Annotated in this window: 52 protein-coding genes (2 of these 52 cut by a window edge); 38 read left to right on the plus strand and 14 right to left on the minus strand. The window is 66.7% G+C overall.

The window, feature by feature from the left end; translation table 11 throughout:
* From N5C91_RS26670 to N5C91_RS26690, 5 genes are all read left to right on the plus strand, one after another.
* Positions 1-884, plus strand: the 3' portion of a protein-coding gene (locus N5C91_RS26670; RefSeq protein WP_279833171.1) for an aminotransferase class III-fold pyridoxal phosphate-dependent enzyme. Its footprint begins 391 nt before the window's first position; the window shows 884 of its 1,275 coding nt (coding positions 392-1,275); its start codon lies beyond the left edge, outside the window; its stop codon occupies positions 882-884.
* A gap of 25 nt (positions 885-909) precedes the next feature.
* A complete protein-coding gene (locus N5C91_RS26675; RefSeq protein ID WP_236200214.1) occupies positions 910-1,929 on the plus strand; it encodes a phosphotransferase in 1,020 nt (339 codons plus the stop codon).
* Positions 1,930-2,021: 92 nt separating this feature from the next.
* A complete protein-coding gene (locus N5C91_RS26680; protein WP_236200213.1) occupies positions 2,022-2,969 on the plus strand; it encodes a helix-turn-helix domain-containing protein in 948 nt (315 codons plus the stop codon).
* 229 nt (positions 2,970-3,198) lie between these two features.
* A complete protein-coding gene (locus N5C91_RS26685; RefSeq protein WP_279833174.1) occupies positions 3,199-4,536 on the plus strand; it encodes a hypothetical protein in 1,338 nt (445 codons plus the stop codon).
* A gap of 21 nt (positions 4,537-4,557) precedes the next feature.
* Complete coding sequence (locus N5C91_RS26690) at positions 4,558-6,681, plus strand: methyl-accepting chemotaxis protein (RefSeq protein WP_279833175.1); 2,124 nt, start codon at positions 4,558-4,560, stop codon at positions 6,679-6,681.
* Between the two features lies 1 nt (position 6,682).
* Here N5C91_RS26690 and N5C91_RS26695 read toward each other — a convergent pair whose 3' ends face one another.
* Positions 6,683-6,925: a DUF2790 domain-containing protein gene (locus N5C91_RS26695; RefSeq protein ID WP_279833176.1), complete on the minus strand. Its 243-nt coding sequence runs from the start codon at positions 6,923-6,925 to the stop codon at positions 6,683-6,685.
* A gap of 261 nt (positions 6,926-7,186) precedes the next feature.
* Between N5C91_RS26695 and N5C91_RS26700 the strand changes: the two genes are divergently transcribed.
* From N5C91_RS26700 to N5C91_RS26745, 10 genes are all read left to right on the plus strand, one after another.
* On the plus strand, positions 7,187-8,146 hold the full coding sequence (locus N5C91_RS26700) for a GlxA family transcriptional regulator (protein WP_279833177.1): 960 nt from the start codon (positions 7,187-7,189) through the stop codon (positions 8,144-8,146).
* A gap of 153 nt (positions 8,147-8,299) precedes the next feature.
* Entirely contained in the window at positions 8,300-9,871 is a 1,572-nt protein-coding gene (locus N5C91_RS26705) for an aldehyde dehydrogenase family protein (RefSeq protein ID WP_279833179.1), read from the plus strand.
* Positions 9,872-9,928: 57 nt separating this feature from the next.
* On the plus strand, positions 9,929-11,254 hold the full coding sequence (locus N5C91_RS26710; RefSeq protein ID WP_279833182.1) for an acetyl ornithine aminotransferase family protein: 1,326 nt from the start codon (positions 9,929-9,931) through the stop codon (positions 11,252-11,254).
* A 32-nt stretch (positions 11,255-11,286) separates the two neighbouring features.
* Positions 11,287-12,069, plus strand: a complete 783-nt coding sequence (locus N5C91_RS26715) for an ABC transporter substrate-binding protein (protein ID WP_279833185.1) — start codon at positions 11,287-11,289, stop codon at positions 12,067-12,069.
* Positions 12,070-12,181: 112 nt separating this feature from the next.
* Positions 12,182-14,260 carry an FAD-dependent oxidoreductase gene (locus N5C91_RS26720; RefSeq protein WP_279833186.1) on the plus strand — a complete coding sequence of 693 codons (2,079 nt, stop codon included), beginning with the start codon at positions 12,182-12,184 and terminating at the stop codon, positions 14,258-14,260.
* Positions 14,250-14,957 (plus strand): ABC transporter permease subunit, encoded by a 708-nt coding sequence (locus tag N5C91_RS26725; RefSeq protein ID WP_279833188.1) that lies wholly within the window; start codon positions 14,250-14,252, stop codon positions 14,955-14,957. The genes N5C91_RS26720 and N5C91_RS26725 overlap by 11 nt, the downstream gene beginning before the upstream one ends.
* A gap of 11 nt (positions 14,958-14,968) precedes the next feature.
* Positions 14,969-15,667 carry an ABC transporter permease subunit gene (locus N5C91_RS26730; RefSeq protein ID WP_279833259.1) on the plus strand — a complete coding sequence of 233 codons (699 nt, stop codon included), beginning with the start codon at positions 14,969-14,971 and terminating at the stop codon, positions 15,665-15,667.
* 18 nt (positions 15,668-15,685) lie between these two features.
* Positions 15,686-16,483 (plus strand): ATP-binding cassette domain-containing protein, encoded by a 798-nt coding sequence (locus N5C91_RS26735; RefSeq protein WP_279833190.1) that lies wholly within the window; start codon positions 15,686-15,688, stop codon positions 16,481-16,483.
* Between the two features lie 72 nt (positions 16,484-16,555).
* The gene (locus tag N5C91_RS26740) at positions 16,556-17,887 is read left to right on the plus strand and encodes an aspartate aminotransferase family protein (RefSeq protein ID WP_279833191.1); all 1,332 of its coding nucleotides are present in this window, start codon (positions 16,556-16,558) and stop codon (positions 17,885-17,887) included.
* A gap of 26 nt (positions 17,888-17,913) precedes the next feature.
* Positions 17,914-19,125: a P1 family peptidase gene (locus N5C91_RS26745; protein WP_279833194.1), complete on the plus strand. Its 1,212-nt coding sequence runs from the start codon at positions 17,914-17,916 to the stop codon at positions 19,123-19,125.
* Positions 19,126-19,161: 36 nt separating this feature from the next.
* On the opposite strand, the gene N5C91_RS26750 is transcribed toward N5C91_RS26745, so the two are convergent.
* Positions 19,162-20,034 (minus strand): MurR/RpiR family transcriptional regulator, encoded by an 873-nt coding sequence (locus N5C91_RS26750; protein WP_279833196.1) that lies wholly within the window; start codon positions 20,032-20,034, stop codon positions 19,162-19,164.
* A gap of 48 nt (positions 20,035-20,082) precedes the next feature.
* Positions 20,083-20,544 (minus strand): Lrp/AsnC family transcriptional regulator, encoded by a 462-nt coding sequence (locus tag N5C91_RS26755; protein WP_024762520.1) that lies wholly within the window; start codon positions 20,542-20,544, stop codon positions 20,083-20,085.
* A gap of 272 nt (positions 20,545-20,816) precedes the next feature.
* Between N5C91_RS26755 and N5C91_RS26760 the strand changes: the two genes are divergently transcribed.
* From N5C91_RS26760 to N5C91_RS26785, 6 genes are all read left to right on the plus strand, one after another.
* Positions 20,817-22,049, plus strand: a complete 1,233-nt coding sequence (locus tag N5C91_RS26760) for a 3-methyl-2-oxobutanoate dehydrogenase (2-methylpropanoyl-transferring) subunit alpha (RefSeq protein ID WP_279833198.1) — start codon at positions 20,817-20,819, stop codon at positions 22,047-22,049.
* Positions 22,046-23,098 carry an alpha-ketoacid dehydrogenase subunit beta gene (locus N5C91_RS26765; RefSeq protein ID WP_279833199.1) on the plus strand — a complete coding sequence of 351 codons (1,053 nt, stop codon included), beginning with the start codon at positions 22,046-22,048 and terminating at the stop codon, positions 23,096-23,098. Before N5C91_RS26760 ends, N5C91_RS26765 begins: the two co-directional genes overlap by 4 nt.
* Complete coding sequence (locus N5C91_RS26770) at positions 23,099-24,382, plus strand: dihydrolipoamide acetyltransferase family protein (protein WP_279833200.1); 1,284 nt, start codon at positions 23,099-23,101, stop codon at positions 24,380-24,382.
* Positions 24,382-25,806: a dihydrolipoyl dehydrogenase gene (gene lpdA / locus N5C91_RS26775; RefSeq protein WP_279833202.1), complete on the plus strand. Its 1,425-nt coding sequence runs from the start codon at positions 24,382-24,384 to the stop codon at positions 25,804-25,806. Before N5C91_RS26770 ends, lpdA begins: the two co-directional genes overlap by 1 nt.
* A gap of 355 nt (positions 25,807-26,161) precedes the next feature.
* Positions 26,162-26,611: a type II 3-dehydroquinate dehydratase gene (gene aroQ, locus N5C91_RS26780; RefSeq protein WP_279833204.1), complete on the plus strand. Its 450-nt coding sequence runs from the start codon at positions 26,162-26,164 to the stop codon at positions 26,609-26,611.
* Positions 26,608-27,456 (plus strand): shikimate dehydrogenase, encoded by an 849-nt coding sequence (locus N5C91_RS26785; RefSeq protein WP_279833207.1) that lies wholly within the window; start codon positions 26,608-26,610, stop codon positions 27,454-27,456. The genes aroQ and N5C91_RS26785 overlap by 4 nt, the downstream gene beginning before the upstream one ends.
* 127 nt (positions 27,457-27,583) lie before the next feature.
* On the opposite strand, the gene N5C91_RS26790 is transcribed toward N5C91_RS26785, so the two are convergent.
* Both N5C91_RS26790 and quiC read right to left on the minus strand, forming a co-directional pair.
* Positions 27,584-28,252 carry a TetR/AcrR family transcriptional regulator gene (locus N5C91_RS26790; protein WP_236173466.1) on the minus strand — a complete coding sequence of 223 codons (669 nt, stop codon included), beginning with the start codon at positions 28,250-28,252 and terminating at the stop codon, positions 27,584-27,586.
* A gap of 101 nt (positions 28,253-28,353) precedes the next feature.
* Positions 28,354-30,294 carry a 3-dehydroshikimate dehydratase QuiC gene (gene quiC, locus N5C91_RS26795; protein ID WP_279833209.1) on the minus strand — a complete coding sequence of 647 codons (1,941 nt, stop codon included), beginning with the start codon at positions 30,292-30,294 and terminating at the stop codon, positions 28,354-28,356.
* A 532-nt stretch (positions 30,295-30,826) separates the two neighbouring features.
* Here quiC and N5C91_RS26800 point away from each other — a divergent pair.
* Positions 30,827-32,161 (plus strand): MFS transporter, encoded by a 1,335-nt coding sequence (locus tag N5C91_RS26800; RefSeq protein ID WP_279833211.1) that lies wholly within the window; start codon positions 30,827-30,829, stop codon positions 32,159-32,161.
* Between the two features lie 109 nt (positions 32,162-32,270).
* Here N5C91_RS26800 and N5C91_RS26805 read toward each other — a convergent pair whose 3' ends face one another.
* From N5C91_RS26805 to N5C91_RS26815, 3 genes are all read right to left on the minus strand, one after another.
* A complete protein-coding gene (locus N5C91_RS26805) occupies positions 32,271-32,690 on the minus strand; it encodes a cupin domain-containing protein (protein ID WP_236173404.1) in 420 nt (139 codons plus the stop codon).
* 252 nt (positions 32,691-32,942) lie between these two features.
* Complete coding sequence (locus tag N5C91_RS26810) at positions 32,943-33,824, minus strand: Dyp-type peroxidase (protein ID WP_279833213.1); 882 nt, start codon at positions 33,822-33,824, stop codon at positions 32,943-32,945.
* 67 nt (positions 33,825-33,891) lie between these two features.
* Positions 33,892-34,500, minus strand: a complete 609-nt coding sequence (locus tag N5C91_RS26815) for a DedA family protein (RefSeq protein WP_279833215.1) — start codon at positions 34,498-34,500, stop codon at positions 33,892-33,894.
* A 381-nt stretch (positions 34,501-34,881) separates the two neighbouring features.
* On the opposite strand from N5C91_RS26815, the gene N5C91_RS26820 reads away from it, so the two are divergent.
* Positions 34,882-36,336, plus strand: a complete 1,455-nt coding sequence (locus N5C91_RS26820; protein WP_236173407.1) for a sodium:solute symporter family protein — start codon at positions 34,882-34,884, stop codon at positions 36,334-36,336.
* A gap of 173 nt (positions 36,337-36,509) precedes the next feature.
* On the opposite strand, the gene N5C91_RS26825 is transcribed toward N5C91_RS26820, so the two are convergent.
* Entirely contained in the window at positions 36,510-36,875 is a 366-nt protein-coding gene (locus N5C91_RS26825; RefSeq protein WP_236173408.1) for a GFA family protein, read from the minus strand.
* A 188-nt stretch (positions 36,876-37,063) separates the two neighbouring features.
* Between N5C91_RS26825 and N5C91_RS26830 the strand changes: the two genes are divergently transcribed.
* From N5C91_RS26830 to N5C91_RS26875, 10 genes are all read left to right on the plus strand, one after another.
* Positions 37,064-38,263: an MFS transporter gene (locus N5C91_RS26830; protein WP_279833218.1), complete on the plus strand. Its 1,200-nt coding sequence runs from the start codon at positions 37,064-37,066 to the stop codon at positions 38,261-38,263.
* Positions 38,264-38,284: 21 nt separating this feature from the next.
* Positions 38,285-39,088, plus strand: coding sequence for a 2,5-didehydrogluconate reductase DkgB (dkgB, locus tag N5C91_RS26835; RefSeq protein ID WP_279833220.1), 804 nt, complete (start codon positions 38,285-38,287; stop codon positions 39,086-39,088).
* A gap of 58 nt (positions 39,089-39,146) precedes the next feature.
* The gene (locus N5C91_RS26840) at positions 39,147-40,154 is read left to right on the plus strand and encodes a zinc-binding dehydrogenase (RefSeq protein WP_279833221.1); all 1,008 of its coding nucleotides are present in this window, start codon (positions 39,147-39,149) and stop codon (positions 40,152-40,154) included.
* Positions 40,155-40,323: 169 nt separating this feature from the next.
* Positions 40,324-41,106: an SDR family oxidoreductase gene (locus tag N5C91_RS26845; RefSeq protein WP_279833223.1), complete on the plus strand. Its 783-nt coding sequence runs from the start codon at positions 40,324-40,326 to the stop codon at positions 41,104-41,106.
* A gap of 91 nt (positions 41,107-41,197) precedes the next feature.
* On the plus strand, positions 41,198-42,103 hold the full coding sequence (locus N5C91_RS26850) for a LysR family transcriptional regulator (RefSeq protein WP_279833225.1): 906 nt from the start codon (positions 41,198-41,200) through the stop codon (positions 42,101-42,103).
* Positions 42,104-42,204: 101 nt separating this feature from the next.
* Complete coding sequence (locus tag N5C91_RS26855) at positions 42,205-44,370, plus strand: FUSC family protein (RefSeq protein ID WP_279833227.1); 2,166 nt, start codon at positions 42,205-42,207, stop codon at positions 44,368-44,370.
* Positions 44,360-44,566, plus strand: coding sequence for a DUF1656 domain-containing protein (locus tag N5C91_RS26860; protein WP_045207441.1), 207 nt, complete (start codon positions 44,360-44,362; stop codon positions 44,564-44,566). Before N5C91_RS26855 ends, N5C91_RS26860 begins: the two co-directional genes overlap by 11 nt.
* Positions 44,567-45,526: an HlyD family secretion protein gene (locus N5C91_RS26865; RefSeq protein WP_279833231.1), complete on the plus strand. Its 960-nt coding sequence runs from the start codon at positions 44,567-44,569 to the stop codon at positions 45,524-45,526.
* 138 nt (positions 45,527-45,664) lie between these two features.
* Entirely contained in the window at positions 45,665-46,282 is a 618-nt protein-coding gene (locus N5C91_RS26870; RefSeq protein WP_279833232.1) for a histidine phosphatase family protein, read from the plus strand.
* Between the two features lie 61 nt (positions 46,283-46,343).
* Positions 46,344-47,804: a mechanosensitive ion channel family protein gene (locus N5C91_RS26875; RefSeq protein ID WP_279833233.1), complete on the plus strand. Its 1,461-nt coding sequence runs from the start codon at positions 46,344-46,346 to the stop codon at positions 47,802-47,804.
* A 27-nt stretch (positions 47,805-47,831) separates the two neighbouring features.
* Here the strand turns inward: N5C91_RS26875 and N5C91_RS26880 are convergent, their stop codons facing one another.
* Both N5C91_RS26880 and N5C91_RS26885 read right to left on the minus strand, forming a co-directional pair.
* Complete coding sequence (locus N5C91_RS26880; protein WP_236200192.1) at positions 47,832-48,185, minus strand: SH3 domain-containing protein; 354 nt, start codon at positions 48,183-48,185, stop codon at positions 47,832-47,834.
* A gap of 39 nt (positions 48,186-48,224) precedes the next feature.
* Entirely contained in the window at positions 48,225-48,944 is a 720-nt protein-coding gene (locus N5C91_RS26885) for a 2OG-Fe(II) oxygenase (protein WP_279833236.1), read from the minus strand.
* Between the two features lie 267 nt (positions 48,945-49,211).
* Here N5C91_RS26885 and N5C91_RS26890 point away from each other — a divergent pair, with 267 nt between their 5' ends.
* From N5C91_RS26890 to N5C91_RS26905, 4 genes are all read left to right on the plus strand, one after another.
* A complete protein-coding gene (locus tag N5C91_RS26890) occupies positions 49,212-49,838 on the plus strand; it encodes a class I SAM-dependent methyltransferase (RefSeq protein WP_236173420.1) in 627 nt (208 codons plus the stop codon).
* 260 nt (positions 49,839-50,098) lie between these two features.
* Positions 50,099-50,356, plus strand: coding sequence for a YjhX family toxin (locus N5C91_RS26895; RefSeq protein WP_236173421.1), 258 nt, complete (start codon positions 50,099-50,101; stop codon positions 50,354-50,356).
* Between the two features lie 50 nt (positions 50,357-50,406).
* Positions 50,407-50,910 (plus strand): N-acetyltransferase, encoded by a 504-nt coding sequence (locus tag N5C91_RS26900; protein ID WP_279833242.1) that lies wholly within the window; start codon positions 50,407-50,409, stop codon positions 50,908-50,910.
* A gap of 33 nt (positions 50,911-50,943) precedes the next feature.
* Positions 50,944-51,390 carry a GNAT family N-acetyltransferase gene (locus N5C91_RS26905; protein WP_279833245.1) on the plus strand — a complete coding sequence of 149 codons (447 nt, stop codon included), beginning with the start codon at positions 50,944-50,946 and terminating at the stop codon, positions 51,388-51,390.
* A 71-nt stretch (positions 51,391-51,461) separates the two neighbouring features.
* Here the strand turns inward: N5C91_RS26905 and N5C91_RS26910 are convergent, their stop codons facing one another.
* The 3 genes from N5C91_RS26910 to N5C91_RS26920 all read right to left on the minus strand — a co-directional run bounded on the left by N5C91_RS26910 (position 51,462) and on the right by N5C91_RS26920 (position 55,771).
* A complete protein-coding gene (locus N5C91_RS26910; protein ID WP_236173424.1) occupies positions 51,462-51,863 on the minus strand; it encodes a DUF2501 domain-containing protein in 402 nt (133 codons plus the stop codon).
* Between the two features lie 55 nt (positions 51,864-51,918).
* Positions 51,919-52,605, minus strand: coding sequence for an aquaporin Z (gene aqpZ, locus N5C91_RS26915; RefSeq protein WP_279833247.1), 687 nt, complete (start codon positions 52,603-52,605; stop codon positions 51,919-51,921).
* Positions 52,606-52,696: 91 nt separating this feature from the next.
* On the minus strand, positions 52,697-55,771 hold the full coding sequence (locus N5C91_RS26920) for an autotransporter outer membrane beta-barrel domain-containing protein (protein ID WP_279833248.1): 3,075 nt from the start codon (positions 55,769-55,771) through the stop codon (positions 52,697-52,699).
* 187 nt (positions 55,772-55,958) lie between these two features.
* Here N5C91_RS26920 and N5C91_RS26925 point away from each other — a divergent pair, with 187 nt between their 5' ends.
* Positions 55,959-57,032: the 5' portion of a response regulator gene (locus N5C91_RS26925; protein WP_279833250.1), read on the plus strand. Its footprint extends 726 nt past the window's final position; 1,074 of the gene's 1,800 nt are visible here — the first part of the coding sequence; it begins with the start codon at positions 55,959-55,961; its stop codon lies beyond the right edge, outside the window.

A 57,032-nucleotide genomic window follows, 5' to 3' on the forward strand; every position in this document is an offset into this window, starting at 1 on the left:
ACTACAACTACCACGGCAACACCACCAGCCTGGCAGCGGTCACCACCGCGCTGCCCAGCTCGGAGCCATTCTCGGCCCATGCGCGGGCCGTGCCGATCCCCTGCCTGTATCACGCCGACGGCACGCCCGAGCAGGTCGCCGAGCGCTACGTGGCCAAGGTCGCCGAAGCCATCGCCGAACTGCAGGCGGCGGGCGTCGGCCTGGCCGCCATGCTGATCGACACCCTGTTCGCCAACGAAGGCATTCCGCGCCTGCCGGCCGGCTACCTGGAGCGCGTGGCGAAGCTGGTGCGCGAGGCCGGTGGCCTGCTGATCACCGACGAGGTGCAATCGGGCTTCGCCCGCACCGGCGAGCATATGTGGGGGCATCAGTCGCACCCGCTGGTGCCGGACATCGTCACCCTCGGCAAACCCATGGGCAATGGCTTCCCCCTGGCCGGCGTGGTGACCAACCGCGAGCGCGTGGAAACCTTCGGCCGCAGCAATATGTACTTCAACACCTTCGGCGGCTCACCGGTGGCCGCAGCCGTCGGCCAGGCGGTGCTCGATGTGATCGCCGAGGAAGACCTGCAGGGCAACGCCCGGCGCCAGGGCGCGCTGCTCAGCGCCGAACTGCATCGACTCGCCGAGCGCCACTCGATCATCGGTGACGTACGCGGCCAGGGCCTGTTCTTCGCCGTGGAGCTGGTGCGCGACCGTTCCAGCCGCGAACCGGCCGGGCTCGAGGCGCGGCGCATCGTCAATGCCATGCGCCAGCGCGGCGTGCTGATCAGCAAGATCGGCGGCGCCGACAACATTCTCAAGATCCGTCCGCCGCTGGTGTTCGAGGCCGAGCACGGCGAGCACTTCATCGACACCCTGGACCAGGTTCTGGGCGAGCTCTGAGGCCATACCGATGGAGAGAATGCCCATGACTGACTTCTCGATGCTCGATCACGACCGGCAGATCGCCTGCCTGCGCGACCTGGCGCTGGACGCCCTGCGCCACTGGGACGGCGATTTCGTCGGCCTGGAACTGCTCAAGTACCGCGAGAACGCGGTGTTCTGCGCCACCCGCAGCGACGGCACGCGCAGCGCCCTGCGCGTGCACCGCGGCGGCTATCACAGCGAAGCGGCGCTGCGCTCGGAGCTGACCTGGATGGAGCAACTGGCCGCCGGCGGTATCGGCGTGCCGAGCATCATCCGTACCCGCAACGGCGAACACCTGGCCGAAGTGCACAGCGCCGCCCTTGATGAACCGCGCTACGTCGACATGCTCGGCTGGCTTGGCGGCAGCACCCTGGGCTCCGCCGAGCAGGGCCTGAGCGCCAGCGGCGACATCGAAGCGCTGTTCCATCAGGCCGGTGCCGTCGCCGCGCGCATCCACCTGAACTCGGCCCAGTGGCACCAGCCCAACGAATTCACCCGGCATGCCTGGGACGAAGAAGGCCTGGTCGGCGCCAAACCGTTCTGGGGGCCCTTCTGGGAACTGGACCTGCTCAGTGACGAGCAGCGCGAGCTGCTCCAGCGCGCCCGCCAGGAGGCGCGCATGGACCTGCGCCGCTACGGGCGGAGCCTGGGCAACTTCGGCATGATCCACGCCGACCTGGTGCCGGAGAACCTCTTGCTCGAAGGCGACGAACTGCAACTGATCGACTTCGACGATGCCGGCTTCGGCTGGCACATGTTCGAACTGGCCACCGCGCTGTACTTCTGCCTGGACGATCCGCGCCTGGCGCAGATCCAGGCGGCACTGCTGGCCGGCTACGACTCGGTCAAGCCGCTGTCCGCCGCCGACCGCGCCGCGCTGCCGCTGTTCCTCGCCCTGCGCGGCACCACCTACCTGGGCTGGGTGCACACCCGGCGCAACAGCGAAACCGCTCGGGAACTGGCGCCCATGCTCATCGAGCGGGCCTGTACACTGGCCGCCGCCTACCTCGCCGGCCGCTGAAACTGGCAGAGCGCCGCAATACCCTGGCGCGCAGGCACAAGCCTGCGCGCCAGCGCTGACCGATACTCGGCGCACAACCGAGGTGAACCGCCATGACCGGCATAGCCCGCCACCAGGCAACCGACTCCGATGAACTGGCCTGCGCCCTCGCCGGCTGGAGCCAGGACTACACCCAGCTCGGCCACGGCCGCCTGCAGGCGGAGCTGCTGCATGTGCAGTTGCCCGATGCCGCGCTGATCTACGAACACTCCAACCTGCACCTGCACGAGAACATGGCGCCACCGGCCGGCCACCTGGTGATCGGTATTCCACTGCGCGCCAGCGCCGATTCGCGCTTCAACGGCCAGGCGTTGCACGACGACACCCTGCTGGTGCTCGAAGGCGGTCGTGAAATGGAAATCTGCGCTGCCGGGGAAATCCACATGCTCGGCCTGACCTTCAGCCAGCCGCAGCTGGAACGCCTGCTCGGCGCCGAAGAGCGCGAACTGTTCGAGCGCGCGCTGTCCGAGGGTCGCCTGCAACTTTCGCCGAGCGGAGCCGGGTGCCTGCGGCGCAGCCTGTGCGATGCCATCGCCGCCTTCGAGAGCGAGCCCTGGCGGGTCGACGACCCACAGCAGGCCGGGCATGCCGTTGCCTTGGTGCTCAGCCATGTGCTGCAGGCGCTGGAGGAAATCCTCCCCGGCAATGGCCGTGAAGGTGCGCCGCGCTCGCTGCAGCAACATCGCCGGCTGGTCCTCGCGGCCATCGAGCGCATGCAGGCGGACTTCGCCCAACCGCTGTCGCTGCTGGAGCTGAGCCAGAGCCTGAACACCAGCCAGCGCACCCTGCAGTACTGCTTCCGGCAGATCTGCCAGAGCACGCCGCAGCAGTTCTTCCTCAGCCTGCGCCTGGCCGAGGCACGGCGGCGGCTCAAGCAGGAGCCGCAGCAGAGCATCACCCACCTGGCGCTGGACCTGGGCTTTGCCAGTTCCAGCCATTTCTCGACCTTGTACAAGCGCCTGTACGCGGAACAACCGTCACTGATCTCGCGCTCGCGCTGAATCCTGCCCCCTGTAGGAGCGAGCTTGCTCGCGAACCCCGCTTGACGCTGGCACCGTCGGATGACTCGTTCGCGAGCAAGCTCGCTCCTGCAAAAAGCACCACTGTCGGTTCTGGCAACCACACCCAATCACTTGGCAGACAGGAGCAACGGCACAACGCCAGCCCTTACTTAGCATCGGCAGAAGTCACATCCCCTCAATCGACAATAACGAAACGGATGCCTTCACCATGACCCACGCCGCCGTGCTGCGCCCCACCCTGCTCGCCCTGCTCATCGCCGGGGCCAGTTCCGCCAGCGCCTACGAGCTGTACGCGACCGACGACACGCACCTGAATGCCGACCTCTCCGCGACCTTCGGGCTGTTTCACAGTCAGGAACGCTACAACATGACCGGCACCCTGGATGAAGGCTCCTCCTCCTGGCAGGAAGGCTTCATCAAGTACGGCCTCAGCGGCGACCAGAAGCTGGGCGGCGCAGGCACCGCCTATGGCGCCTTCAACCTGCTCAGCTCCGGCACCTGGGGCGACGGCGATGCCGCCGGCTTCAGCGACGGTTCCGAGCGCACCACCAAGATCGAAGACGCCTATGCCGGCTGGCGCTCGGCAGGCCTGTTCCCGATGCTGGGCGAGGATGGCATCGACCTGTCCGTCGGCCGCCAGAACATCGTGGTCGGCGACGGTTTCCTGATCGACGGCGACGCGCTGAACATGGGCAAGGGCCTGGCCGATGGCGAATACAACCGCGGTGGCGGCTATTACCTGGCGGCACGCCGTGACTTCGACGAAACCGCCGTGCTGCGTATCGGTGGCAAGGAAGGCTGGCGCGGCGACCTGATGCGCCTGAAGTCGGACAACCGCGCCCAGGCCAACTCCGAGCTGTACGTCGCCACCCTGGAGCACGTTGCCCCGGAAGCGACCTTCGGCCTGACCTACATCGACGTCACCGACATCGATGAGCGCTACGCCTCGCCGATCCAGCTCGACCGCAAGGACATGAAGACCTACAGCCTGCGCGGCACCGGCAATGCCGGCGTGGAGAACCTGTTCCTCTCCGGCGAATACGCCTGGCAGGACAAGGACAACGCCCAGTACAGCGACGACACCGCCAATGCCTGGTACCTCGAGGCCGGCTGGACCTTCTCCGACGTCACCTGGAAGCCCTACGTCAGCTATCGCTTCAGCCGCTTCTCGGAAGGCTACGACACCCTCTTCTACGGTTTCAGCCGCGGCTTCGGCACCTGGTTCCAGGGCGAGGTGGCGGGCAACTATTCCGGCCCCTTCAACAACAACACCCGCGTACACAACATCGGCGCCAAGGTCACGCCGCTGGAAAACCTCTCCATCGGTGCGCAGTTCTTCGACTTCCACACCCTGGATACCGACCTGGGCAACACCGACGGCCGCGAGCTGGACCTCTACGCCGAATGGGCAATCAACGAGCACCTGGTGATCATCCCGCTGCTGGGCCTGTACCAGCCGAAGAAGAGCGCGGCCGAAGGCGGTACCCAGATCGGCAACGACAACAGCAACCTGTACAGCCAGTTGCTGTTCTCCACCACCTTCTGAGCCGACGACAACGAGCCCGCCATGCCCAGCCTCCTGACTTCGATCCAGGGTCGCATCACCTGGCTGGCGGGCCTCTGCCTGCTGCTGGTCGCCAGCGTGCTGATCGGCCTTTCGCTGTACCAGGCGCGCCAGGACAGCCGCACCATCGCGCACGACAGCGGCGAACTGTTCGCCGTTGCCGCGCGGCACAACCTGGAAACCCAGGGCGAGGTGCAGGCGCTGCTGATCCGCGAGCGTCTGCAGAACAACCTGCTGCTCGGGGAAGGCCTGCTGCGCACCGTGCAGACCCTGCGCGCGCAGCAGCATCGGGGCGTCCTCGATTCCGCCATGCTGCGTACCGAACTCAACCAGGCGATGGCCGACACCCTCGGCGCACACCCGGAACTGCTCGGCCTGTTCCTGGTGTTCCAGCCCAATGCACTGGACACCGCCGACAGCCAGTTCGCCGCCCGTGAAGACCTCGGCAGCAACGAAACCGGGCGTTTCGCCCTTTACCTGCTGCAGAACGGCAAGGACACCCAGCGGGTCATCGGCACCGAACAGGTGCTCGGCGACACCACGCCCGGCCCCAGCGGCCAGCCCTACAACGCCTTCTTCACCTGCTCCACCGGGCACGCCCGGCCCTGCGTGCTCGACCCCTACTTCGACGACGCCTCGGGCCAGCGCCGACTGGTCAGCAGCGTCACCCTGCCGTTGCTGGAGAACGGCAAGGGGATCGCCGCCGTAGGCTTCGATATCGACCTGGCGGCCCTGCAGCAGAGCAGCGCCGAAGGCAGCCGCAGCCTGTTCGACGGCCAGGGTCGCATCCGCATCCTCAGCCCCAACGGCCTGGTCGCCAGCGACAGCGGCGACGCCTCGAAGCTGGGGCAGAAGTTCGACGACAAGGCCGTGCTCGCGCAGATCGCCGCCGGACGCTCGCAGTCCAAAGACGACGGCGAGTCCATCAGCGTGCTGCACAGCCTCGCGCCGGTGCCGGACGCCGCGCCCTGGGGCATTCTGCTCAGCGTGCCGCGCGCGGTGCTGCTGGCACCGGCGGAGCGCCTCAAAGGCACCCTGGATGACCTGCGCTGGCGCAGCACCGCGCTGGAAATCGGCATCGGTATCGCCGCCGGCCTGCTCGGCATGTTGCTGGTGGCGTTGACCGCACTGGGCATCAGCCGGCCGATCCTGCGCCTGGCCGGGATGCTGGAAGACATCGCCGACGGCGAAGGCGACCTGACCCGCCGCCTGGACTACCCGCGCCGCGACGAACTGGGCCGCCTGGCCAGCGCCTTCAACCGCTTCCTCGACAAGCTGCAACCGAGCATCGCCGCCGTGCAGTCGGCAACCCGCGAGGCGCACTCCAGCGCCGACCGCTCGGCGCAGATCGCCCGGCAGACCAGCGACGGCATGCAGCAACAGTTCCGCGAGATCGACATGGTCGCCACCGCGCTCCAGGAGATGTCCGCCACTGCCCAGGACTCCGCGCGCAGCGCAGCACGCGCCGCCGACGCCGCACGCACGGCGGAACAGGCCTGCGATGACGGCTTCCGCACGCTCGACGCGACCAACAGCGGCATCGACCTGCTGGCCGCCGGCATGCATCAGGCCATGGCCGAGCTACAGCAACTGGCGGCAAGCAACGAACAGATCGGCTCGATCCTCGAAGTCATCTGCGGCATCGCCGCGCAGACCAACCTGCTCGCCCTCAACGCCGCCATCGAGGCGGCGCGCGCCGGCGATGCCGGGCGCGGATTCGCGGTGGTCGCCGACGAAGTGCGCGGGCTGGCGCGGCGCACCCAGGAATCGGTGGAGGAAATCCGCAACGTCATCGAGAACCTGCAGGCCCGCGGCCACTCGGTCACCCAGGCGATGCAGGGAAGCTTCGCCCAGGCCCAGGGCAACGTCGATCAGGCGCGCCAGGCCATCGACGCGCTGCGGCGGATCGGCGAGGCGGTGAACCTGATCAGCGAGATGAACCTGCAGATCGCCAGCGCAGCGGAGGAACAGAGCAGCGTCGCCGAGGAGATCAACCGCAATATCGCCGGCATCCGCGACGTCACCCAGAGCATCTCCGAGCACGCACAGCAGGCCGCCAGCGCCAGTCGTTCGTTGAACGACCTGGCCAGCCGGCAGCAGGGATTGGTCGAGCAGTTCCGCGCCTGACTCAGATGTCGCTGCAGCGCGGGGTCTGGCGCAGGTATTTGAGGGTGTGCTGCTGGCCCTGGGAGTCCAGGTAGACCATGGTGGCCTGGCTGACTTCGCAACGCTCGTTGGGCTGGCTGATGCTCAGCACCTTGGCCACGTCCAGCGGCATGCCGTAGTGGTAGACGGCCGCCTCATCGGCAAAGGCAGTGAAGGACAGCAGCAAGGCGGGAATGGCGAACAGCGCGCAAAGGGTGGATTTCATGGCAGGCACCTCGGGGATCACGCGGGTCGCGTCGATCGTGGCCCACAGCCATAAATCTAGCCGATGAGGCCCTGGCGACACAGAGCGACTTCGACAACGCATTTCTGCAGCTCACGCAACAATCACGCCGTGCAGGTTGCCCTTCACCGGTGATTGTCACGCCTGTAGTTGCCTGAATGGCAGGATTCGCTCCCACTGGCCGATTGCAGCCACGGCGATACGCCGCAAGAATGAACGCCATCGATCAGATCGGGAGGCGCCATGAAACGCGTGGCCATGCTGCTGTTCCCCGGCGTGCAGGCGCTGGACGTCTCCGGGCCGCTGGATGTGTTCGCCGAGGCCAATGCCTTTGTGCCTGCTGGCCAGGGTTATCAGGTGGTGACCCTCGCCGCGCAGCCCTTCCCCTTGCGCGCCTCCAACGGCCAGTTGCTGGGTGCGGATTCCAGCATCGACCAGGGTCCCGGCGCGGCCGATATCCTGCTGGTGCCAGGCGGCCCGACACTGCCTGAAGAGTTACCGCCAGCGCCGTTGCTCGACTGGCTACGCACGGCCTGCGCCCAGGCACCGCGCTACGGCTCGATCTGCACCGGCGCCTTCCTGCTTGGCCACGCCGGGCTGCTCGACGGCAAGCGCGTGACGACGCACTGGAGCGATGCCCGGCGACTGGCGGAGTTGTTCCCTCTGGCACAGGTCGAGCCGGATCGCATCCATGTCCGCGATGGCGCGCTGGTGACCTCGGCGGGCGTCACCGCCGGCATCGATCTTGCGCTGGCGCTGGTGGCGGAAGACCACGGCGCGGCGGTGGCGCTATCCGTTGCGAAGCGCCTGCTGGTGGTGGCGCAGCGTCAGGGCGGGCAATCGCAGTTCAGCCCCTTCCTGCAGGCCCCCGCCGATGAAACTTCACCCGTGGCACGCATCCAGCGCTACGTGCAGGAGCACCTGGAGCAGCCGCTGGGGGTCCCGCAATTGGCCGCCGAGGTGGCGATGAGCCCGCGCAGCTTCGCCCGCACCTTTGTCCGTGAGGCGGGAATAACGCCCGCCGAGTTTGTTCAGCGGGCCCGTATCGATGCCGCACGAGGTCTGCTCGAAGGCGGTGACCTGGCGCTGAAAGTGATCGCCTGGCGCTGCGGCTTCGGCAGCCCGGCACGGATGCGCCTGGTGTTCGTGCAGCGTCTGGGAGTGACGCCCAGCGAGTACCGCGAGCGCTTCCGCCGCGCCTGACCGCTCCACCTCCCGCACCCAGCCTCATCGCCCCCTGCCCGCCGCCGAATCATACAAATGATTCACTTGACTCACCAATGATTCAAGTGTTTCATCTGCATCGCAACGTCACCACCTGATCGCCGTACCGTCCGGTACGTGAGGACAATAACAATGAGCGACTTCAAGCTGACCTATTCGACCATGTACTCCCCACCCGCCGAGCTGCATGAGCGCTTCGAGCGGGCCCTGGCGGAAGTGAAGGCCGACCTGGGTCGCGACCATGGCCTGTTCATCGATGGCCAGGACGTTTTCGCCGCAGCGCCGCTGCAGAAGCACAGCCCGATCGACCAGCGCTGGTTGCTCGGACGCTTCCACGTCGCCGACCGCAGCCAGGTCGACGCCGCCCTTGCCGCTGCCCGCCGAGCCTTCCCCGCCTGGCGTGCCACCCCCTGGCAGCAACGCGTCGCGCTGATGCGCCGGGTAGCCCGGCTGATCGAGGAGCGCGTCTACCGCATCGCCGCCGCGGTCTGCCTGGAAACCGGCAAGAACCGCATGGAAGCCCTCGGCGAGGTGCAGGAAACCGCGGTGTTCTTCGATCACTACAGTGACCTGCTGGAGCAGCACCAGGGCTTCGACTTCACCCTGCCGAATGACCCGGTCAGCGGCTACACCAGCCGCAACCGCAGCATCCTCAAACCCTACGGCGCCTGGGTGGTGATCGCACCGTACAACTTCCCCTTCGCCCTGGCCGGCGGCCCCACCAGTGCGGCGCTGGTCACCGGCAATTGCGTGGTGCTCAAGGGCGCCAGCGAAACCCCCTGGGCCGGCCGCCTGCTCGCCGAGTGCCTGCGCGACGCGGGGATTCCCGATGGCGTGTTCAACTACCTGTGCGGCAGTGGCCGGCTCACCGGGCAGGCACTGGTGGATCACCATGACACCGCCGGGATCACTTTCACCGGCTCCTACGAGACCGGCATGAACATCGCCCGCGCGCAGTTGGCGCGCCCCTATCCGCGCCCCTGCATCGCTGAAATGGGTGGCAAGAATGCGGTGATCGTCAGCCGCCACGCCGACCTCGATCGCGCTGCCGTCGGCATCGTGCGCTCGGCCTACGGCCTGCAGGGGCAGAAATGTTCGGCGCTGTCGCGCATCTATGTCGAGGACGCGGTGGCCGACGAGCTGGTGCAGCGCTTGGTTGCCGAGATCGCCGCCATCCGCATCGGCGATCCGGCGGAGCGCGCCAACTGGATGGGCCCGGTAACCACCCCGGCCGCCTACGAGGATTACCGCCAGTACGCCGCCACGCTGCAGCAGCACGGCGCTCGCCTGCTGGCCGGCGGCGAGCAACTGCGCGGCGAAGGCTTCGCCAACGGCCTGTATTGCGCACCGACGCTGGCCGAGGCCCCACTGGATCATCCGCTGTGGCAGGTCGAGATGTTCCTGCCCATCGCCATGCTCGGCCGCGTCGCCAACCTCGAGCAGGCGATGCGCGAAGCCAACGACAGCCCCTACGGCCTGACGGCCGGCTTCTACGGCAGCGAGACGGAAGCCGACTGGTTCTTCGAACACATCGAAGCCGGCGTCACCTACGCCAATCGCCCACAGGGCGCCACCACCGGCGCCTGGCCCGGCTACCAGCCCTTCGGCGGCTGGAAGGGTTCGGGCAACACCGGCAAGGCCATCGCCTCGTTCTATTACCTGCCGCAGTACCTGCGCGAACAATCCCAGACCCGCGTCGACTGATGCCGCCCGGCGCCCAGCGAGGCGCCGCACCATCCCAACCGATTTCAGGAGTGCTCCATGTCCAGCCCGCACCTCATCACCGCCCTGCCCGGCCCCAAGGCCCAGGCCATGATCGAGCGCGACAGCGCCGTCGTCTCGCCGTCCTACCCGCGCGACTATCCCTTCGTCATGAGCCATGGCCGTGGCGCGGAAGTCTGGGACGTCGACGGCAATCGCTTCCTCGACTTCGCCGCCGGCATTGCCGTGTGCTCCACCGGCCATAGCCATCCGCAGGTGGTCGAGGCGGTGAAGAACGCCGCCGACAAGTTCCTGCACATCTCCTCGGACTACTGGCACGAGGAGCAGATCCGCCTGGCCGAAACCATCAACCGCCTGGCGCCGTTCGGCGAGCCAGCGATGACCTTCTTCTGCAACTCCGGCACCGAGGCCGTGGAAGGTGCGTTGAAGCTGGCACGCTACGTCACCGGCCGGCAGCGCTTCATCGGCTTCATCGGTGGCTTCCACGGTCGGACCATGGGCTCGCTGTCGTTCACCGCGAGCAAATACACCCAGCAGGCCGGCTTCTTCCCCGGCATGCCCGGCGTCACTCACATCCCCTACCCGAACAACCTGCGCCCGCTGCTGGCCGGCGTGGATCAGGGCGAGGCCGTGCTGAATTACCTGGAGAACGTGCTGTTCCAGAGCAATGTGCCGGCCCACGAAGTCGCCGCGATCCTCCTCGAGCCGATCCAGGGCGAAGGCGGCTACCTGCTGCCGCCGGAAGGTTTCCTCGCCGGCCTGCGCGCGTTGTGCGACCGCCACGGCATCCTGCTGATCGCCGACGAGGTGCAATCCGGCGCCGGGCGCACCGGCAAGATGTTCGCCTGCGAGCACTGGGGCCTGAAGCCGGACATCGTGACCATGGCCAAGGGCCTGGGCTCGGGCCTGCCGATCGGCCTGGTGGCGGCGAAGAGAACCCTGATGCAGCAATGGAAGCGCGGCGCCCACGGCAACACCTACGGCGGCAACCCGCTGTGCTGCGCAGCGGCCTCGGCGACCCTGGAGCTGATCGAGAACGGCTACATGCAGAACGCCGCCGCGATGGGCGAGTACCTGCTGCAAGGCCTGCGCGAATTGCAGCGGCGCTACCCGGAGCTGATCGCCGACGTGCGCGGCAAGGGCCTGATGATCGGCGTCGAACTGGTCACCGACAGCCACAGCCGCAAACCGGCCCGCGAATTCGCCGACCGCCTGCTGCACAACGCCTGGCGCCAGGGCCTGCTGCTGCTCACCTGCGGCGTCAGCACCCTGCGCCTGATGCCGCCATTGATGATCGACCGCGCCACCTGCGACGAAGCCCTGGCGCTGCTCGACGCCGCCATCGAACAAACCCTGGGCGCCTGAGCGCGCCCGTTCTGCCTACCGAGGAAGCAACGATGAAAAGATTGCACGGATTCATGGCACTCGCACTGAGCCTGGGGCTGCTGAGCGGCACGGCCCAGGCCAGACAATGGACGGAAATCCGCATGGCTACCGAGGGCGCCTACGCGCCCTTCAACGAGATGGGCCCGGACGGCAAGCCGAAGGGTTTCGACGTGGATGTCGGCAACGCGCTCTGCGCCCAGCTCAAGGCCCAGTGCGTGTGGAGCATCCAGGACTGGGACGGGATGATCCCGGCGCTGCTGGCCGGCAAGTTCGACGCCATCGTCGCGTCGATGACCATCACCCCCGAGCGCGAACAGAAGATCGCCTTCACCGACAAGTACTACAGCAGCAACGTGCAGATCATCGCCAAGGCCGGTGCGCCCTACGACGCCGCCAAGCCGCAGACGCTGAAAGGCGTGCGCCTGGGCGTGCAGCGCGAAACCACCCACGAGCGTTACGCCAAGGATGTGCTGGCCAAGGCCGGCGCCGAGATCGTCAGCTACCCGTCGCTGGAAGAGGCCTACATGGACCTGGGCAATGGCCGTCTCGACGCCACCCTGCAGGACACCATTCCCGGCCTCGAAGGCTTCATCAAGAAACCCCAGGGCCAGGGCTTCGCGCTGGTCGGCGAGCAGGTCAGCGACCCCGCCTACTTCGGCGCCGGCCAGGGCATCGGCCTGCGCAAGGAAGACCAGGAACTGCGCACGGCACTCGACCAGGCGCTGGCGGAAATCATCCGCAATGGCACTTACGAAAAACTGCGCAAGCAGTACTTCGACGTGCCAATCCTCTAACAGGAGCGCAGGTAGGGCGGATAACGCGTACCGCGCTATCCGCCCTGCGGCCTGAGCCCGAACGACAACAACAAGAAAGATCGGCCCGCTTGCCCGGCCGCAGGAGACTCGCGTGTCCCGTGATCCCCGTTACGACATTCTTTTCGAGCCGCAGCGCATCGGCCCGGTCATCGCGAAGAACCGTTTCTTCCAGGTGCCGCACTGCAATGGCATGGGCTGGACCCAGCCGCGCGGCCTCGCCGAGCTGCGCCGGGTCAAGGCCGAAGGCGGTTGGGGTGTGATCTGCAGCGAAGAGGTGGAGATCCATCCCACCAGCGATTGCTCGCCGTACCACGAGGGTCGGCTGTGGAGCGACCTCGACATCCCCGCGCTGGCCCTGATGGCCGACGCCGTGCACGAGTACGGCGCGCTGGCCGGCATCGAGATCATGCACCACGGCCCGTCCTGCGCGAACTACGACAGTCGTGAAGTGCCCATCGGCCCGTCGCACCGGCCGATCACCTACTACTCGCCGGTGCAGGCGCGGGCAATGAGCAAGAGCGACATCCGCGAGCTGCGCCAGTGGCACCGGCAGGCGGCGCTACGCGCCAAGCGCGCGGAGTTCGACCTGGTCTACGTCTACGCCTCCCACGACCTCGGCCTGCCGATGCACTTCCTGCAACGGCGCAAGAACGACCGCAGCGACGAATACGGCGGCAGCCTGGAAAACCGCGTGCGCCTGCTGCGCGAACTGATCGAGGACACCAGGGATGCGGTCGGCGATCGCTGCGCCGTGGCCGTGCGCCTGGGCGTGGAGGAACTGCTCGGCCCGGACGGTATCGTCAGCGCCGAGGAAGGCCACGACATCATCGCCATGCTCGCCGAGCTGCCCGACCTGTGGGACGTCAATGTCAGCGCCTGGAGCAACGACAGCGTCACCTCGCGCTTCAAGAAAGAGGGCTACCAGGAAGAACACACCGCCTTCGTCAAATCCCTGACCAGCAAGCCGGTGGTGGGCGTGGGCCGCTTCACCTCGCCGGACACCATGGTCAGCCAGATTCGCCGTGGCGTGATGGACTTCATCGGCGCAGCGCGGCCGTCGATTGCCGACCCGTTCCTGCCGAACAAGATCGAACGCGGCGACATCGACGACATCCGCGAATGCATCGGCTGCAACATCTGCGTCTCCAGCGACTACAGCAGCAGCAACCTGCGCTGCACGCAGAACCCGACCATGGGCGAGGAATGGCGCCGTGGCTGGCACCCGGAGAAGATCCCCGCGCGCGGCTCGGACAACACCCTGCTGGTGGTCGGCGCCGGCCCGGCCGGGCTGGAAGCGGCCCTGGCCGCCGCACGCCGCGGCTATGAAGTGCACCTGGCGGAAGCCACCGCCGAACTCGGCGGCCGCGTGACCCGCGAAGCCGCCCTGCCCGGCCTGCGCGAATGGGCGCGGGTACGCGACTGGCGCGTAGGCCAGCTGCAACCGATGGTCAACGTCAGCCTTTACCTGGACAGCCCGCTGAGCGCCGCGGACATCCGCGATTTCGGCGCCGGCCACGTGGCCATCGCCACCGGCTCGCGCTGGCGTCATGACGGCGTCGGCCGCGCCAACGGCTGGGCGGTGCCGGGCTTCGAAGCTGGCCGGGTATTCAGCCCCGACGACCTGATGGCCGGGCAGCGCCCGCAAGGTCCGGTAGTGATCTTCGACGACGACCACTACTACATGGCCAACGTGCTCGCCGAGCGCTGCGTCGAATGGGGCCTGGCGGTGACCCTGGTGACGCCCGCCGTGCAGGTCGCCAGCTGGAGCAGCAATACCCTGGAGTCCACTGCCATCCTGCGCCGCCTGCTGGAGCTGGGCGTGACCATCGTGCGCCATCACAACGTCGCCGGTTACGACGGCGAAAGCGTCGAGCTGGTCTGCGAGATCACCGGGCAGCACCAGCGTATTGCCTGTCGCGGGCTGGTCAGCGTGACCGCGCGGCTGCCGCAGGACGCGCTGTTCCTCGAACTGCAGGCCGCACCTGACGCCCTGCGCGAGGCCGGCATCCAGACCTTGCAGCTGATCGGCGACGGCCTGGCGCCGGCGACCATCGCGGCGGCGGTCTACCAGGGCCACAAGTACGCACGCTACCTGGACAGCGACGAGTCGCCCTACGACTACCGCCGCGAACTTCCGCTGATCGCACGGAGCGCAAGCCATGCCGACTGAATCGGGCGACCTGCTGTACGGCTACGCCGACAGCATCCTGCACGGGACGCTGATCACCCTGCAGGTCGGCCTCGGCTCCCTGGCGGTGGCCGTGGCGCTCGGCCTGCTGGTGGCCGCCGGGCGACTGTCGCGCGGACGGCTGCTGGCCTGGACGGCGACTGCCTTCACCACGCTGATGCGCAGCGGGCCGGACTTCGTCTGGCTGCTGTTCCTCTACTACGGCGGGCAGACCGCGCTGAACCTGATCACCCAGCACTACGGCATGCCACAGGTGGAGATCAACTCCTTCGTCGCCAGCGTCATCGTGCTCGGGGTGATCTATTCGGCGTACCTGGCGGAGACCTTCCGCGGCGCCTTCCTGGCCGTCGACAAAGGCCAGGCGGAATCCGCCCAGGCCTATGGCTTCAGCCGCCTGCAGACGTTCTTCCACATCGTCTTCCCGCAGATGATGCGCTTCGCCCTGCCGGGTATCGGCAACAACTGGCTGGTGATGCTCAAGGCCACGGCGATCACCTCGATGGTCAGCCTCAACGAGCTGATCTTCCTCTCCCGCGCCGCCGGCAAGGCCACCGGCCACAGTCTCGAACTGCTGCTGGTGGCCGCGCTCATCTACCTGTTGCTGAGCACCGTGTCGGTTCTCGCGCTGCGTCTGCTGGCCGCGCGTTATGCCGCCGGCAGCAAGGAGATCACCCTGTGAACTGGCAACTGGTGCTGGATAACCTGCAACTCTTCCTGTTCAGCGACGGCGGCCGTACAACCGGCCTGCTGCTGACCGTGCAACTGTTCGCTGTCGCCCTGGCATTCGGCCTGGCGCTGGCGATTCCATTGTCGCTGTTGCGCGCCTCGAGCAACCCGTGGCTGCGCACGCCGGTCTGGCTGTTCACCTATGTGATGCGTGGCACGCCGCTGCTGGTGCAGATCTACATCGTCTACTTCGGCCTCGCCGAGATCGGCTGGATCCGCCACAGCTGGGCCTGGCAGTACCTGCGCGAAGCCTACATCTGCGCCTGGCTGGCGCTGGGCCTGAACACCGCCGCCTACACCATCGAGATCCTCGCCGGCTGCATCCTCAAGACTTTCCACGGCGAGATCGAGGCAGCTCGGGCGATGGGCATGTCGCGCTGGGCGCAGATGGTCCACATCGTGCTGCCGGGCGCGATGCGCCGGGCGATTCCGGCCTACAGCAACGAGGTGATCCTGACCCTGCACTCCACCGCGCTGGCCTCCAGCATCACCCTGCTCGACCTGGCCGGCGTCAGCCGTTCGATCAGCATGCGCTACGCCTCGCCCTACGAGGCCTACATCGCCGCGCTGATCCTCTACGCGCTGTTCACCAGCCTGATCTTCCTGATCTTCCGTTTCGCCGAACGCCGCTGGCTCGCCTACCTGCGTCCGCGCGCCGCCTGACATTTCCGGAGCCCCGACATGCCAACCCTGCAGGTCAACGACATCCACAAACGCTACGGCGACCACGAAGTGCTCAAGGGCGTTTCGCTGGTGGCCAACCCCGGTGACGTGATCACCCTGATCGGCTCCAGCGGATCGGGCAAGAGCACCTTCCTGCGCTGCCTGAACCTGCTGGAGCGCCCCAACGCCGGCGAAATCATCTGGGATGGCCAGCCGCTGGCGATGAAGCGCCAGCGCGACGGCAGCCTGCACGCCAGCGACAGTCGCCAGCTGCAACGCCTGCGCACGCAGCTGGCGATGGTGTTCCAGAACTTCAACCTGTGGGCCCACCTCAGCGTGCTGGACAACGTCATCGCCGCGCCGATGCGCGTCCAGGGCCTGTCCCGCGCCCAGGCCACCGAGAAGGCACTGAGCTGCCTGCGCAAGGTACACATGGACCCGGAGCGTTTCGCCCGCAGCTACCCCGCGCAACTCTCCGGCGGCCAGCAGCAACGCGTCGCCATCGCCCGCGCCCTGGCGGTGGACCCGGAAATGATCCTGCTCGACGAACCCACCTCGGCGCTGGACCCGGAGCTGGTCGGCGAAGTGCTCGGAGTCATCAAGGGCCTGGCCAGCGAAGGCCGCACGATGATCATGGTCACCCATGAAATGGGCTTCGCCCGCGATGTCTCCAGCGAAGTGATCTACCTGCACCAGGGCCGCATCGAGGAACAGGGCCCGCCTTCGCGGCTGTTCCAGACGCCGCGCAGCGAACGGTTGAAAACCTTCCTCAGCGGCGCCCTGCAACGCGGCAGCAGCAGTTTGGCCTGCGCCTGAAAATGAAACACTTGATTCATATGAAACACTCTTGAATCAAGCGCAAATCCTGCACGGACAAGGACATTACGCATGACGCACATCTTCCATCGCACCCCCGCACAGCCCTTGCAGGTCGCCCTGCGCGGCGAAGGCTGCTACCTGTTCGACGCCCACGGCCGGCGTTATTTCGATGGCTCCGGCGGCGCCGCCGTGTCCTGCCTGGGGCATGGCCATCCGGCAGTGATCGCCGCGCTCCGCGAGCAGATGGACAAGCTCGAGTACGCCCACACCAGCTTCTTCACCAGCGAGCCAGCCGAGCGCCTGGCGAGCCTGCTGGCCAGCCAGAGCCCCGCCGAACTGGGCAACGTCTACTTCCTCTCCGGCGGTTCCGAGGCCATGGAAGCGGCGCTGAAGATGGCTCGCCAGTTCCACGTCGAGAACGGCGAAGCGCAGCGGGTACATTTCGTTTCACGGCGGCAGAGTTACCACGGCAACACCCTCGGCGCCCTGGCCATTGGCGGCAACCTGCCGCGGCGCAAGCTCTACGAGCCGATGCTGATGCCCACCACCCAGGTTTCCCCGTGCTACCCGTTCCGCTACCGCCTGCACGGCGAAAGCGACGCTGACTACGTCGCCCGCCTGGTCGCGGAACTGGAGCAGCACCTGCTGGAACTCGGCCCGCACACGGTCGCTGCCTTCGTCGCCGAAACCGTGGTCGGCGCCACCTCCGGCGCGCTGGAACCGCTGCCCGGCTACCTCAAGGGCATGCGCGAGGTGTGCGACCGCCACGGCGTGCTGCTGATCCTCGACGAAGTCATGTGCGGCATCGGCCGTACCGGCCATTACCACGCGTTCAGCGTCGAAGGCGTGGTGCCCGACCTGCTCACCCTGGCCAAGGGCCTGGGCGGCGGTTATCAGCCAATTGGCGCCGTGCTCGCCAGCGACCGCGTGGTGAGCACCATCACCCGTGGCAGCGGCAGTTTCCAGCACGGCCACACCTACATCGGCCATCCACTGGCTTGTGCCGCGGCCCTGGCGGTGCAGCGGGAAATCATCGAGCAGAACCTCTGCGCCCAGGTGCGCCAGCGTGGCGAATTCCTCCGTGGGCAGTTGCAGGAGCGCTTCGCCAATCACCCGCACGTCGGCGAGATACGCGGGCGCGGGCTGTTCCAGGCGATCGAACTGGTGCGCGAGCGCGACAGCGCCGAGCCCTTCCCTGCCAGCCAGCGCCTGCACGCGCGGATCAAGCAGGCGGCGCAATCGCGCGGGCTGATCTGCTACCCGTCCGGCGGCACCATCGACGGCGTCAACGGCGACCACGTCCTACTCGCACCGCCCTTCATCAGCAGCGAGGAGCAGTTGCACGACGCCGTGGCCGTGCTCGCCGGTGCGCTCGACGAAAGTCTTTCCAGCCTCACCTGACCCACAACAACAAGACGAGGACAATCATGAAAGCTGTCATCACTCCCCTCGCGGTACTTGCTGCCGGCATGCTGCTGAGCCTGGGCGCCCAGGCCGACGCTCCGCGCGCCCGCGACCTGGGCGTGCCGTTCGAGGGCACGCCCGGCAAGCTCAACGCCATCACCGATATTGCCGGCGTGGAAGTCGGCCAGGTCACCCTGATCAGTGGCGAAGGCGCGCTGCAGGTCGGCAAGGGGCCGGTGCGCACCGGTGTCACCATGGTCCTGCCGCGCGGCCGCGACTCGGTGAAGCCGGTCAACGCCGGCTTCTTCAATCTCAACGGCAACGGCGAGATGACCGGCCAGTCCTACCTGCAGGACTTCGGCCTGTCCTACGGGCCCATCGGCATCTCCAACACCAATGCCATCGGCCCGCTGTACGCGGGCATCACCCAGTGGTCCGCGCAGAAGAACGGCAGCGCGATCTGGCCGGTGGTGGCGGAAACCTGGGACGGTTACCTGAATGACCTGGAAGGTTTGCACGTCACCCCGCAGCACGCGGTGAAGGCCATCGAGGCGGCGCGCTCGGGCGCGGTTGCCGAAGGCAATGTCGGCGGTGGCACCGGGATGATCTGCTTCGGCTTCAAGGGCGGCATCGGCACCGCCTCGCGGGTCGTCACGGTCGACGGCAAGGACTACACCGTGGGTGTGCTGGTGCAATGCAACACCGGCCTGCGCGAGACCCTGCGGGTGGCCGGTACGCCGGTCGGCCATGAGCTGGCGCAGAAATGGCTGGGCTGCTACCGCCCCGAGCTCGCCGCCAAGGACAAGACGCCGCGTTGCCAGACATCCGGCGAAGGCGGCAAGCCGAGCAAGGACCAGGGCTCGATCATCATCGTGGTCGGCACCGACGCACCGCTCTCACCGACACAGCTCAATCGCGTCGCGCGCCGCGCCTCCATGGGCCTGGCGCGCCTGGGCTCGTTCGCCGGCAACCAGTCGGGGGACATCATCGTCTCGTTTTCCACCACTGGTGCGGCCAATGACCCCGAGGAAGAAAAGCCGGCGAACACCGTGCTGTTCCCCAACGGCCTGATCGACCCGTTGTTCCAGGCCACGGTCGAGGCGACCGAGGAGTCCATCACCAACGCGCTGGTCGCCGCCCGCGACATGACCGGCATCGATGGCTACCAGGTGTATGCCCTGCCGCACGACGCGCTGAAGTCGATCCTCGGCAAGTACAACCGCCTCGCCAGGTAACCCTTCCGCCAGCGCCCTCGCGGCGCTGGCTTCTCCTCACGCCTTGTCGATATAGACCTGGAAGCTCTTGAGCTGCGCCTCGCTGTTGGCGATCTCGCGCAGGCTGTCTTCGTTGCTGTTGGCCACCAGCAGGCCCGCCAGGGTCTGCGACACCGCCAGCGCCGGCACCACCGAGGGGAACAGCGACGGCGTCGAATTGCGCACCACGACCAGCACGTCGGACGGCGCGGCGATGGGCGATACCGGGCTGTCGGTGATCGCCACCACCTGCGCACCGCGTTCGCGGGAGAACTGCACCGCGCGCAACGCATCCTGGGCATAGGGGTGGTAGCTGAAGGCGACCAGCGCGTCGTCCGGGCCGATGCGCCGCAGCTCATCGGCGAAGGAACCGCCGATACCGCTGAGCAGCGTGGTGTTGTTGAGGAACATGCCGCACACGTAGCTGAAGTAATACGCCGCCGGGAACAGACTGCGCAGGCCGACCACGTAGATGTGCTTGGCATGGGTCAGCAGGGCGTGAGCGGCGAGAATCTGCTCGTGGCGCTCGGCGCTGAAGGTCTCCTCCAGGTTGCCCAGTTCGGTGTGCAGCATCTCGGCGATCAGGCCGGTGTTCTGGTCATCGTGGGAGCGCTTGCGCAGCGCGTCGGCACGCCGCGAGAACGGCGAGTCGCGCTCGGTCAGCCAGCCGCGATAGATCTGCCGGAAATCCTCGTAGCTGTCGAAGCCCAGCTGCCGCGCCAGGCGCAGCATAGAGGCCGGCTGCAGCTTGGCCTTGGCGGCGACGGTGCGCATCGACTCCAGTGCGATCTCGTTGGGGTGATCGAGGGCGAAGCGCGCGGCACGCTGCAGGGTCGGCGAAAGGCTCGGGAAACTGCTCTCGATATGCTTGTCGATCTGGGGCTTGTCCATCGAACTTTCCGTCTGTTCGCGAGGGGGCAACTTTACCATGCGGGCCACTCAGATCGGCGGTGCCGAACGCAGCATCACCGACTTCAATGCGAACGCCGACTTGATCCCCGCCACGCCGGGAATCTGCGTCAGGGTGTTGGTCAGGAACAGCTGATAGGCCGACAGGTCCTTCACCACCACCCGCAGCATGTAGTCGGCGTCGCCGGTCATCTGGAAGCAGCTCATCACCTGCGGCGCCTGGACGATGCGTTCTTCGAACCGGGCAAGGTAGTCGCCGGTCTGTTTCTCCAGGGACACCGAGACGAACACGCTCATGCCGCCGGACAGGCGCTCCTCGTCGAGGCGGGCGAAATAGCCCTGGATGTAGTGCTCCTCCTCCAGGCGGCGGACCCGGCGCAGCGTCGGGGTCAGTGACAGGCCGATGTTCTGCGCCAGATCGCGCCAGGACAGGCGGCCATCGTCGGCCAGGGCGCGGAGGATCTTCAGGTCGGTGCGGTCGAGATCAGCCATTTTCTGTCGTACTACTCAGTGCTGTTTTTATAGTGCAAACACACTAATCCGTAAGCTCTGAGCTAGTCAATTTGGAGCAAAAAACCAATCGGTCACACCTATACTGAAACCACAACTACAACAACCGAGGACCTCACCATGAGTGATGTCACCACCCGCCTCGCGACCCGGCGCGGCACCCGCACCGTAGCCTTACCCGGCCGGGTGCGCCCGCCAGGCATGGCCTCTTCCGTCTGCTGATCCACACCCACGATCACAACTGGAGACCCGCCATGACCGACTACGCCCCACTCCGCCTGCATGTCCCCGAACCCACCGGACGCCCAGGCTGCAAGACCGACTTCTCCTACCTGCATCTCTCGCCCGCCGGCGAGGTACGCAAGCCCGCCATCGACGTCGAACCGGCGCAGACCACCGACCTGGCCTTCAGCCTGGTGCGCGTGCTCGATGAAGACGGCAACGCCGTCGGCCCCTGGGCCCCGGAGCTGAGCCACGAGCAGTTGCTGCGCGGCATGCGCCTGATGCTCAAGACGCGCATCTTCGATGCGCGCATGCTCACCGCCCAGCGCCAGAAGAAGATGTCCTTCTACATGCAGTGCCTGGGCGAAGAGGCCATCGCCACCGCCCACACCATGGCCCTACGCGACGGCGACATGACCTTCCCGACCTACCGTCAGCAAGGCATCCTGATCACCCGCGACTACCCGCTCAAGGACATGATCTGCCAGCTGCTCTCCAACGAGCAGGACCCGCTCAAGGGCCGCCAGCTGCCGATCATGTACTCCAGCCGGGAGAAGGGCTTCTTCTCGATTTCCGGCAACCTAGCCACCCAGTTCATCCAGGCCGTCGGCTGGGGCATGGCCTCGGCAATCAAGGGCGACACCAAGATCTCGTCCGCCTGGATCGGCGATGGCGCCACCGCCGAATCCGACTTCCACACCGCCCTCACCTTCGCCCACGTCTACCGCGCGCCGGTGATCCTCAACGTGGTCAACAACCAGTGGGCGATCTCCACCTTCCAGGCCATCGCCGGCGGTGAAGGCACCACCTTCGCCAACCGTGGCGTGGGTTGCGGCATCGCTTCGCTGCGGGTGGACGGCAACGACTTCCTCGCGGTCTACGCCGCCTCGCAATGGGCCGCCGAGCGCGCCCGGCGTGGCCATGGCCCGAGCCTGATCGAATGGGTCACTTATCGCGCCGGCCCGCACTCCACCTCGGACGATCCGTCCAAGTACCGCCCCGCCGACGACTGGACCAACTTCCCCCTCGGCGACCCCATCGCCCGCCTGAAGCAGCACCTGGTCGGCCTCGGCATCTGGTCCGACGAGCAGCACGAAGCGCTGAAGAAGGAACTGGAAACCGAAGTGATCGCCGCGCAGAAAGAGGCCGAGCGCCACGGCTCCCTGGTCGACGGCCACGTGTTCAGCGCCGCCAACCTGTTCGACGACGTCTACAAGGACCTGCCGGAACACCTGCGCCGGCAGCGCCAGGAGCTTGGGGTATGAATGCCATGAACCCGCAACACGAGAACGCCCAGGCCGTCACCAGCATGACCATGATCCAGGCGCTGCGCTCGGCGATGGATGTGATGCTGGAGCGCGACGACAACGTCGTGGTATTCGGCCAGGACGTCGGCTACTTCGGCGGCGTGTTCCGCTGCACCGAGGGCCTGCAGAAGAAGTACGGCACCTCGCGGGTGTTCGATGCGCCGATCTCCGAGAGCGGCATCATCGGCGCCGCCGTCGGCATGGGTGCCTACGGCCTGCGCCCGGTGGTGGAAATCCAGTTCGCCGACTACGTCTACCCAGCCACCGACCAGCTGGTTTCGGAAGCTGCGCGCATCCGCTACCGCTCGGTGAACGACTTCACCGTGCCCATGGTGGTGCGCATGCCCTGCGGCGGCGGCATCTACGGCGGGCAGACGCACAGCCAGAGCCCGGAGGCGATGTTCACCCAGGTCTGCGGCCTGCGTACCGTCATGCCGTCCAACCCGTACGACGCCAAGGGCCTGCTGATCGCCTGCATCGAGAACGATGACCCGGTGATCTTCCTCGAACCCAAGCGCCTGTATAACGGCCCGTTCGACGGCCACCATGACCGCCCGGTAACGCCCTGGTCCAAGCACCCGGCCAGCCAGGTGCCGGAGGGCTACTACAGCGTGCCGCTGGACAAGGCCGCCATCGCCCGCCCCGGCTCCGAGCTGACCGTGCTGAGCTATGGCACCACCGTCTACGTGGCCCAGACCGCCGCCGAGGAAACCGGCATCGACGCCGAGATCATCGACCTGCGCAGTCTCTGGCCGCTGGACCTGGACACCATCGTCGAGTCGGTGAAGAAGACCGGCCGCTGCGTCATCGTCCACGAAGCCACGCGCACCTGCGGCTACGGCGCCGAGCTGATGTCGCTGGTGCAGGAGAACTGCTTCCACCACCTCGAAGCCCCGATTGCCCGCGTCACCGGTTGGGACACGCCCTACCCGCACGCCCAGGAATGGGACTACTTCCCCGGCCCCGCACGCGTCGGCGCGGCCTTCAAGCGCGCCATGGAGGTCTGAATGGGCACTCACGTCATCAAGATGCCGGACATCGGCGAAGGCATTGCCGAGGTCGAGCTGGTGGAGTGGCATGTCCAGGTCGGCGAAGAGGTCCATGAGGACCAGTTGCTGGCGGAGGTCATGACCGACAAGGCCACTGTGGAAATTCCCTCGCCGGTGGCCGGGAAGATTCTCGCCCTGGGCGGCGTACCGGGCCAGGTGATGGCCGTGGGCGGCGAGCTGATCCGCCTGGAAGTGGAAGGCCACGGCAACCACAAGGAAGCCGCGCAGCCCAAGCCGCAGGAAGAAGCAGCGATCCCGCCGGTGACCAAGCCTGAACCGGTAGCAGAAGCACCCAAGCCGGCACCGCGCGTCGAGAACAAACCTGTCGCCCCGGCCGCACGGCCCGCTCCCTCTCCGGCGCCGCGCCGCGCACCGGGCGAGAAGCCACTGGCTTCGCCGGCCGTGCGCCAGCGTGCCCGCGACCTGGGCGTGGAACTGCAGTTCGTCCAGGGCAGCGGCCCGGCCGGGCGCATCCTCCGGGAAGACCTGGAACACTTCCTCGAACACGGCGGCGCGACCGTTGCCTCCGGCTACGCCGCGCGCCATGACGAGCACCAGATCCCGGTAATCGGCCTGCGCCGCAAGATCGCGCAGAAGATGGCCGAGGCCAAGCGGCGCATCCCGCACTTCAGCTACGTCGAGGAGATCGACGTTACCGACCTGGAAGCCCTGCGCGTCCACCTCAACACCAAGCACAGCGCAGCGCGCGGCAAGCTCACCCTGCTGCCCTTCATCGCCCGCGCCATGGTCGTCGCCCTGCGCGACTTCCCGCAGCTCAATGCGCGCTATGACGACGATGCCGACGTGATCACCCGCTACGGCGCGGTGCACCTGGGCGTCGCCACCCAGAGCGACAACGGCCTGATGGTACCGGTGCTGCGCAACGCCGAATCCCGCGACCTGTGGGGAAACTCCGCGGAAGTCGCGCGCCTCGCCGAAGCGGCACGGCATGGCAAGGCCAGCCGCGAGGAACTGTCCGGCTCGACCATCACCCTGAGCAGCCTCGGCGCGCTCGGCGGGATCGTCAGCACGCCGGTGATCAACTATCCGGAAGTGGCCATCGTCGGGGTCAACCGCATGGTCGAGCGGCCCATGGTGATCAACGGACAGATCATCGTGCGCAAGATGATGAACCTGTCCTCCTCCTTCGATCACCGGGTGGTCGACGGCATGGATGCAGCGGCCTTCATCCAGGCCGTGCGCGCCCTGCTCGAACATCCCGCCACCCTGTTCATCGACTGATGAGTGGAGCCAGAGACGTGAAACAGAACCAGACTCTCGAAACCACCCTGCTGGTGATCGGTGGCGGCCCCGGCGGCTATGTCGCGGCGATCCGCGCCGGCCAACTGGGCATCCGCACCGTGCTGGTGGAAGGCGCCGCGCTCGGCGGCACCTGCCTGAATATCGGCTGCATCCCGTCCAAGGCGCTGATCCACGCCGCCGAGGAATACCTCAAGGCCCGCGAATTCGCCGGCAAGTCGCCGCTGGGCATCAGCGTGCAGGCGCCGAGCATCGACATCCAGCGCACCGTGGAATGGAAGGACGGCATCGTCGACCGCCTGACCACCGGCGTCGCCGCACTGCTGAAGAAGCATGGAGTCACCGTGGTCAACGGCTGGGCCAGAATCGTCGACGGCAAGACCGTCGAGGTCGACCTCAGCGAAGGCGGCGTGCAGCACATCCACACCGAACACCTGCTGCTGGCGGCGGGTTCGAAATCCGTCGAGCTGCCCTTCCTGCCGGTGGGTGGCAATGTGATTTCCTCCACCGAAGCGCTGGCGCCCAAGGCGTTGCCCAAGCGCCTGGCTGTGGTTGGCGGCGGCTATATCGGCCTGGAACTGGGCACCGCTTACCGCAAGCTGGGCGTCGAGGTCACGGTGGTGGAAGCGCAGCCGCGCATCCTGCCGACCTACGACGAGGAGCTGACCAAGCCGGTGGCCACCGCCCTGCGCAAGCTCGGCATCGAGCTGTACCTGGGCCACAGCGTCATGGGCCTGGAGCCGGACGGCAAAGGCCTGCGCGTGCAGGATGGCGCCGGCTCGCAACGGGTGATCGAGACTGACCAGGTGCTGGTCGCCGTCGGCCGCCACCCCAACACCGCCGGCTGGAACCTCGACACCCTGCGCCTGGACATGAACGGCCGCGCCGTGCGCATCGACGAGCAGTGCCGCACCTCCATGCGCGACGTCTGGGCCATCGGCGACCTCGCCGGCGAACCGATGCTGGCCCACCGCGCCATGGCCCAGGGCGAGATGGTCGCCGAGATCATCGCCGGCAAGCGCCGCGCCTTTACCCCCACGGCAATCCCGGCGGTGTGCTTCACCGATCCGGAAGTGGTAGTGGTCGGCCTGTCGCCCGAGCAGGCCCAGGCCGCTGGCTACGAGGTGCTGACCGCGAACTTCCCGTTCGCCGCCAACGGCCGCGCCATGACCCTGGAGTCCAGCGACGGCTTTGTCCGCGTGGTGGCGCGCCAGGACAACCACCTGATCCTCGGCTGGCAGGCGGTGGGCAAGGCGGTCTCCGAGCTGTCCACGGCGTTCGTGCAGTCCCTGGAAATGGGCGCCTGCCTGGAAGACATCGCCGGCACCATCCACGCCCACCCCACCCTCGGCGAAGCAGTGCAGGAAGCCGCACTGCGCGCGCTGGGGCATGCCTTGCACGTCTGAAGCCGCGCTCTCCAGGCTTCCCCTCTGACCCGCCGCATGGCGGGTCTTTTTTACCCAGCGCTTTTCGTAGGAGCGAGCTTGCTGGAAATTCTCGGCGGTCTTGAACCGATCGCGGACGGAGTCCGCTCCTACCCATAGTCGATCACCGCACGGAATGTGGCGTTTCCGGGTTGCCGGATAGAAATGTCGAATCCGGCAAATCAGCGACGTTGCCTGCGTAATGACAACCGTCATCAGACTATTCTCCGCCATATCCGTTGATTCTCCAGCGCATTGACCAAATTAACCATTTGGTACATTTTGCTCCTACAGGCCTTCCAATTACGGCCATACAAGAACAACGGAGCCATTCCCCATGCCTCACACCCTGCTCGTGCTCAACGGGCCGAACCTCAACCTGCTCGGCACCCGTGAGCCGGCCACCTACGGCCACGAAACCCTCGACGACATCGCCGTGCTTTGCCAGCACGCGGGTGCCGAAAGCGGCCTGGAAATCGAATTCCGCCAGACCAACCACGAAGGCCAGCTGATCGACTGGATTCACCAGGCGCGCGGGCGCTGCGCCGGCATCCTGATCAATCCTGCCGCCTGGACCCACACGTCGGTGGCGATCCGCGATGCGCTGGCTGCCGTGGAGTTGCCGGTGATCGAAGTGCACCTGTCCAACGTGCACAAGCGGGAAGAATTCCGCCACCACTCGTTCGTTTCCGCTATCGCCGTGGGCGTGATTGCCGGGCTGGGCAGCGACGGTTACCACGCCGGCATCCAGCACTTCGCCAAGCTGCTGCAGGAGCGAGCCCGATGAGCGAGCACCGCACCGTCCTGGCCGGCCTGATCGGCGCCGGCATCCAGGCTTCGCGCACTCCGGCACTGCATGAACGGGAAGGCGACGCCCAGGGTTTTCGCTACCTCTACCGGTTGATCGACCTGGACACCCTGGGCGTCGACCCGGGTGCCCTGCCCGACCTGCTGGCCGCCGCCGAGCGCATGGGCTACACCGGGCTGAACATTACGTTTCCGTGCAAGCAGGCGGTGATTCCACTGCTGCACGAACTCTCCGATGAAGCACGCGGCATCGGCGCGGTGAATACCGTGGTGCTGCGCGATGGCAGGCGCATCGGCCACAACACCGACTGCCTGGGTTTTGCCGAAGGCTTCCGACGCAACCTCAGCGATGCGCCGCGCGAACGCGTGGTGCAACTGGGCGCCGGCGGCGCGGGCGCTGCGGTGGCCCATGCGCTGCTCAGCGAAGGCGTGGCACAACTGACGATCTTCGAAGTGGATTCGGCCCGCGCCCAGGCATTGGTGGACAACCTCAACGCGCACTTCGGCGGACAGCGCGCGCGGGTTGGTCATGACCTGGCCAGTGCGGTCGCCGAAGCGGACGGGCTGGTCAACACCACGCCCGTCGGCATGGCCAAGCTGCCCGGCGCGCCGCTGCCGCTGGAGTTGCTGCACGCGGGCCTGTGGGTGGCGGAGATCATCTACTTTCCGCTGGAGACCGAACTGCTCCGCCACGCCCGCAGCCTGGGCTGCCGCACGCTGGATGGCGGCAACATGGCGGTGTTCCAGGCGGTGAAGGCGTTCGAGCTGTTCAGTGGTGTCGAGGCCAACGCGCAACGGATGCTGGCGCATTTCGCTGCGATGTAGCGCGATGCCCTGGGTCGGTGAACACCCGGTTCGCGAGCAAGCTCGCTCCTACAGCCCCCTGGGAATGCGGTGCCGAGGGTAGGAGCGAGCTTGCTCGCGAACGATCTCCGCTCCGAATCCTGCTGGCCTAGGGCTGCACGTAGCGCAACACCGCCTCGACGATCATCTCCTTGTGCCGCGCCTTGATCACCGGGTCTTCCAGCTCGACCTGGAACAGCGAGCCGACCGTATGGCGGTTGGACACCCGATAGAAGCAGAACCCACTGATCAGCATGTGCACGTCGATGGCCGGCAGGCCGTCGCGGAAGGCGCCGCTGGCGGCACCACGCTGGAGGATGTCCTCGATGGTGCGCAGGATGTTGCTGTTCATCGAGCGGATCGCTTCCGAGCCGGAAGCGAACTGACCGTAGTGGATGTTCTCGATGCTGACGATGCGCACGAAATCGACGTTGCGGTCGTGGTGGTCGAAGGTGAAGTCCACCAGCCGGCGCATGGCCTCCAGCGGCTCCAGCTCGGCCAGGTGCAGCGTCTGCTCGGTGCCGCGGATGTCGCCGTAGAGCTTCTCCAGCACCGCCTGGTAGAGCTGCTCCTTGCTGCCGAAGTAGTAGTAGATCATCCGCTTCGAGGTGTTCATGCGCTCGGCGATGGCATCCACCCGAGCGCCGGAAAGGCCCTGTTGGACGAACTCGACGATGGCCGCCTGGAGAATGTCCTCGCGGGTCTTCTCCGGGTTGTTCTTGCGCCCCCGGCGGGCGGTTTCGGCGGGAATCGGCTGGGTGGCGCTGTCGGCAGTCATGGGCTTGGGCATCGGTCCGCCGGCGCCAGGGCGTCGGCTGTTCGGTGAAGGGATGCGCGGATTATGCGCGCCCGCGCGCCCTTCAGGCAAAGCTCGCCAGCTCAGACCTTCGGCCGCCGTGTGGTGCCGTTGCGCGCCTGGGCCATCGCCGCCAGGCGCACGGCGACGTTGGCTGCGCCGTATCCCGCATAGCCGCCGCGACGCTGGATGATCTCGAAGAAGAAGCGCCCCTCGAATGGTTCGGTATAGACATGGAACAGCTCGCCGCCGTTGGCATCACGGTCGTAGAGCACGTTGAAGTAGGCCAGTTCGCTGAGGAATTCGTCGTCGAAGTCGAAACGAGCGGCGAGGTCGTCGTAGTAGTTGAGCGGAATATCCAGCAGGGGAACACCGGCGTCCTTCGCCCGTGCCACCTCGGCGAAGATGTCCTCGCAGGCGAAGGCGATGTGGTGCACGCCGGAGCCGCGATAACTGGACAGCGCATGGGAGATGGCGGTGTTGCGATTCTCCGAGATGTTCAGCGGCAACCGCACGCTGCCGTTGGCACTGCGCAGTGCGCGGCTTTTCACCAGTCCGTAGGGGTCGGGCAGCACCACTTCGTCGTCGGCCTCGAAGTCGAACAGGCTCTTGTAGAACAGCACCCAGCTGTCCAGCCCGTCTGCCGGCAACGCCATGGCCATATGGTCGATGCGCTGCAACTGGCCACTGGGTTTCGCCTCCGGGTCGAGACGGAAATCCACGTCATAGAGGGTCTGCCCGCTGGCGCGCTCTTCCACCAGGTGCTCTTCAACCAGTTGCTCTTCCACCAAGTAGATCAGGCTGCCGTCCGGCGCACGCACCGCAGGAATCTCCCGCTCGTTGGGGCCGACCAGCCCGCGATACGGCTGGCCCTTGTAACCCTGCGCACGCTCCAGGGCGCTGGCGGCACCGCGCACGCGCAACGCGGTGGCGCACAGCGACGGGCCGTGGGCCTCAAAGAAGCTGTGGCCGAAGGAATAGGGTTCTGCGTTGAGCACGATGTTGATATCGCCCTGGCGCAGCAGGCTCACCGCCTTGGAGCGGTGTTCGCCGGCGCGAGCGAAGCCCAGGCGCTCCAGCCAGTTGCCCAGGCGCGCGCCAAGGGCTTCGTCGACGGCGAATTCGAGGAACTCCACGCCATCCAGCTGGCTGGCCGGTGGCGGCGAGAACAGGCAGTCCAGTTGTTCCTGCGGCATGCCTTCACCGAGCAGGCGCGTGCGGGTCTTCTCCTCGAGATACAGCAGCGAACGCAGGCCATCGGCGGCATTGGCGCGCGGCGGCGCGGCGCGGAAGCCGTCGTTGAAGATTTCCAGCGACAGCGGCCCGCGATAGCCGCTCTTGAGGATCGGCGCGAGGAAGCCCGGCAGGTCGAATTCGCCCTGACCGGGGAAGTTGCGGAAGTGCCGGCTCCACTCCAGCACATCCATGGCCAGGATCGGCGCGTCGGCCATCTGCACGAAGAAGATCTTCTCCCCCGGAATCTGCGCGATGCCGGCCGGGTCGCCCTTCAGCGAGAGGGTGTGGAAGCTGTCGAGGATCACGCCCAGCGCCGGGTGGTTCACCTCGCGCACCAGGTCCCAGACCTGCTGCCAGGTGTTCACGTGGCGACCCCAGGCCAGGGCTTCGTAGCCCACGCGCAAGCCACGGGCGCCGGCACGTTCGGCGGCGAGGCCGAGGTCTTCGAGGAGGAATTCGCGTACGCCTTGGGCGTCGGCAGCAACGTTGCTGCACATCAGCACCAGGTCGGTGCCCAGCTCCTGCATCAGGTCGAACTTGCGCTCCAGGCGGTCGAGGTTGCGCGGCAGGCGATCGCGGCGGCAGCCCTCGAAATCGCGGAACGGCTGGAACAGGGTGATCGCCAGCCCCAGGTCGGCGCACAGGCGGCGCACCTCGCGCGGGCTGCCGCCATGGTAGAGAAGATCGTTCTCGAAGATTTCCACGCCGTCGAAACCGGCGGCGGCGATGGCTTCGAGCTTGTCCGGCAGGGTTCCGCTCAGGGAAACGGTGGCGATCGAACGTTGCATCGGTGGACTCCTGCCGGGCGGTGTGAGGGGCTTGTTGGAATCGGTCTCCGGCTGAGTCTGATTATTCTGGCGGTCCGGGCCGGCAGCAATTTAAAGTGTACTAACTGGTTAGTTTTGTGTTCGATTACCGAACCAAAGGCCGTTTATCGAATTGACGCTGTTTCGGGCGCTGCTCAAGATTTAGCCACGTCGACGCAATCCGGCTCCCCGGGGACCTGCCTCAATCCCTGGAACAACGGCAGCCGCTGCGAGATGGCCTGCGTGTCATCCATAACAATTTCAAGAACGGGTAAATGCTCATGTACGTACCTCACCCTCGCCTCGCCGCCTCCATTCCCCACCGCCAGACCCTCCTGGCGCGCCTGATGCCGGGTCTGTGCAGGCTGCTCGGCCACCGCCGCGCGCACTGATTTTCGCCAGCCACCGCACGTCACTTCCTGCAACTCCCGCCGATTGGCGGTGGAGCGGGACGCCTGCGGCACGACAATAATTCCCGAGGCTGCGCGTCAGCCCGATAACGGATGGCCCGATCATGATCCAGTCGCAATCCGCTCCCCTCGCTGCGGTCGCTCCGCACGGTTCCTCCTTTTTCGCCAAGGTGCGTGGCGCCATGGCCGTCGGCAAGGTGCGCTGGGGCATGCTCGCCCTGGTGTTCTTCGCCACCACCCTGAACTACATCGACCGCGCCGCCCTGGGCGTGATGCAACCCGTGCTCGCCGAGAAGATGGCCTGGACGGCCATGGACTACGCCAACATCAACTTCTGGTTCCAGGTCGGCTACGCCATCGGCTTCGTGCTGCAGGGCAGGCTGATCGATCGCATCGGCGTGAAGCGCGCGTTCTTCTTTGCCGTATTGCTATGGAGCTTCGCCACCGGCGCCCATGGCCTGGCGACTTCAGCGGCCGGCTTCATGGTCTGCCGCTTCATCCTCGGCCTGACCGAGGCGGCCAACTATCCGGCCTGTGTGAAGACCACGCGCCTGTGGTTCCCGGCCGGCGAACGGGCCATGGCCACCGGCATCTTCAATGCCGGCACCAACGTCGGTGCCATGGTCACCCCCGCCCTGCTGCCACTGATCCTCGCGGCCTGGGGCTGGCAGGCGGCGTTTCTCTGCATGAGCGCGCTCGGCTTTGTCTGGGTGGTGTTGTGGAGCCTGAATTACTTCAATCCCGAAGAACACCCGACGGTCAGGCAGAGCGAGCTGGACTACATCCAGGAAGCCGACGAACCGCCGGCCGAGCGCGTGCCGTTCACTGCCGTACTGCGCATGCGCGGCACCTGGGCCTTCGCCCTGGCCTACTCGCTGACCGCACCGGTGTTCTGGTTCTACCTGTACTGGCTGCCGCCGTTCCTCAACCAGCAATATGGCCTGGGCATCAGCGTCACGCAGATGGGCATACCGCTGATGCTGATCTGGCTGACCGCGGACTTCGGCAGCATTGGCGGCGGCATCCTTTCGTCCTGGCTGATCGGCCGCGGCATGAACTCCATCCATGCGCGCCTGCTGTCGATGTTCATCTGCGCCTGCGCGATCATCGGCGTGATCTTCGCCGCCAAGGCCAGCGGCCTGTGGATCGCCGTGGCCGCCATCGCCCTGGGCGTGGGCGCGCACCAGGCGTGGACGGCGAATATCTGGAGCCTGGTGATGGACTACACGCCCAAGCACCTGATGAGCACTGTATTCGGTTTTGGCGGCATGTTCGCGGCAATTGGCGGGATGTTCATGACGCAGATCGTTGGCTACATCCTCACCGTCACCCACAACAACTACGCGATCCTCTTCACCATCATCCCGACCATGTATTTCCTCGCGCTGGCCTGGATGTTCTTCATGGCCCCACGCAAGGTGCCCGGCGCGGCGGAGTGACCCTCAGCCTGCGTAGGGCGGATAACGCTGGCGCGTTATGCGCCCTGCGAATTCCTCCCCGGACCTTAAGGCAGAACCCCGCCAATCGGCGGGGCTCCGCGTTTTGCGCCTACTGCTTCAGCGGCGTCAGCACCGGCGCGCCTTCGTCCAGCAGCATCCACACCAGCAGCTTGGCCGGCTTCTTGTCGCTGGCGTTGCGCGACACCAGGTGCGGCGTGTTCGGCGCCTCGTACCAGGACTGGCCGGCCTGGTAGGTCACCGGTTTCTGCCCTTCCAGCTGGGAGATCACCGCACCCTCGAGCACGTAGGCGAACACCGAGCCGCTGTGCACGTGGGCGCCGGAGGACTGACCCGGCTCGTAGGCGACGGTGATCATCAGGCCCTTCTTGCCAGCCGCGTCGGGAAGCTTCTGCTCCTGCTGGACTTCGATCTTCTCGGGATTGGCGCCATCGCCGTGGGCGAATACCGGCAGGCTCAGGGCCAGGCCGAGGCCGGCGAACAGGAGTTTCAGGGACGTGGATGTGGGCATGGCGGGTACCTCGGGCAGTGGGAACGTGGGGTTCACGCTACGCCTCGGGGTGCATCGGACCAACAGCCAATTTTGCCGAAGATCGGGGTGCCATTGCATCGGGTGGCGGTGCCGTGCTGTTCGCGAGCGAGCTCGCTCCTACAAGGGATACCCCGAGGCTCTTCTGGAGCAGCGAGCTTGCTCGCGAAGCAGCGTGCCAGCGCCCACAAAAAAGCCCCGCACACTGGCGGGGCTCTCGGGGACAGCGGCGGATCAGCCGAGCAGCGCGCTCAGGTCCAGCAGCCCGTCCTTGCACGGCGGGCACCAGTAGTAGCCGCCGGTGAGCGGGCGGCTGAAGCGGTACAGCGCGTCGGTGATGCCGTCTTCCAGGCCGCTCATGCGGCGCAACTGCACCTCGAAGGCATCCAGCGTGCAGCCAAAGGCGAGGAACATCAGCCCGGCGTCCTGGCCCTGGGTCCAGGGCATGGAGCGGCGCACGATGAAGGCTTCGGGGTCGAAGCTCTCCTGGGCAGTGCGCTTGACGTGGGCGGATTCCGGCGCGTCGTCCAGTTCCTCGTTGTCGCTCAGGCGGCGGCCCATGATGTCGTCGCGCTCGTGCTGCGGCAGCGCGGCGAAGTCCTGCAACTGGTGGCGCCATTGCTGGATCGCAGCAAAGCTGCCGCCAGCCAGGCCTGCAGCGCCTTCGACGATGGCGGCGGCGATGGCATCGTCATCCTGCGGATTCTCGGTGCCGTCCTCGTAGCCGGTCAGGTCGTGGCCGCTGCCATGGCGGAAGGCCTCGGTCAGGCTAGTCAGCTCCAGCGCAGGTGCCAGCAGGGACTGGACTTCCTGGGTGCGCAGGAGCAACTCGCCGCGCTCGTCACCACGCAGCCAGACCCACAGTGCATGCGGGGTGGATGGGTTGTCGACGCCCACGCCAGAGATCGCCGGGAACTCGCGCAGCCCCTCGACGTGGCGGCCCAGCGCGCGCACCAGCGACTCGCCAAAGCCGACTACCGCGCGCGCGCCATCGGCGAACTGCATCAGCCGATCCAGCGCGGCGGGCAGGTCCTGCAGCGACTTCAGATCGAAGAACAGGTGGCGGGCGTGGGCGGGAACCGGGGTGGCGAGAATGCCGGGCTGGTAAAGGCTCATGACAGCGTCCTTGAACGAAAGAGCGGCGATTCTAATCGCCTCGCGCGGGAATCCAAACCGCTCTGCATCAAGGCCTGTGCAATCTTTCCCGCGACTCGGGCGAATGTGCCTTGCGCCGCTGTCGATGGCGCCGCCACAACTCCAGCCCACCGACCAGCACCAGCACCGCGAGGAAGATCGGCAGGCGGTACGGCCGCAGGTTGCCCAGCCAGCGCTCCAGCACTTCACCGGCCCAGTAGCCGGCACTGGCGAAGATCAGCGCCCAGCAGAAGGCGCCGAGCAGGTTGATCAGCAGAAAGCGCAGCGGCCCTACCCGGCTTGCACCGATCAGCAGCGGCCCGGCCAGGCGCATGCCATAGAGAAAGCGCACGGAAAAGATCGCCAGCAAGGGGTGCCGCTCGATCAGCCCGGTAACCCGTTCGATGGCCAGGCCACGGCGTTGCAGCCAGGGCACCGCACGATCACCGGCGCGCCGGCCGCTCCAGTAGAGCAACTGGTCGCCCAGGGTGCCGGCCAGGGTTGCCCAGAACACCACCGGCGCATAACCGAGCAATCCCTGGTGAGCGGCGAGGCCGGCGAGGATGAGGATGGTTTCGCCTTCCAGCAGGCAGCCGATGAACAGGGCCAGATAGCCATAGCTGGAAAGCAGTTGCGCGAGATCGAAGTGCTCGAACATGCGGGTCCTTGAAAGCGTGCCGTGCCAACAGCCTAGCGGCTTGGCGAATGTTCTGCTTATCGAACATCGACTGTAAAAAATAAACGACTAAACAGTCAGCAAAGATCGTTAGCAACCAATCAAATCAATCCTTTAGCTACACCATTCGTCTAAGGATGTAATTTTTTTCGCTCATGAACGATTCAAGTGTTTGACATATTTAACGGATTTGGCAGACTGCGGCCCGTTGTCGCAACTGGTTACGTTTTTCCGGCTCCACTGCCTGGTGCACCGGATGACCTCGGCCGCGCAACACAACAAAAACAACTTTGTCAGTCGTGGCCCACCTGCCCGAGTTTCGTCTCGGCAGTACGGTTCCCGGCGAGCCAACGGAACGAACAAATGCTGATCTGGTTTGTAGCGGTGTATCTGGTGATCACCGTAGCTGTCGGTTTCTACGCCACCACCCGCGTGCACAACTCCTCGGACTACGCGGCCGCCGGTCGTAGCATGTCCTTCCCCCTCGTCGTGACCATGGTGTTCGCCACCTGGTTCGGCTCCGAAGCCGTGCTGGGGATTCCCGCCACCTTCCTCGAAGAAGGTTTCGCCGGGATCATCGAAGACCCCTTCGGCTCCTTCGGCTGCCTGATGCTGGTCGGCGTGGTCTTCGCCCGCCCGCTGTACCGCCTCAACCTGCTCACCATCGGTGACTTCTTCCGCAAGCGCTTCGGCCAGCACGTGGAAATCTTCACCAGCCTGGTGATCATCATTTCCTACATGGGCTGGGTCGCCGCGCAGATCACCGCGCTGGGCGTGGTCTTCAGCGTGCTCTCGGACGGTGGCCTGACCACCACCCAGGGCATGATCATCGGCACCATCATCGTCCTGCTGCACACCCTGTTCGGCGGCATGTGGTCGGTGGCCCTGACCGACTTCCTGCAGATGATCATCATCGTCTGCGGCCTGTTCTACCTCGTCTGGCTGATCGGCGACATGGCCGGCGGCCCGGTCAACGTGATCAGCCACGCCGCCAGCGAAGGCAAGTTCACCTTCCTCCACGGCACCTCGGCGAAGGACATCGTCGCCTTCCTCGGCGCGGCGGTGACCATGATGTTCGGCTCCATCCCGCAGCAGGACGTGTATGCCCGCGTGATGTCGGCCAAGACCGAGAAGATCGCCCAGCGCGCCACCATGACCGGTGCCTGCTGCTACCTGGTGTTCTGCATGCTGCCGATCTTCCTGATCTATGCCGCCTCGATGATCGAGCCGGAGATGGTCAAGCACTGGCTGGCCGAAGATTCCCAGCAGATCCTGCCGCATCTGATCCTGGAACGTACCCCGCTGTTCGCCCAGATCATGTTCTTCGGCGCCCTGCTCTCGGCCATCATGTCGTCCGCTTCCGGCGCCCTGCTGGCCCCGTCGGTGACCCTGACCGAGAACATCGTCAAGCACTTCCTGCCCAACATGAACGACCGCCAGGCCTTGCTGGCCATGCGTTGCAGCGTACTGGCGATGACCGTCGCCACCTGCCTGTTCGCCCTGCTGTCCAACGCCAGCATCTACGAGATGGTCGGCAACGCCTACAAGGTGACCCTGGTCGCCGCCGTGGTGCCGCTGTTCTTCGGCCTGTTCTGGAAGCGCGCCACCACCCAGGGCGCCCTGACTGCCATCGCCTGCGGCCTGATCGGCTGGGTGTCGCTGGAACTGGGCCACCAGGAAGGCGACTTCTGGCCGCCGCAACTGGTGGGCCTGATCTGCAGCGCCATCGGCATGATCATCGGCTCGCTGGCACCGCAGTTCAGCGCGCACCGTGGCGAAAGCGTCTCGGACATGGCCGCCGCAGCCGCCGCCAACTGATCGCGTAATAGATGAAGAAGAAGCCCCGCCTCGTGCGGGGCTTTTTTGTGGGCGTGGCCCAGGATGGCAAAAACGCGCCCCCCGGATGAACACCCAGCGATGCCCCCATTGTAGAAGCGAGCTTGCTCGCGAACAGCCCCGCTGCGAAGCCAGGTTCGCGAGCAAGCTCGCTCCTACAGGCCGGGGCCGGCGACGGTAGTCATGCTCTTGCCGTCCACCCGTCGCGTCGGGATCGACTCGGGGTCCAGGCCATCGATGCAGCAGGCATTCACGCTGAGCAGCGCCGGGTTGCTGCGGCGCTGGTGGTAGACATAGATGCCGCACGCCCCGCAGAAGTAATGCAGGGCCACGCCGCTGTTCCAGCGATACAGGCGCAATGCCTGATCGCCGCGGGTCAGGCGGAAGCTGTCCTTTGCCACGGTTGCCATCAGCGCATTGCGCTTGCCGCACAGCGAGCAGTCGCAGCGCACCAGTTCATCGAGCTCCGCGTCGAATGCAAAGGCCACCGCGCCGCAGTGGCAAGTGCCGGTGTAGTGCATGAGTGATCCTCCTGATGGATGCATGCCGATGAGTGCGACCAGCATAGCCGCTCACTGATTCGCGACTCTGATTCGCGCCCTGATTCGTGAGCTGCGATCAACTATCCTTTGCCGTTTGCCGCGTTTTTCTCAAGGGCCGACTTCCGGACAATGCTCCCATCGCATCCCCCTTTGACCGGAGCCCCAGCATGCCCCTCGCTCTCCTGGCGCTGACACTCAGCGCATTCGCCATCGGCACCACGGAGTTCGTCATCGTCGGCCTGATCCCCACCATCGCCAGCGACCTGGGCGTAACCCTGCCCTCCGCCGGCCTGCTGGTCAGCCTCTACGCCCTGAGCGTTGCCATTGGCGCACCGCTGCTCACCGCCATGACCGGGCGCATCCCGCGCAAGGCGCTGCTGGTCGGCCTGATGGCGCTGTTCACCGTCGGCAACCTGGTGGCCTGGCAGGCACCCAGCTACGAATCGCTGATCGTCGCGCGCATCCTCACCGGCCTGGCCCACGGCGTGTTCTTCTCGGTCGGTTCGATCATCGCCACCAACCTGGTGAGCAAGGACAAGGCCGCCAGCGCCATCGCCACCATGTTCAGCGGCATGACCGTCGCCTTCGTCACCGGCATTCCGCTGGGCACCTTCATCGGCCAGCACCTGGGCTGGCGCGTGACCTTCCTGGTGGTGGCCGCCTTTGGCGTGGTCGCCCTGCTCGGCAGCCTGCTGTTCGTGCCGAAGAACATCCAGCACACCCCGCCGGCGCCGCTGCTGCGCCAGGCCCGCGTGCTGCTGCAGCCGCGCCTGCTGCTGGTCTACGCGATGACCGCGGTGGGCTACGGCGGCTCGCTGATCGCCTTTACCTTCCTCGCGCCGATCCTCCAGGACCTGGCCGGCTTCAGCCCGAACATGGTCGGCGCCGTGCTCCTGGCCTACGGTGTCTCGGTGGCCATCGGCAATATCTGGGGAGGTCGCCTGGCTGACCAGCGCGGCCCGGTGAGTGCGCTGAAGATCATCTTCGGCCTGCTGGCGTCGGTGCTGCTGGTGCTGACCTTCACCGCCGGCAACCCCTGGCTGGTGGTGTTGACCGTGCTCGCCTGGGGCGCCGTCGCCTTCGGCAACGTGCCCGGCCTGCAGGTCTACGTGGTGCAACAGGCTGAACGCGTGGCACCAGACGCCGTGGACGTGGCCGCCGGCTTCAACATCGCCGCGTTCAACCTCGGCGTGGCCGGTGGCTCCTGGGCCGGCGGCCTGGTGGTCAGCCACCTGGGCCTGGGCCATACGCCCTGGATCGCCGCTGTTGTCACCCTTGCCGCATTCGGCCTGACCGCCCTGAGCGGTCGCCTCGACCGGCGCAATTCCACGGAACCGAGCCCCATTGGCGCGGTTCCCACTCACTGATCGACCACAAGGAGTTCTTCCATGAGCGTTCCCGCCTTCGGCCTCGGCACCTTCCGCCTCAAGGGCCAGACCGTCATCGATTCGATCCGCAGCGCGCTGGACCTGGGCTACCGCGCCATCGACACCGCGCAGATCTACGGCAACGAAGCCGACGTCGGCGAGGCCATCGCCGGCAGCAAGGTCAAGCGTGACGAGCTGTACCTGACCACCAAGATCTGGACCGAGAACTACGCGGCCGACAAGCTGATCCCCAGCCTCAAGGACAGCCTGCACAAGCTGCGCACCGAGCGCGTCGAGCTGACCCTGATCCACTGGCCATCGCCCAAGGACCAGGTCCCCGTCGCCGAGTTCATGGGCGCCCTGGCCGAAGCCAAGGCCCAGGGCCTGACCGGCGAGATCGGCGTGTCGAACTTCACCATCGCCCTGATGCAGGAAGCCATCGCCGCGGTCGGCGCCGGCCAGATCGCCACCAACCAGGTGGAACTGCACCCCTATTTGCAGAACCGCAAGGTGGTGGAGTTCGCCCAGAGTCAGGGCATCCACATCACCTCCTACATGACCCTGGGCTACGGCAAGGTGCTCAGCGACGAGGTGATCATCGGTATCGCCCAGCGCCACGGCGCAACACCAGCGCAGGTGGCGCTGGCCTGGGCCATGCAACTGGGCTATTCGGTGATCCCGTCGTCCACCCGGCGCGAAAACCTGGAGGGCAACCTGCGCGCCGTCGACCTGCGCCTGAGCGACGCCGACATGGCCGCCATCGCCGCGCTGGAGCGCAACGAGCGCATCACCAGCCCGGAAAGCCTGGCCCCGGCCTGGGACTGATCCATCACTGATCGACAGCCGCTCCTCGGAGCGGCTTTGCTGTTTGCAAGGAGTATTCATGAGCGCAAATGACTATTCGGCCTGGAGCTGGAGCCCCGGCGCCGGTATCGACGGCCTGAAGCCTGTCCGCCTGCCGCTGCCCACGCCCGGGCCGGACGAGGTGCTGGTGGCCAATACCGCCGTCGCGCTGAACCCGGTGGACTGGAAGATGATCGACTGGGGCCGTGACGACTGGCAGCAGGGCCAGGTGCCCGGCGTGGATGGCGTCGGCATCGTCATGGCGGTGGGCGACGAAGTGAATCTGCGCGTCGGCGCCCGCGTCGCCTACCACCAATCCCTCACCCGTGGCGGCAGCTTCGCCGAATACGCGCTGCTGCGCGCCCGCGCCGTCTACCCGGTGCCGGATTCGCTGGATGACGCCAGCGCCGCCAGCCTGCCCTGCCCCGGCCTCACCGCCTGGCAGGCGCTGGACAAGCTGCCGGCCTGCCACAACCGTGATGTGCTGGTGACTGGCGCCGGCGGTGCGGTGGGTTATCTGCTCGCGCAACTTGCCCTGCAACGCGGCCTGCGCGTGTGGGTGACGGCCTCGGCGAAACACCGCGATCATCTGCTGCAACTGGGCGTCACCGGGGTCTTCGACTATCGCGACGGGCAGTGGACCCAGCAACTGCGTGAGGCCCTCGGCCCGCGCCGCCTGCATGGCATCTTCGATACCGTCAGCGGCAACCACGCCGCCAGCCTCGCCCCACTGCTGGGCTACAACGGCCACCTGGTGTGCATCCAGGACCGCCAGGAAAGCGCCCCGCTACCCGCCTTCAGCACGGCCATCTCGCTGCACGAAGTGGCGCTCAACAGCATCCACGCCCATGGCGAAACGCTGGACTGGCAGGAGCTGCACGGTGCCGCGACGCGGCTGATGCAAGGCGTCGCCAACGGCCAGTTGCAGGCGCCGGCGAAACAGTTCTTCGCCTTCACCGAGCTGCCCGCAGCGCTGCGTCGCTTGAAGTCTGGCGAAGGGACCGGTAAATGGATCAGTCTGCTGCCCGCGCCGATGGTCGTTGCCTGACCAGAGCGCTTCAGGCGAAAGCGGAACTCCCATTTCGCAGGACGAACACGTCGTAGGATGGCGTGGAGCGCAGCGATACCCATCAATGCCTTGCACCCGCAGCATGGGTATCGCTGCGCTCCACCCATCCTACAAAGACACTCCCCAGGCAAACACACAGGAGAACAACATGGATCTGGGCATCAAGGGCCGCTGGGCCGTGGTCTGCGCCGCCAGCAAGGGCCTGGGCAAGGGCTGCGCCCTGGCGCTGGCCCGCGAAGGCGTGAACCTGGCGATCAACGCCCGTGACGTCGACACCCTCGCCGCTACCGCCGCGGAACTGCGCCAGCTGGGCGTGGAAGTGCGCGAAGTGGCCGGCGACATCAGCCAGCCGGAGGTGCGTGCCGCACTGCTCGCCGCCTGCCCGCAGGTGGACATCCTGGTCAACAATGCCGGCGGCCCGCCGCCCGGAGACTTCCGCGACTGGGAGCGCGAAGACTGGCTGCGCGCCCTGGAGCTGAATATGCTTACCCCCATCGAGCTGATCAAGGCCTGCATCGACGGCATGGCCGAGCGCGGCTTCGGCCGTATCGTCAACATCACCTCCGGCTCGGTAAAAGCCCCCATCGCCACCCTGGGCCTGTCCAACGGCGCGCGCAGCGGCCTCACCGGCTTCGTTGCCGGGGTTGCCCGACAGCCGCAGGTAGCCGGCAACAACGTGACCATCAACGGCCTGCTGCCCGGCTCCTTCGACACCGATCGCCTGCGCAGCGGCTTTCAGCGCGCCGCCCAGCTCAGCGGGCGCGATGAAGAGGAGCTGGTGGAGGCCGGCAAGCAGGAAATCCCCGCCGGGCGCTTCGGCAGCGCCGAGGAGTTCGGGGCGTTCTGCGCCTTCCTGTGCAGCGCCCAGGCGGGCTATCTGACCGGGCAGAACCTGTTGCTCGATGGCGGGGCTTATCCGGGGACGTACTGACGCTAACCTCACCCTGGCGCTCCTACAGAAAAGCGCCCCCCCTGGACCAAACCTCTAGAATCCACCCCGCCGCTCCCGAACAGGCCCGCCGATGAAAGCCCATTCCGACGAACTCAAGACCTTCGCCACGGTGATCGACTGCGGCTCCATCACGGCCGCCGCCGAGCAGCTGGGGCTGACGCCATCGGCCGTGAGCCGGGCGCTGTCGAAGCTGGAGGAAAAGCTCGGCACCACCCTGCTCAACCGCACCACACGGCGCATGAAGCTGACCGAGGAAGGCGAGTTCTTCCTCGAGAACGCCCGCCATATCCTCGAACAGATGGACGCCCTGGAAGAGCGCCTGGCGCTGCGCCAGCAATCCCCGGCCGGGCGCCTGCGGATCAACGCCGCCTCGCCGTTCATGCTGCACGCCGTGGTCCCGCACATCGGCGCCTTCCGCGAGCGCTACCCGGACATCGAGCTGCAGCTCAATACCAACGACCTCAACATCGACCTGCTGGAGCAGAGCACCGACATCGCCATCCGCATCGGCCCCCTCGCCGACTCCAGCCTGCACGCGCGTGCCCTGGGCAGCAGCCGGCTGAACCTGCTGGCCGCGCCGCAATACCTGGAGCGCCACGGCACCCCGACCAGCCTGGATGAGCTGCTCGGCCACTCGCTGCTGGGCTTCACCCAACCGGAAGCCCTGAACATCTGGCCGATCCGCCATGCCGGCGGGGACACCCTCACGGTCACCCCGTCGCTGTCCGCGTCCAGCGGCGAAACCCTGCGCCAACTGGCCATCGGCGCCCAGGGCATCGCCTGCCTGGCAAGCTTCATGACCTGCGACGATATCCGCGCCGGGCGTCTGGTGCGCGTGCTGCCGGAGCTGACCAGCGAACGCCGCCAGCCGATCCACGCGGTGTACTACCGCAACTCGCAGCTGGCGTTGCGCATCCAGTGTTTCCTCGACTTCATCCAGGAGCGCCTGGCGCAGTCCCTGCACGCCACCGGCTAGGCTAAGAAAATTCCCACAGCCGGAAAACCTCGACCACACTGAACAGGGTTCGCGACGCTCTAGCGCCCGTGCGTCTTCCCGCCACGATCGAGGGAGTCGGCATGTCACCCATGCTGCTGTACCTGCGCGCCATCATCCACCCTGGCCGCGACACCCTGCTGTTTGCCCTGCGCACCGTGCTCGCGGGGCTGCTGACGCTATACCTGGCGTTCCTGCTGGACCTCGACCAGCCCAAATGGGCGACCATGACGGTGGTCATCATCAGCACCCCGCTGGCCGGCATGACGCTGCAGAAGAGCTTTGCCCAGGTGATCGGCACCAGCATCGGCGCCATGGTCGCCGTGGCCATCATGGCGCTGTTCCCCCAGGCACCGCTGCCCTTCATCGTCACCCTGGCGCTGTGGCTGGCGATCTGCACGGCCGGTGGCACCCTGATGCGCTTCACCTACTCCCACGCCTTCGTGCTCAGCGGCTTTACCGCCGTGATCGTCGCGCTGCTGGCTCAGCCCGCGCCCGAATCCACCTATACCCTGGCCATCACCCGGGTCACCGAGACCCTGCTGGGGGTAGCCTGCGTGACCCTGGTCAGCCTGTTCTTCGCGCGCCCGCAAAGCGTGGCGCGCGGCTACTTCGCCAAGGTCGACCAGCTGATCCGCCTGATCGCCATTCATGCCGCCGCGGTGATCCGTGGCGAGGAACTGGAGGAGGACTTCCAGCAACGGCAGAAGCAATTGCTGGGCGAGATCGCCGCGCTGGAAATGCTCCGCCGCCACCTGTATTTCGACGCTCCGCGCCTGCGCGGCGCCGACGAACTGGTGCAGCAACTGGCCAACCAGTTGGTGCTGATGACCTCGCGGCTGGCCATCCTGCGGCGCCAGCGCAAACTGATCGAGGCGCGTCTGAGCGGGCCGCTGCCGGAATCCGTGCGGCGCCTGCGCGAGGACGAACTGGCCTGCCTCGCCGAGCTGGCCGAGTTCGGTCGCGACCTGCCCAGTGCCACCCGCAAGCGCATCACCCAGCTGCGCCAGCGCTTCGACGCCGCCGCGCGGCAGGCCGAAGAACTCGCCGACGGCCTGCCCACCTCGCTGCGCTCCCTGGCCTGGGCGCTGCGCTTCGAACAGGCGCGGCTGATGCAGCAACTGGACGAGATGATCGAACTGAGCGAAGCGATCCAGGAAGGCCGCCCCGGCAGCAGTTCCTACCCGCAAAGCCAGGCCCATGCGCTGCACCTGGACTTCCACCTGGCCGCGATGAATGCCACTCGCGCCTTCGTCGCGCTGTGCTGTGCCGGCTGGATCTGGGTGGAAACCGCCTGGGACGGTGCCCGCGCCGGGATGATCCTGATCGGCATCCTCTGCTCCCTGCTCGCCACCTTCCCGCGCCCACTCATGGCCAGCCTGGCGTACATGCGCGGCCTGGCCATGGCGCTGCTGGCGGCGGCGTTGCTGCAGTTCCTGCTGCTGCCCAGCGTCGGCGACTTCGAGATGCTCGCACTGTTCCTCACCCCGCTGCTCTACGTGATCGCGGTCGGCCTGGCCAATCCGCAGACCGCCGGCATCGGTATCGGCCTGGGGCTGTCGACTTTCCTGCTGGTCGGCCCGCAGAACCAGGGCGCGTGGATCAACACCTCGCTGCAATGGTTCGAGTTCGCCGGCGGCTATGTCAGCGCCGGCGTGCTGGCCTTGCTGGTGTACGCCTGGGTGTTCCCCTTCGACGCCGATGCGCGGCTGCGCCGGCAATCCCGCCGGACCCGTGCCGAGGTGCGCTCGGTGCTGCTGTCGAAACCCAGCGAGGCGCGGCGCTTCCTGTTCGAAAGCCGGATGGTCGATCGCCTGGCGATCATGCTCGGGCTACTGCCGGCGGCGCGCGATGCGCAGTCCGGCGAGCGCTTCCAGTGCAGCCTGGCAAGCATGACCCTGGGTGTGGTGCTGCACCAGTTGCGCCGCGAAAGCCTCAACCCCGGCGGCCTGCCACAAGCCCTGCGCGCCCGGCTGTCGCTGCTGCTCGATGAGCTCGCCGCCTGCCTCGACCAGCCGCCTGCCGCGCCGCTGCAACGCGTGCTGCCGGCAATGCGCGAGCTGGGCAACGAACTGGACGAGCTGCAAAGCCACGGCGACTATCCACGCGGCGATTCCATGCGCCCGCTGTTCGTCAGCGGCGTGGCACTGCTGGTGGCCGCCGACCTGCTGGAGCGCTTCCGCGATCTCTACGGCGAATCCACCGCCTTCCACGACGACCCAGGGGAAGCCGCGCTGCATGCCCGTTGATATCGAACTGGGCGGGGTCTACCTGCCGCCACTCGCCCAGGCCCTGCTGCTGGCGCTGCCGATCTTCCTGCTGCTGGACTGGAGCCTGCGCCGCCTCGGCGTGCTGCGCCTGGTCTGGCACGAGGCGCTGTTCGAAGGCGCGCTCTACGCCTGTATCTGCGCCGGCCTGATCCTGCTCATGGGAGCCCTGCACTGAATGGCCAGCCTGCGCAAAGCCCTGCCGACGCTGATCACCCTGGCCGTGGTGGCACTCGCCCTGGTGCTCGGCTACTTCGCCTGGACCTACTACACCCGCGCGCCCTGGACTCGCGATGCGCGCGTGCGCGCCGATGTGGTGACGGTCTCGGCGGACGTCACCGGGCGCATCGTCGAACTGCGGGTGAAGGACAACCAGCACGTCAGCAAGGGCGAACTGCTGCTGACCATCGATCCGGCGCGCTACGAACTGGCGGTGCTGCACGCCGACCGCGCGGTGGAAGTCGCCCGAGCCGCGCTCGGCCAGTCCCAGGCAGCCATCGCCGCCAATCAGGCGCTGCTGCGCCAGCGCCAGAGCGAGGAAGTCCGCCGCAAGGAGCTCAAGGCGCGCTCGGCGATCTCCAACGAAGAATGGGAAAAGGCCCAGACCGACGTCACCGTGGCCGAGGCGCAGCTATTGCGCGAACAGGCCAACCTGGGCCTGGCGCAAGCCAATGTGGCCCTCGCCGAAGCCGCGCAGAAACAGGCGCGCCTGGACCTGGAGCGGACCCAGGTGGTGGCGCCGGTGAACGGCTATGTGACCAACCTGCTGACCCGCGCCGGCGATTACGCCAGCGCCGGCCATTCACTGGTGGCGCTGGTGGACAGCGATTCCTTCTATGTCGGCGGCTACTTCGAGGAAACCAAGCTGCCGCGTATCCATGAAGGCGACACCGTGGCGGTGCAGTTGATGAGCGGCGAGCGCTTCGATGGCCGCGTCGAGAGTATCGCCTTCGCCATCACCGACCGCGAGAACGCCCCGGGCGCACGTCTGCTGGCCAATATCAACCCGAGCTACACCTGGGTGAAACTGGCCCAGCGCATCCCGGTACGCATCGCCATCGACCCGCAGTACAAGGGCCGTGACCACCTGCGCGCCGGCACCACCGCCACCGTCAGCGTGGTCGAGAGCGCTCCCTAGTCCCCGCTATTCCGATGGGCTGGCGGAACTTTCATCACCGCCTGGTCATCAACTCATCGCGTGATTGTCACCCACCCGGTGCAGCATCGCGCAAAGCTTCCCGTATCCCGCGCGGACGCCTCCGCACGAGGATGCCCCTTGCCCCGCCTTCGCCTTCTGGCCGTCTCCCTGCTGACCTGCACCACCCTCGCCCTGGTGGCCTGGCGCGCGCTGCCTTCGCCACTGGAGGACGTACCGAGCAGCAGCCTGTTCGCCCACAACTGGGCCCGCGGCGGGGTGGTCCTGCTGGTGCGCCACATGGAGCGCTGCGACCGTTCCAGCGCGCAATGCCTGGGCGCCGCCGATGGCATCACCGCACGCGCCGCCGCCCTGGCGCAGAGCATGGGCGACAGCATCACCCGCCTGGGCCTCAGCGCCACCGACATCTACAGCAGCCCGGCCAACCGCACCGCACAGACCGCCGACCTGATGTTCGATCAGCCGATAGCGCGCCAGGACTGGCTGCTCACCTGCAAGGACGGCGACCTCGCCACGCAGATCCGCGAACACAAGGCCGCGCACCGCAACCTGGTGCTGGTCACCCACAGCGAATGCTTCGACCTGCTGCGGGAAAACCTCAAGGTGCGCGAGACCGATACGCCTGAGTACGGCAGCGCCCTGGTGCTGTTCGACGAGAGCGCGCCGAAGCTGCGCATCGCCGGCGAAGTCGAGACCGATGAGTGGCTGCAACTGCTGGGCTCGCACAACCCGAGCTGAGGCCGCTGCCAGAAAGCGCATTCTGTGCCATCTTCTTGCGATCGCTCCAAGGAGAGGCTCGATGCCCGCCCTGCTCACTAGCCACCCGCTGTTCACCGCTCCCGTCCTGCTGCTGATCGACCTGCTGCTCTGGCGGCTGGTCGGCCCGGCCCATCCGCATTGGCGCCTGGCCGTGCGGCTGGTCGGTTTCCTGCTGTTCAGCCTGCTGCTGTTCAATGCCGGGATGAATCCACTGCGCGCCGCGCCCTGGGCGGACGACCTGCCCAGCCACATGGTCGCCACCGCCGTGCAGATCATCTGGTGGCTGTTCGCCGCGCGCTGCCTGACGGTGGTGCTGGGCTTCCTGCTGGTGCAGCGCATCGGCCATGGCGGGCGGCTGCTGCAGGATGTGGTGGGCGCGCTGATCTTTCTCATCGCCATCATCGCCGCCGCCGGCTACGTGCTCGAGCTGCCGGTGAAGGGCCTGCTGGCCACTTCCGGAGTGGTCGCCATCGTCCTCGGCCTGGCGCTGCAGAGCACCCTGAGCGACGTGTTCTCCGGCATCGTGCTGAACACCACCAAGCCCTACCAGCTGGACGACTGGGTCTCCATCGACGGCGTCGAGGGCAAGGTCACCGAAATCGACTGGCGCTCCACCTACCTGCAGACCTCCCAGGGCACGCTGGCGGTGGTGCCCAACTCCCTCGCCGCCAAGGCCAAGGTGCTCAACCTGAGCCGCCCGGCGAATCTGTATGGGGTCAGCGTCAGCCTGACGGTCAGCCCGCACATCCGCCCGCGCAAGGTGATCGAGGCACTGGAACATGCCCTCGGCGGCTGCCGCGCCCTGCTGGCCAGTCCGCCACCGGCAGTCAGCGTGCGCAGCTCCGCACCGGATGGCGTGGAATACGAAATGAGTGGCTTCGTCGCCGCCATGGGCGAGAAGCGCGAAGTGCGCAACCAGCTGTTCGACCTCGCCTACCGCCACCTGCAGGCGGCCGGCATCAACCTGCTGGCCGAGGCCGACGCACCGATGCGCGAAAGCGCCTCGCGGGCGCGGGCCTTGCTGGTGCGCTCGGGGTTGTTCGACGCGCTGCGCGACGAGGAGCGCGACGAGCTGGCGCAGCGCATGCAGCGCCGGCCCTTCAAGCGCGGCGAAGTGCTGCTGGCGCCGGGGGATGTCAGCGACCGCCTGTTGATCATCGACTCGGGCGTGGTCAGCGTTACCCTGCCCCAGGACGCCCAGAGCATCGAAGCCGGACGCATGGGGCCGGGCGAAGTCTTCGGCGAGGCCGGCGTGCTCACCGGCTCCGGCTGGCAGGCGCAATTCACCGCCCTCAGCGACGGTGCGGCCTATTACCTCGACAAGGAAACCCTGGCGCCCTGCATGGAAGCGCGCCAGGAAATTGCCGAGGCCATGGGCCGCCTGCTGGACTTCCGCCAGAAGGCCAGCGCCGCGCTATTGGTGGAGCAACCCACGGTAGTGCAGCAACGCGGGCTGATGGCCTGGCTCAGGCAGCACGCCGGGCGCCGCTACAAGGCCTGACTCGATTGCAGATCAGGCGTTGCGGGGTCAGGCGCTGACTTCCTGCAGGCAGTCCAGCGGCACCCAGCCGGCCTCGCCGCCGGAACGCACGCACCAGAGCCAGCCACCCAGCTCACGGCCGCCTTCGAGCCGCTCGCCCACCTCGACGTCGAGTTCGCGGGCGGTGTAGTCCTCCATCGCCACCGCGGCACCCGGCGCGGTCATGTTGAACACCTGCGCCGGCACCCAGCCCTCACGCTGCCCGGGCGTGGAGCAGAAATACCAGTCCTCCCAGCCCTGGCTGCCTTCGTAGCGCTCGCCGACGAACAACGGCGCGCCCTTGGCGAAGGTGATGGGCGTGGGGTACTCGCTGCGGTGACGCTGAATCACTTCGTAGTGCATGGCGATCTCCCGATTCCCTGGACCGATCCATGCTACTCCTCACAGCGCATCGTGGAAGATCAGCCCGAGGGTGAAGCGCTCGCCGGTATGCAGGCGGCTGACGCCATGGCGCAGGCTGACCCGGTGATAACCGCGCGCACCGCGTACCGGCCGCTGGGCCACGGCGAACAGCACGGCGTCGCCCTGCTGCAGCGGCACCACGGACGCCCGCGATTGCATGCGCGGGCGCTGCTCGGTGAGGACCAACTCGCCGCCTTCGAACTCCTCGCCCGGACGGGACAGCAGGATGGCCACCTGCAGCGGGAACGCCAGTTCCCCGTAAAGGTCCTGGTGCAGGCAGTTGTAGTCAGCGGCGCGATAGCGCAGCAACAAGGGAGTCGGCCGCCGCTGCCCGGCGGCATGGCATTGAGCGAGGTAGTCGGCATGCTCCGGTGGGTAATGGATGCCGGTACCCATGCGTTCGTGCCAGGAGTTGGCGATGGCGCGCAGTGGCGGATAGAAGGCTTCGCGCAGCGACTGCAACAGCGCCGGCAAGGGATAGGCGAAGTAGCGGTACTCGCCCAGGCCGAAGTTATGCCGGGCCATCACCACGCGGCTGCGAAACGGCGCGTCCTGCTCGTAGAGCGCGCGGAGCATTTCGCACTGTGCGCGGTCCAGCAGGCCGGGGATCAGCGCGTGCCCATCGGCGTCGAGCTGGGCGGTGAGCGTCGACCAGTCGAGGCTGGCCAGTTGCTCGGTGAGGCTACTACGGTTGGGCATGTCGGCGGTCCGTGAAGGCAATGCCTCAGTCTAGGGCCGCGCCTGAATGCACCGCGCTCCGAGGCCGACTTTCAAATTGCCTGCGCAGGAGGCGGTCAATCCGGGCGCCTTGGGATCCGTATTCGTATAGCGGCGGGCTTCGTCCGCGATAGGCCGGCCGTGCTCCGTGCTTGAACGGAGTGGTGATGAATCGATCGCGGACAGAGTCCGCTCCTACGGCGCATTGCCGCTGTAGAATCAGATATCTCGTCCTGACCGATCACCGCCATGAACACCGAAGACCCGATCCTGCGCGACATCAGCCGCGTCACCCTGCAGCACTACCAGGAGCGCGCCGAAGCGTTTCGCGAAGGCACCTGGGACCACGATGTCAGCCAGAACATCGCCGCGCTGTTGCGGCATATCCGCGGCGAAGCGCCCTTTGCCGTGCTCGACTTCGGCTGCGGGCCGGGGCGCGACCTGTGTGCGCTGAAAGACATGGGGCATGCGCCGGTCGGCCTGGACGGCTGCGCCGACTTTGTCGCCATGGCGCGCGCGGCGAGCGGTTGTGAAGTCTGGCAGCAGGATTTCCTCGCCCTCGACCTGCCTGCCGAACGCTTCGACGGCATCTATGCCAATGCCAGCCTGTTCCACGTCCCGCGCAGCGAACTGCCGCGTGTATTGCGCCAGTTGCATGGGACGCTGAAACCCGCTGGTGTGCTGTTCAGCTCCAACCCTCGCGGGGAAAACCAGGAAGGCTGGAACGGCGGCCGCTACGGCTCCTACCACGACCTGGAGAACTGGACGCGGCTGCTGGAAGACGCAGGCTTTGGCGAGCTCGAACACTACTACCGCCCCGCAGGCCTGCCGCGGGAGCAGCAGCCCTGGCTGGCGAGCGTGTGGCGGCGGATCTAGCCGCCTGAGCCTGGCCGACCCTGCCGGGGTGCGCTCGCCTGCCGGGTTGAACCCGGCATCGCTGAAAGCCTAGAATCACGCGGCCCACTTCCGGGCATCAGCTGATCCGTTGAGACAGGTTTCATGTTGGAGATAGCAGTAATCCGATAACCCTCCTGCGCCTTGCCACAAGGCGGGACGGTTATCGATGCGCATAAACGCTGGCGGACACGACGTCGTGTCTGCGGTTTCTACGCACCTACTGCCTACAGGTTTCCACCGTGAACATTTCCAGACCGGAACAACGGACCCTGCACGTCCTCGCCAAGGGCGGCCATATTTCCTTCCAGCGCGACGACTCCGGGCGCGTCATCTTCGTCGAGTGCTATACCCGCGACGGGCATGTACTGGCTGACTGCACCCTGGCTGTCTTCAGGAAGCTCAAGAACAAGCGGCTGATCGTCTCGCGCGGCGGCCTGCCCTATCGCATCAACGCCACCGGACTGGGCGCCGTGCGCCCGCAACTGGACAACCGCTGACAGCCAGCCGGGCTGCCTGGCGGCCCGGCTGCACAAAAAGGACTTGCAACATGCCTACAGATATTCGCAACGAACGGCCCGACGACGCGGCCGGCATCCGCCAGGTGACCGCGGCAGCCTTCGCCGTGGCCGAACACAGCGACGGTCGCGAGAGCGACATCGTCGATGCCTTGCGCGAAGCCGGGGCGCTGAGCATTTCGCTGGTCGCCCAGCGCAACGGCGAAGTGCTCGGCCATGTGGCCTTCTCGCCGATCACCCTGGATGGCGCGGACCTTGGCTGGTATGGCCTCGGCCCGGTTTCCGTGCGTCCGGACCTGCACGCCCAGGGCATCGGCAGCGCACTGATCCGTGCCGGCCTGGAACAGTTGAAGGCTCTGGGAGCCCAAGGCTGCGTAGTGCTCGGCGACCCGCGTTACTACCAGCGCTTCGGCTTTGCCGTGGACCCGTCGATACGCTACCAGGGGGTACCGCCGGAATTCTTCATGGCGCTGCCTCTGGGCGGCTCCGCGGCCAGCGGCCAGGTCGCCTACCACCCGGCCTTTTCCGCGTCCTGAAAGCGCAAACGACAACGCATGGAGGGAATCCGCATGAGCCCGGTACTTCGTCGCGCCAACGTCGCCGACATCGACACGCTTTTCGACATCCGCACCAGCGTGCGGGAGAACCACCTCAGCCGCGAACAACTGACCGAACTGGGCATCACACCGGCCGCACTGGCCGAGGCGATCGAAGCCGCGCCGTGCGCCTGGATCAGCGAAATCGACGGTATCGCCGCTGGCTTCGCCATGGTGGACAACGCGGCGGGCGAACTCTTCGCCCTGTTCGTGCGCCCGCAATACGAGGGCCTGGGCATCGGCCGCCTGTTGCTGGCGGCCGCCGAGGAGCAGTTGTTCCGCGAGCATGCGAGCATCTGGCTGGTGACCGATGGTGGCGAGGGAATTCGTGCCAACGCCTTCTACCGCCGCCATGGCTGGCAGTTCGCCGAACGCGTGGATGAGCGGGATGTGCGTTATGAGAAAAGGCGCTCGGCGTAGCAGGCCGCAACGCCGGGGAAATCCAGCGCGGACGCCGTCCGCGCTGGATTCCGTTCAGGCCGCGGCACGGCTCAGAGCAGCGACTTGCCCTGGCTGAGGACCTTGTCGCAGACCTGCTTGGTCACCTTCTCCTTGATGCCGCTGCCGGACAGGTCGAGGCTCTTGCCGTCGCTGCCGGTGAGGATGCCCTTGGCGCCGTCCTTGTAGCCGCTGTCGCTGGTGGTGGTGTTGCCGGGCAGCTTGCCCAGCAGCTTGTCCTTCACCTGAGTCGCGGCGTCGGCGTTCAGGTAGTTGTTCTTCGCGCAGTACTCCAGCAGGCCGGCGACGTTGCTACTGCTGCTGGAGGACACCGACGAGAGGTTGCCGAGACCACCAAGGCTGCCGGCGACGTCGCCGAGGGACGCGGCCTGGGCCAGCGACCAGGGCAACAGGGCGGCGGCGAGAACGGTGGGAATCAGTGTGCGGGCATTCATGACGATCTCCTGGTTGCGTTCGATGCGTTGCGGGGCGCCACTGCGAGTGTAGACATCAGCGGCCGCGTATCGCCCGGTAGACCAGCGCCCCCACGCTGCCACCGACCAGCGGAGCCAGCCAGAACGCCCAGAGCTGCTGCAGCGCCCAGGGCGCCGCGTAGACCGCCACCGCAAGGCTGCGCGCCGGGTTCACCGAGGTATTGCTGACCGGAATGCTGATCAGGTGGATCAGCGCCAGGGTCAGGCCGATCGCCAGCGGCGCGAAGCCGGCCGGGGCATCGCGGTCGGTGGCACCCATGATCACGAAGAGGAACACGGCGCTCATGATCGATTCGCAGAGCAGTACCGCGCCCAGGCTGTAGCCTCCGGGCGAGTGCTCGCCGTAGCCGTTGGCGGCGAAACCGCCAGCCGCGTCGAAGCCCGCCGCGCCGCTGGCGATCAGGTAGAGCACAGCGCCAGCCAGCAGGCCGCCGGCGACCTGGGCGAGGACGTAGGGCAGTACATCGGCCGCCGGGAAGCGGCCACCGAACATCAGGCCCAGGCTCACCGCCGGGTTGAGGTGGCAGCCGGAGATCGGGCCGATGGCATAGGCCATGGTGACGACGCTCAGACCGAACGCCAGGGCTACGCCGAGCAGGCCGATGCCGTGTGCGCCGAAGTTGGCGGCGAGCACAGCGCTGCCGCAACCGCCGAGTACCAGCCAGAAGGTGCCGATGAATTCGGCGGCAAGTTTCCTGTACATGATTGTCTCCGTGGAACCGGACTCCGGTTCCCTTGGCAATAACGGGGGATGGGCCACGCGGGAGGGTGCCAGCACCCTCCCCGTCGCCGGGCTACCAGAGGTAGCGGTAGCCGAGGGTCACGGCCCAGGGCTGCTCGAGGTGGTCGCCCTTGGCGTAGTCCAGCTCCAGCGATACCTTCTGCTGGCGGCTGAGCTGCAATGCCGCGCCGGCCCCCAGCTCACCGCGCGAGCCGGGCAGTTCGTTGTTGAGCTTCTCGCCGTTGACCCGTACGTGGGTGTTGCCCGCCAGCTCATCGATGTAGGACGCGGTGGCGTAGGTCTGCAGGCGCATATCGCGATCCAGCTGGATTTCCTTGCCGCCACGCAGGCCGATCCGCCCCTGCAGGGAATCGCTATCGCTGGCGCGCACCTTGAGGCCATCGCTGCTGGTGTAGTGTGGCCCTTCGAAGTGGCTGGCACTGAGCTGCACCTGGGGCTCGACGAACCATTGGTCCTGCAGGTCGATGCGCTTGCCGCCCTCGACGCTGACGCCATAGGCGTTGGCCTTGTAGTCACCCTTCACCGGCTGGCCGAGGTTGGTCGGCACCTTCACGTCGCCGTCCATGCGGTTGTACTTGATGACGTTGTCCAGGTACCAGCCATCGTCGCGCAGGTAGGTGGCATAGACGCCGACACTGGTGCTGTCGATATGCCCGCGGCTGTTCTCGGTAAAGCGGATGCGCGACTCGCTGGCACCGACCATGGCTCCCAGGTAGAGCCGCGCGCCGTCAAGCTGGACAGCCTTGTCGGCGCCGATCTCGATGCCGTCGAGGTTCTGTTCAAACGCGCGACCGTAGTTTTCCCCCATGTGCATGCGCTTGCCGAGGCCCCGCACCCAGACACCGCCCTGGTCCTGGCCGAGGCGCAGCTCGCCAAGGCGCTGCACCAGGGTCCCGAGTTCGGCGTAGTACAGGTTCGCCGCAGCGCTCTGCATGCCCAGGGCGACGTTGGAGCCCTTGGAGATGATGTCGGGCTGGCTGGTACTGCCATCGCCCGGGGAACCGGGGTTGCCACCGTCGCTGCCGCCCTGGTCGCCGCCGGGGTTACCAGCGTCGGAGCCACCAGGGTTGCCACCGTCAGAGCCGCCTTGATTGCCGCCTTCATCGCCACCCGAGCCGCCGTCGCCCGGATCGGGCGTGGTCGTCCCGGGGTCGCCGCCGTCACCGGTCCCCGTGGAGGGCTGGTCGGGGTCCTCCGGATCGGTCGGGTCGCCCGGGTCGACCACATTCTTGCCGCTGGCGACCAGGTACCAGTCGTTGCCCTGCTGTTCGAGGGTGTAGCGATAGGCACCGGCGTCCACGTGCTCGCCGTAGAGGCTGAAAGCGCCCGGGCTGCCCTGCGTGCCGACTACCCGAAGCTGGTCGCCACCGGCCTCCTTGCCACTGTCGGCGACGACCAGCGTGTGATCGCCATAGGCCTGCCCGCCGACCAGGATCAGGTCGGTCTGCAGGCTGGACAGGTCGGTGTTCATGTCGAAAGTACCGGCGCCGGTGAGGTCGCCGGTCATGGACAGCGTGTGATATCCGTTGGCACCAAAGGAAACCCGCGAACCGTCCAGGTCCAGCCGGCTCAGGCTGGAGTCGCCGTTCAGCTGCCAGTGGGCGTTGTGCAGCGTCATGTCCAGCACTCCCTGGGCCCCGTCCTGCAGGCGGGTATCGCCGTGCAGGTCGCTGCCCTCACTGGTCAGTTGCAGCGAACCGTTGCCGGCGACATCCGCCAGCAGGCCGGCGTCGCCGACATCCAGGCTGGAATCGCTCAGGCTGGATTGCAGCCTGGCGCCGGCGGCAATGGCGTATCCCACGCCATTGCCGGCCTGCAGTTGGCTGCCCGTGGCGTTGAAGCTGCCCGAGCTGTTCGTCTGCGCCGTCACCACTGCCGCATCGCTGGTGACGCGGCTGGCACTCAGCTGCAGGTGAGCGTCGCCGCCGCCTTGCTGTTCACCCGCGCTGAAAAGGATCGCCGAACCGCTGCGAGAGTCGATCTGGCTGTTGCTGGCGGTGACCGTCCCGCCATTGTCCAGATGCACACCCGCCCCGTCGCTGCCAGTGCTGGACAGTTGGCTGGCATCCACCCTGATGCTGCCGGACGCTGCCGCGTGCACGGCTGCCGAGCGGGTCCCGCTGCTTTCCAGGCGGCTGCCGGCGATATCGATGCTGCCACCCTCGGCCGTCCAGGCACCATCGGCATTGGCGCCATGGGTTTGCACCTGGCTGCCCTGGGTGAGTTCGATATGGGTGCCCTGGCGGGTGTAGAGCCCGTGGCTGCCCTCGCCTTCGGTCACGATCCGGCTGTGCTGCACCTTCGCCGAGCCGCTGGCGTTGTTGACCATCACGCCGATGCTGGCCGCACCGTGGGTAGTGATGCTGGAGTCGGCCAGCGTGTTGTCCGCGCCATTGCTGGACACATGCACGCCATGGCTGCCCTGCCCCGATGTCTCGAGGGTAGCGCCGCTGACCTGCAACGAAGCGCCGTTGCTGGCCTGGATGGCGGTGCTGTCGTCACCGACAGTGGTCACCTGCGAACTGTCCAGTAGCAGCGTACCGTTGTTGTCCAGCAGCACGCCGGCGCTGTGCTCGCCCTGGGTGGCCAGTGTGCTGCCACTGATCTGCGCGCCGCCGTTGTTGTGCGCGCGGACGGCGGCGGAGTTGTCGCCATCGGTAGTCACGCTGCCATCGACCAGCTCGACCTGGCCACCACTCTGGGCATCCAGCCCCGGATCATTGTCGCCATGGCTACGAATCTGCGATTCGACGATGTGCACCTTGCCGCCATTGGTCTGCAGGCCGAAGCTGCCGGCGCTGTCGACCTCGACGTGGTCGATCTCGTCCTGCTTGCCGCTCCACAGGTTGAACAGCAGGCCACCGCCGCTACCGGTGTTGTGGACCCAGCCGCCATCCATGGTGAATTCCATGTCGTTGACGGTGATCGCCGACTGGTTGGCCTGCACATCGACGTGCGCATCGTCCAGTTCGCTGGTGTTGTTGTCCCACGGGGAAAACGACTGCGGGGTATCGAAATCCTCGGCCAGCGACGGCAGGGCCGTCAGCGAAGTGATGATCACAGCCAGCAGTGTGGGAAGGAATGGCGGCGTGTGTCGGCCCACCAAAGAAATCGTCCGGGTATTCATCTGGTTGCCCTCCAGAGTCCATGTCTGGCCGGCTTCGGAGCCGGTCTCCGGGGGCAATTCTTCTCGGCACAAGGCTGCCTGAAGATGGGAAAGCATTTAGCGTTAAGTAGGAAACTTCCTACACAAATCCTGCAGGACTACGCGAAATGGCCTAGCGTTGATCGAGTATCCGGACTGAGGAGTTGTCATGGGGCAGGTGCTGATCGCTGATGGACATCCGGTCACCCGCCATGCCGTGCGCGTGTTGCTGGAGAGCGAAGGCCACCGCATCGCCGGCGAGGCGGAGGACGGCGTGGATGCCCTGCGCCTGGGCCTGGAGCAGCCCGCCGACCTGCTGATCCTGGATATCGACCTGTCGCGCCTCAACGGCCTGGACGTGATGGCCCGGCTCAGGGCGCGTGGCGTCAACCTGCCGGTGCTGGCATTCAGTGCACAGGACTCGGAGCACATCGTCGGGCGCTTCCTGCAGAGCGGCGCATCCGGCTTTGTCAGCAAGCACGACGACCTGCGCGAGCTGAGCCTGGCGGTCAGCATGCTGCTGCGCGGGCGCAGCTACTTCCCCATGCACCTGCTGGGCACGGTCAACCTCCAGGAAGTCCGCAGTGGCGAACACGAGCGGGTTGCCAGCTTGTCCAACCGCGAGCTGTCGGTGCTGTATTTCCTCGCCAGCGGGCGCAACAACCACCAGATCGCCCACGAGCTGACCCTCAGCGAAAAGACCGTCAGCACCTATCGCACTCGCCTGCAGCACAAGCTCAACCTGCACAGCCTGGCCGAGCTGATCGATTTCGCCCGGCGCAACGCGCTGGTCGCCGCGCCCCAGGCAGCCCCCGTCTCGGCCGCACCGGCCAGCGACGAGCTGGTGATGCTGCGCAGCCTGGTCGACAGCCTGCCCGACGCGCTCTACGTGCGCGACACCAGCGGCCGCCTGGTGCACGCCAACCGGGCCTTCCTGCACCTGTATGAGGTGGAGCTGGGCGATGTGCTGGGCACTCGCGCCATGGACGTGGACTGGTATGCACCGGCCCAGGCCGAGCTGCTGCATCAGTATTTCCTGCAGGCGGTTGCCGCCGAACAGGCCTTCGCCCGCGACATCGAGCTGCGCATCCACGGCCAGCGCCGCGTGCTCCACCACTGGGGCAAACCCTACCGCGACGCTGCGGGCCGGCTGCTCGGGATGATCTGCGGCAGCGCCGACATCACCGGCCGCCAGGACCGTCTGCGCGCCATCGAAGCGGACAGGTTGCAGGCGCAGTTGAGC

It is taken from the genome of Pseudomonas sp. GD03903 (assembly GCF_029840045.1).
Lineage (GTDB): Bacteria > Pseudomonadota > Gammaproteobacteria > Pseudomonadales > Pseudomonadaceae > Pseudomonas > Pseudomonas pseudonitroreducens.

Excerpts from the sequence above, each read along its gene's own strand:
- N5C91_RS26785 (WP_279833207.1), top strand. The coding sequence starts at position 26,608 with ATGAGCGAGCACCGCACCGTCCTGGCCGGCCTGATCGGCGCCGGCATC.
- N5C91_RS26680 (WP_236200213.1), top strand. The coding sequence starts at position 2,022 with ATGACCGGCATAGCCCGCCACCAGGCAACCGACTCCGATGAACTGGCC.
- N5C91_RS26910 (WP_236173424.1), bottom strand. The coding sequence starts at position 51,863 with ATGAATGCCCGCACACTGATTCCCACCGTTCTCGCCGCCGCCCTGTTG.
- N5C91_RS26705 (WP_279833179.1), top strand. The coding sequence starts at position 8,300 with ATGAGCGACTTCAAGCTGACCTATTCGACCATGTACTCCCCACCCGCC.
- N5C91_RS26675 (WP_236200214.1), top strand. The coding sequence starts at position 910 with ATGACTGACTTCTCGATGCTCGATCACGACCGGCAGATCGCCTGCCTG.
- aroQ (WP_279833204.1), top strand. The coding sequence starts at position 26,162 with ATGCCTCACACCCTGCTCGTGCTCAACGGGCCGAACCTCAACCTGCTC.
- quiC (WP_279833209.1), bottom strand. The coding sequence starts at position 30,294 with ATGCAACGTTCGATCGCCACCGTTTCCCTGAGCGGAACCCTGCCGGAC.
- N5C91_RS26810 (WP_279833213.1), bottom strand. The coding sequence starts at position 33,824 with ATGAGCCTTTACCAGCCCGGCATTCTCGCCACCCCGGTTCCCGCCCAC.
- N5C91_RS26805 (WP_236173404.1), bottom strand. The coding sequence starts at position 32,690 with ATGCCCACATCCACGTCCCTGAAACTCCTGTTCGCCGGCCTCGGCCTG.
- N5C91_RS26820 (WP_236173407.1), top strand. The coding sequence starts at position 34,882 with ATGCTGATCTGGTTTGTAGCGGTGTATCTGGTGATCACCGTAGCTGTC.
- N5C91_RS26770 (WP_279833200.1), top strand. The coding sequence starts at position 23,099 with ATGGGCACTCACGTCATCAAGATGCCGGACATCGGCGAAGGCATTGCC.
- N5C91_RS26765 (WP_279833199.1), top strand. The coding sequence starts at position 22,046 with ATGAATGCCATGAACCCGCAACACGAGAACGCCCAGGCCGTCACCAGC.
- N5C91_RS26800 (WP_279833211.1), top strand. The coding sequence starts at position 30,827 with ATGATCCAGTCGCAATCCGCTCCCCTCGCTGCGGTCGCTCCGCACGGT.
- N5C91_RS26830 (WP_279833218.1), top strand. The coding sequence starts at position 37,064 with ATGCCCCTCGCTCTCCTGGCGCTGACACTCAGCGCATTCGCCATCGGC.
- N5C91_RS26860 (WP_045207441.1), top strand. The coding sequence starts at position 44,360 with ATGCCCGTTGATATCGAACTGGGCGGGGTCTACCTGCCGCCACTCGCC.
- N5C91_RS26865 (WP_279833231.1), top strand. The coding sequence starts at position 44,567 with ATGGCCAGCCTGCGCAAAGCCCTGCCGACGCTGATCACCCTGGCCGTG.
- N5C91_RS26840 (WP_279833221.1), top strand. The coding sequence starts at position 39,147 with ATGAGCGCAAATGACTATTCGGCCTGGAGCTGGAGCCCCGGCGCCGGT.
- N5C91_RS26900 (WP_279833242.1), top strand. The coding sequence starts at position 50,407 with ATGCCTACAGATATTCGCAACGAACGGCCCGACGACGCGGCCGGCATC.
- N5C91_RS26760 (WP_279833198.1), top strand. The coding sequence starts at position 20,817 with ATGACCGACTACGCCCCACTCCGCCTGCATGTCCCCGAACCCACCGGA.
- N5C91_RS26755 (WP_024762520.1), bottom strand. The coding sequence starts at position 20,544 with ATGGCTGATCTCGACCGCACCGACCTGAAGATCCTCCGCGCCCTGGCC.
- N5C91_RS26815 (WP_279833215.1), bottom strand. The coding sequence starts at position 34,500 with ATGTTCGAGCACTTCGATCTCGCGCAACTGCTTTCCAGCTATGGCTAT.
- N5C91_RS26715 (WP_279833185.1), top strand. The coding sequence starts at position 11,287 with ATGAAAAGATTGCACGGATTCATGGCACTCGCACTGAGCCTGGGGCTG.
- N5C91_RS26690 (WP_279833175.1), top strand. The coding sequence starts at position 4,558 with ATGCCCAGCCTCCTGACTTCGATCCAGGGTCGCATCACCTGGCTGGCG.
- N5C91_RS26855 (WP_279833227.1), top strand. The coding sequence starts at position 42,205 with ATGTCACCCATGCTGCTGTACCTGCGCGCCATCATCCACCCTGGCCGC.
- N5C91_RS26880 (WP_236200192.1), bottom strand. The coding sequence starts at position 48,185 with ATGCACTACGAAGTGATTCAGCGTCACCGCAGCGAGTACCCCACGCCC.
- N5C91_RS26745 (WP_279833194.1), top strand. The coding sequence starts at position 17,914 with ATGAAAGCTGTCATCACTCCCCTCGCGGTACTTGCTGCCGGCATGCTG.
- N5C91_RS26920 (WP_279833248.1), bottom strand. The coding sequence starts at position 55,771 with ATGAATACCCGGACGATTTCTTTGGTGGGCCGACACACGCCGCCATTC.
- N5C91_RS26735 (WP_279833190.1), top strand. The coding sequence starts at position 15,686 with ATGCCAACCCTGCAGGTCAACGACATCCACAAACGCTACGGCGACCAC.
- N5C91_RS26750 (WP_279833196.1), bottom strand. The coding sequence starts at position 20,034 with ATGGACAAGCCCCAGATCGACAAGCATATCGAGAGCAGTTTCCCGAGC.
- N5C91_RS26700 (WP_279833177.1), top strand. The coding sequence starts at position 7,187 with ATGAAACGCGTGGCCATGCTGCTGTTCCCCGGCGTGCAGGCGCTGGAC.
- N5C91_RS26905 (WP_279833245.1), top strand. The coding sequence starts at position 50,944 with ATGAGCCCGGTACTTCGTCGCGCCAACGTCGCCGACATCGACACGCTT.
- N5C91_RS26710 (WP_279833182.1), top strand. The coding sequence starts at position 9,929 with ATGTCCAGCCCGCACCTCATCACCGCCCTGCCCGGCCCCAAGGCCCAG.
- N5C91_RS26725 (WP_279833188.1), top strand. The coding sequence starts at position 14,250 with ATGCCGACTGAATCGGGCGACCTGCTGTACGGCTACGCCGACAGCATC.
- N5C91_RS26825 (WP_236173408.1), bottom strand. The coding sequence starts at position 36,875 with ATGCACTACACCGGCACTTGCCACTGCGGCGCGGTGGCCTTTGCATTC.
- N5C91_RS26850 (WP_279833225.1), top strand. The coding sequence starts at position 41,198 with ATGAAAGCCCATTCCGACGAACTCAAGACCTTCGCCACGGTGATCGAC.
- N5C91_RS26885 (WP_279833236.1), bottom strand. The coding sequence starts at position 48,944 with ATGCCCAACCGTAGTAGCCTCACCGAGCAACTGGCCAGCCTCGACTGG.
- N5C91_RS26875 (WP_279833233.1), top strand. The coding sequence starts at position 46,344 with ATGCCCGCCCTGCTCACTAGCCACCCGCTGTTCACCGCTCCCGTCCTG.
- N5C91_RS26695 (WP_279833176.1), bottom strand. The coding sequence starts at position 6,925 with ATGAAATCCACCCTTTGCGCGCTGTTCGCCATTCCCGCCTTGCTGCTG.
- N5C91_RS26890 (WP_236173420.1), top strand. The coding sequence starts at position 49,212 with ATGAACACCGAAGACCCGATCCTGCGCGACATCAGCCGCGTCACCCTG.
- aqpZ (WP_279833247.1), bottom strand. The coding sequence starts at position 52,605 with ATGTACAGGAAACTTGCCGCCGAATTCATCGGCACCTTCTGGCTGGTA.
- N5C91_RS26790 (WP_236173466.1), bottom strand. The coding sequence starts at position 28,252 with ATGACTGCCGACAGCGCCACCCAGCCGATTCCCGCCGAAACCGCCCGC.
- lpdA (WP_279833202.1), top strand. The coding sequence starts at position 24,382 with ATGAGTGGAGCCAGAGACGTGAAACAGAACCAGACTCTCGAAACCACC.
- N5C91_RS26740 (WP_279833191.1), top strand. The coding sequence starts at position 16,556 with ATGACGCACATCTTCCATCGCACCCCCGCACAGCCCTTGCAGGTCGCC.
- dkgB (WP_279833220.1), top strand. The coding sequence starts at position 38,285 with ATGAGCGTTCCCGCCTTCGGCCTCGGCACCTTCCGCCTCAAGGGCCAG.
- N5C91_RS26845 (WP_279833223.1), top strand. The coding sequence starts at position 40,324 with ATGGATCTGGGCATCAAGGGCCGCTGGGCCGTGGTCTGCGCCGCCAGC.
- N5C91_RS26685 (WP_279833174.1), top strand. The coding sequence starts at position 3,199 with ATGACCCACGCCGCCGTGCTGCGCCCCACCCTGCTCGCCCTGCTCATC.